General features: G+C 69.9%; 62 protein-coding genes, 1 tRNA gene and 1 pseudogene (1 of these 64 cut by a window edge). 20 read left to right on the top strand and 44 right to left on the bottom strand.

Going from position 1 to position 54,718, the window contains the following annotated elements; translation table 11 throughout:
• A protein-coding gene (locus ABZ815_RS46505; protein ID WP_357708265.1) for a TetR family transcriptional regulator crosses the window boundary here: on the bottom strand, positions 1-239 show its 5' end (the start). The gene continues 328 nt to the left of window position 1, outside the view; the window shows 239 of its 567 coding nt (coding positions 1-239); it begins with the start codon at positions 237-239; its stop codon lies beyond the left edge, outside the window.
• Between the two features lie 90 nt (positions 240-329).
• Between ABZ815_RS46505 and ABZ815_RS46500 the strand changes: the two genes are divergently transcribed.
• Entirely contained in the window at positions 330-728 is a 399-nt protein-coding gene (locus ABZ815_RS46500) for a nuclear transport factor 2 family protein (RefSeq protein WP_357708263.1), read from the top strand.
• Here the strand turns inward: ABZ815_RS46500 and ABZ815_RS46495 are convergent.
• The 11 genes from ABZ815_RS46495 to ABZ815_RS46445 form a co-directional block, all read right to left on the bottom strand.
• Positions 718-882, bottom strand: coding sequence for a hypothetical protein (locus ABZ815_RS46495; RefSeq protein WP_357708262.1), 165 nt, complete (start codon positions 880-882; stop codon positions 718-720). The two genes, ABZ815_RS46500 and ABZ815_RS46495, sit on opposite strands and share 11 nt — an antisense overlap.
• Complete coding sequence (locus ABZ815_RS46490) at positions 852-1,325, bottom strand: hypothetical protein (RefSeq protein ID WP_357708260.1); 474 nt, start codon at positions 1,323-1,325, stop codon at positions 852-854. Before ABZ815_RS46490 ends, ABZ815_RS46495 begins: the two co-directional genes overlap by 31 nt.
• A gap of 52 nt (positions 1,326-1,377) precedes the next feature.
• Positions 1,378-1,821, bottom strand: a complete 444-nt coding sequence (locus ABZ815_RS46485) for a glycosyltransferase family 39 protein (RefSeq protein WP_357708259.1) — start codon at positions 1,819-1,821, stop codon at positions 1,378-1,380.
• A gap of 263 nt (positions 1,822-2,084) precedes the next feature.
• On the bottom strand, positions 2,085-2,477 hold the full coding sequence (gene rplL / locus ABZ815_RS46480; protein WP_357708258.1) for a 50S ribosomal protein L7/L12: 393 nt from the start codon (positions 2,475-2,477) through the stop codon (positions 2,085-2,087).
• Positions 2,478-2,549: 72 nt separating this feature from the next.
• The gene (gene rplJ, locus ABZ815_RS46475; RefSeq protein ID WP_357708257.1) at positions 2,550-3,077 is read right to left on the bottom strand and encodes a 50S ribosomal protein L10; all 528 of its coding nucleotides are present in this window, start codon (positions 3,075-3,077) and stop codon (positions 2,550-2,552) included.
• 239 nt (positions 3,078-3,316) lie between these two features.
• Positions 3,317-4,144, bottom strand: a complete 828-nt coding sequence (locus ABZ815_RS46470; RefSeq protein WP_357708256.1) for an LppX_LprAFG lipoprotein — start codon at positions 4,142-4,144, stop codon at positions 3,317-3,319.
• A gap of 231 nt (positions 4,145-4,375) precedes the next feature.
• Entirely contained in the window at positions 4,376-5,095 is a 720-nt protein-coding gene (gene rplA, locus ABZ815_RS46465; protein ID WP_352325431.1) for a 50S ribosomal protein L1, read from the bottom strand.
• A gap of 60 nt (positions 5,096-5,155) precedes the next feature.
• On the bottom strand, positions 5,156-5,587 hold the full coding sequence (gene rplK / locus ABZ815_RS46460) for a 50S ribosomal protein L11 (protein WP_357708255.1): 432 nt from the start codon (positions 5,585-5,587) through the stop codon (positions 5,156-5,158).
• 117 nt (positions 5,588-5,704) lie between these two features.
• Positions 5,705-6,502, bottom strand: coding sequence for a transcription termination/antitermination protein NusG (nusG, locus tag ABZ815_RS46455; protein WP_357708254.1), 798 nt, complete (start codon positions 6,500-6,502; stop codon positions 5,705-5,707).
• A gap of 75 nt (positions 6,503-6,577) precedes the next feature.
• Complete coding sequence (gene secE, locus ABZ815_RS46450; protein WP_125642950.1) at positions 6,578-6,823, bottom strand: preprotein translocase subunit SecE; 246 nt, start codon at positions 6,821-6,823, stop codon at positions 6,578-6,580.
• Between the two features lie 75 nt (positions 6,824-6,898).
• Positions 6,899-6,971: transfer RNA gene (locus tag ABZ815_RS46445), tRNA-Trp, on the bottom strand.
• Positions 6,972-7,129: 158 nt separating this feature from the next.
• Between ABZ815_RS46445 and ABZ815_RS46440 the strand changes: the two genes are divergently transcribed.
• Positions 7,130-8,338, top strand: coding sequence for a pyridoxal phosphate-dependent aminotransferase (locus ABZ815_RS46440; RefSeq protein ID WP_357708252.1), 1,209 nt, complete (start codon positions 7,130-7,132; stop codon positions 8,336-8,338).
• Positions 8,339-8,426: 88 nt separating this feature from the next.
• On the opposite strand, the gene ABZ815_RS46435 is transcribed toward ABZ815_RS46440, so the two are convergent.
• Positions 8,427-8,951: a hypothetical protein gene (locus ABZ815_RS46435; protein ID WP_357708250.1), complete on the bottom strand. Its 525-nt coding sequence runs from the start codon at positions 8,949-8,951 to the stop codon at positions 8,427-8,429.
• Positions 8,952-8,992: 41 nt separating this feature from the next.
• Entirely contained in the window at positions 8,993-9,580 is a 588-nt protein-coding gene (locus ABZ815_RS46430) for a hypothetical protein (RefSeq protein WP_357708248.1), read from the bottom strand.
• A 139-nt stretch (positions 9,581-9,719) separates the two neighbouring features.
• On the opposite strand from ABZ815_RS46430, the gene ABZ815_RS46425 reads away from it, so the two are divergent.
• Positions 9,720-10,742, top strand: coding sequence for an adenosine deaminase (locus ABZ815_RS46425; RefSeq protein ID WP_357708247.1), 1,023 nt, complete (start codon positions 9,720-9,722; stop codon positions 10,740-10,742).
• On the opposite strand, the gene ABZ815_RS46420 is transcribed toward ABZ815_RS46425, so the two are convergent.
• On the bottom strand, positions 10,731-11,513 hold the full coding sequence (locus ABZ815_RS46420) for a hypothetical protein (RefSeq protein ID WP_357708246.1): 783 nt from the start codon (positions 11,511-11,513) through the stop codon (positions 10,731-10,733). The genes ABZ815_RS46425 and ABZ815_RS46420 overlap by 12 nt on opposite strands.
• On the bottom strand, positions 11,500-12,039 hold the full coding sequence (locus ABZ815_RS46415; protein WP_357708245.1) for an RNA polymerase sigma factor: 540 nt from the start codon (positions 12,037-12,039) through the stop codon (positions 11,500-11,502). Before ABZ815_RS46415 ends, ABZ815_RS46420 begins: the two co-directional genes overlap by 14 nt.
• Positions 12,040-12,155: 116 nt before the next feature.
• Between ABZ815_RS46415 and ABZ815_RS46410 the strand changes: the two genes are divergently transcribed.
• Positions 12,156-12,893, top strand: a complete 738-nt coding sequence (locus tag ABZ815_RS46410) for a methyltransferase domain-containing protein (protein WP_357708244.1) — start codon at positions 12,156-12,158, stop codon at positions 12,891-12,893.
• Between the two features lie 70 nt (positions 12,894-12,963).
• On the opposite strand, the gene ABZ815_RS46405 is transcribed toward ABZ815_RS46410, so the two are convergent.
• From ABZ815_RS46405 to ABZ815_RS46385, 5 genes are all read right to left on the bottom strand, one after another.
• Positions 12,964-13,848, bottom strand: a complete 885-nt coding sequence (locus ABZ815_RS46405; protein WP_357708277.1) for a carbohydrate ABC transporter permease — start codon at positions 13,846-13,848, stop codon at positions 12,964-12,966.
• Positions 13,848-14,732, bottom strand: coding sequence for a sugar ABC transporter permease (locus tag ABZ815_RS46400; RefSeq protein WP_357708243.1), 885 nt, complete (start codon positions 14,730-14,732; stop codon positions 13,848-13,850). Before ABZ815_RS46400 ends, ABZ815_RS46405 begins: the two co-directional genes overlap by 1 nt.
• 73 nt (positions 14,733-14,805) lie before the next feature.
• Positions 14,806-16,074, bottom strand: coding sequence for an extracellular solute-binding protein (locus ABZ815_RS46395; RefSeq protein WP_357708241.1), 1,269 nt, complete (start codon positions 16,072-16,074; stop codon positions 14,806-14,808).
• A gap of 208 nt (positions 16,075-16,282) precedes the next feature.
• Positions 16,283-18,154 (bottom strand): acyl-CoA dehydrogenase family protein, encoded by a 1,872-nt coding sequence (locus ABZ815_RS46390; RefSeq protein ID WP_357708239.1) that lies wholly within the window; start codon positions 18,152-18,154, stop codon positions 16,283-16,285.
• Entirely contained in the window at positions 18,147-19,394 is a 1,248-nt protein-coding gene (locus tag ABZ815_RS46385) for an amino acid permease (protein WP_357708237.1), read from the bottom strand. Before ABZ815_RS46385 ends, ABZ815_RS46390 begins: the two co-directional genes overlap by 8 nt.
• Before the next feature lie 80 nt (positions 19,395-19,474).
• Between ABZ815_RS46385 and ABZ815_RS46380 the strand changes: the two are divergent.
• The 4 genes and pseudogenes from ABZ815_RS46380 to ABZ815_RS46365 all read left to right on the top strand — a co-directional run bounded on the left by ABZ815_RS46380 (position 19,475) and on the right by ABZ815_RS46365 (position 22,336).
• Positions 19,475-19,805, top strand: a pseudogene (locus tag ABZ815_RS46380) (Lrp/AsnC family transcriptional regulator).
• Between the two features lie 70 nt (positions 19,806-19,875).
• Entirely contained in the window at positions 19,876-21,297 is a 1,422-nt protein-coding gene (locus ABZ815_RS46375; RefSeq protein ID WP_357708236.1) for a serine hydrolase domain-containing protein, read from the top strand.
• Between the two features lie 20 nt (positions 21,298-21,317).
• Positions 21,318-21,749 carry a hypothetical protein gene (locus ABZ815_RS46370; protein WP_357708234.1) on the top strand — a complete coding sequence of 144 codons (432 nt, stop codon included), beginning with the start codon at positions 21,318-21,320 and terminating at the stop codon, positions 21,747-21,749.
• Positions 21,746-22,336, top strand: a complete 591-nt coding sequence (locus tag ABZ815_RS46365; RefSeq protein ID WP_357708233.1) for a TetR/AcrR family transcriptional regulator C-terminal domain-containing protein — start codon at positions 21,746-21,748, stop codon at positions 22,334-22,336. Before ABZ815_RS46370 ends, ABZ815_RS46365 begins: the two co-directional genes overlap by 4 nt.
• A 370-nt stretch (positions 22,337-22,706) precedes the next feature.
• Here ABZ815_RS46365 and ABZ815_RS46360 read toward each other — a convergent pair whose 3' ends face one another.
• From ABZ815_RS46360 to ABZ815_RS46335, 6 genes are all read right to left on the bottom strand, one after another.
• Complete coding sequence (locus ABZ815_RS46360) at positions 22,707-23,852, bottom strand: acetyl-CoA C-acetyltransferase (protein WP_357708232.1); 1,146 nt, start codon at positions 23,850-23,852, stop codon at positions 22,707-22,709.
• A 72-nt stretch (positions 23,853-23,924) separates the two neighbouring features.
• The gene (locus ABZ815_RS46355) at positions 23,925-24,575 is read right to left on the bottom strand and encodes a hypothetical protein (protein ID WP_357708231.1); all 651 of its coding nucleotides are present in this window, start codon (positions 24,573-24,575) and stop codon (positions 23,925-23,927) included.
• 24 nt (positions 24,576-24,599) lie between these two features.
• Complete coding sequence (locus ABZ815_RS46350; protein ID WP_357708230.1) at positions 24,600-25,274, bottom strand: class F sortase; 675 nt, start codon at positions 25,272-25,274, stop codon at positions 24,600-24,602.
• Between the two features lie 71 nt (positions 25,275-25,345).
• A complete protein-coding gene (locus ABZ815_RS46345) occupies positions 25,346-26,644 on the bottom strand; it encodes a hypothetical protein (RefSeq protein ID WP_357708229.1) in 1,299 nt (432 codons plus the stop codon).
• A 133-nt stretch (positions 26,645-26,777) separates the two neighbouring features.
• Positions 26,778-27,557: a class F sortase gene (locus ABZ815_RS46340; RefSeq protein ID WP_357708228.1), complete on the bottom strand. Its 780-nt coding sequence runs from the start codon at positions 27,555-27,557 to the stop codon at positions 26,778-26,780.
• On the bottom strand, positions 27,557-28,978 hold the full coding sequence (locus ABZ815_RS46335; RefSeq protein ID WP_357708227.1) for a hypothetical protein: 1,422 nt from the start codon (positions 28,976-28,978) through the stop codon (positions 27,557-27,559). Before ABZ815_RS46335 ends, ABZ815_RS46340 begins: the two co-directional genes overlap by 1 nt.
• 199 nt (positions 28,979-29,177) lie before the next feature.
• Here ABZ815_RS46335 and ABZ815_RS46330 point away from each other — a divergent pair, with 199 nt between their 5' ends.
• Positions 29,178-30,323, top strand: a complete 1,146-nt coding sequence (locus ABZ815_RS46330; protein WP_357708226.1) for an acyl-CoA dehydrogenase family protein — start codon at positions 29,178-29,180, stop codon at positions 30,321-30,323.
• Between the two features lie 43 nt (positions 30,324-30,366).
• Positions 30,367-30,528, top strand: coding sequence for a hypothetical protein (locus ABZ815_RS46325; protein WP_357708225.1), 162 nt, complete (start codon positions 30,367-30,369; stop codon positions 30,526-30,528).
• A gap of 13 nt (positions 30,529-30,541) precedes the next feature.
• On the opposite strand, the gene ABZ815_RS46320 is transcribed toward ABZ815_RS46325, so the two are convergent.
• The gene (locus ABZ815_RS46320) at positions 30,542-30,970 is read right to left on the bottom strand and encodes a MarR family winged helix-turn-helix transcriptional regulator (RefSeq protein ID WP_357708224.1); all 429 of its coding nucleotides are present in this window, start codon (positions 30,968-30,970) and stop codon (positions 30,542-30,544) included.
• Between the two features lie 20 nt (positions 30,971-30,990).
• Between ABZ815_RS46320 and ABZ815_RS46315 the strand changes: the two genes are divergently transcribed.
• Complete coding sequence (locus tag ABZ815_RS46315; protein WP_357708222.1) at positions 30,991-31,353, top strand: MarR family transcriptional regulator; 363 nt, start codon at positions 30,991-30,993, stop codon at positions 31,351-31,353.
• Here the strand turns inward: ABZ815_RS46315 and ABZ815_RS46310 are convergent.
• The 3 genes from ABZ815_RS46310 to ABZ815_RS46300 form a co-directional block, all read right to left on the bottom strand.
• Positions 31,350-32,153, bottom strand: coding sequence for an alpha/beta fold hydrolase (locus tag ABZ815_RS46310; protein WP_357708221.1), 804 nt, complete (start codon positions 32,151-32,153; stop codon positions 31,350-31,352). The two genes, ABZ815_RS46315 and ABZ815_RS46310, sit on opposite strands and share 4 nt — an antisense overlap.
• Positions 32,150-34,372, bottom strand: a complete 2,223-nt coding sequence (locus tag ABZ815_RS46305) for a SpoIIE family protein phosphatase (protein ID WP_357708220.1) — start codon at positions 34,370-34,372, stop codon at positions 32,150-32,152. The genes ABZ815_RS46310 and ABZ815_RS46305 overlap by 4 nt, the downstream gene beginning before the upstream one ends.
• 123 nt (positions 34,373-34,495) lie before the next feature.
• The gene (locus ABZ815_RS46300; RefSeq protein WP_357708219.1) at positions 34,496-35,200 is read right to left on the bottom strand and encodes a metal-dependent transcriptional regulator; all 705 of its coding nucleotides are present in this window, start codon (positions 35,198-35,200) and stop codon (positions 34,496-34,498) included.
• A 102-nt stretch (positions 35,201-35,302) separates the two neighbouring features.
• Here ABZ815_RS46300 and ABZ815_RS46295 point away from each other — a divergent pair, with 102 nt between their 5' ends.
• A complete protein-coding gene (locus ABZ815_RS46295; RefSeq protein ID WP_357708217.1) occupies positions 35,303-35,926 on the top strand; it encodes a UdgX family uracil-DNA binding protein in 624 nt (207 codons plus the stop codon).
• Here ABZ815_RS46295 and ABZ815_RS46290 read toward each other — a convergent pair.
• Positions 35,872-37,158: an MFS transporter gene (locus ABZ815_RS46290; protein ID WP_357708215.1), complete on the bottom strand. Its 1,287-nt coding sequence runs from the start codon at positions 37,156-37,158 to the stop codon at positions 35,872-35,874. The genes ABZ815_RS46295 and ABZ815_RS46290 overlap by 55 nt on opposite strands.
• A 10-nt stretch (positions 37,159-37,168) precedes the next feature.
• Positions 37,169-37,846 (bottom strand): pyridoxamine 5'-phosphate oxidase, encoded by a 678-nt coding sequence (pdxH, locus tag ABZ815_RS46285; RefSeq protein WP_357708213.1) that lies wholly within the window; start codon positions 37,844-37,846, stop codon positions 37,169-37,171.
• A 153-nt stretch (positions 37,847-37,999) separates the two neighbouring features.
• On the opposite strand from pdxH, the gene ABZ815_RS46280 reads away from it, so the two are divergent.
• Together ABZ815_RS46280 and serC are read left to right on the top strand one after the other, a co-directional pair.
• Entirely contained in the window at positions 38,000-39,106 is a 1,107-nt protein-coding gene (locus tag ABZ815_RS46280) for a citrate synthase 2 (protein WP_357708212.1), read from the top strand.
• Positions 39,107-39,217: 111 nt separating this feature from the next.
• The gene (serC, locus tag ABZ815_RS46275) at positions 39,218-40,327 is read left to right on the top strand and encodes a phosphoserine transaminase (protein ID WP_357708210.1); all 1,110 of its coding nucleotides are present in this window, start codon (positions 39,218-39,220) and stop codon (positions 40,325-40,327) included.
• Here serC and ABZ815_RS46270 read toward each other — a convergent pair.
• Positions 40,324-40,695, bottom strand: coding sequence for a BlaI/MecI/CopY family transcriptional regulator (locus ABZ815_RS46270; RefSeq protein WP_357708209.1), 372 nt, complete (start codon positions 40,693-40,695; stop codon positions 40,324-40,326). The genes serC and ABZ815_RS46270 overlap by 4 nt on opposite strands.
• A 37-nt stretch (positions 40,696-40,732) precedes the next feature.
• Between ABZ815_RS46270 and ABZ815_RS46265 the strand changes: the two genes are divergently transcribed.
• Positions 40,733-41,311, top strand: coding sequence for a TIGR00645 family protein (locus ABZ815_RS46265; RefSeq protein WP_357708207.1), 579 nt, complete (start codon positions 40,733-40,735; stop codon positions 41,309-41,311).
• A gap of 3 nt (positions 41,312-41,314) precedes the next feature.
• Here the strand turns inward: ABZ815_RS46265 and ABZ815_RS46260 are convergent, their stop codons facing one another.
• The 8 genes from ABZ815_RS46260 to ABZ815_RS46225 all read right to left on the bottom strand — a co-directional run bounded on the left by ABZ815_RS46260 (position 41,315) and on the right by ABZ815_RS46225 (position 48,591).
• Entirely contained in the window at positions 41,315-41,935 is a 621-nt protein-coding gene (locus ABZ815_RS46260; RefSeq protein WP_357708205.1) for a rhomboid family intramembrane serine protease, read from the bottom strand.
• A 114-nt stretch (positions 41,936-42,049) separates the two neighbouring features.
• A complete protein-coding gene (locus tag ABZ815_RS46255; RefSeq protein ID WP_357708204.1) occupies positions 42,050-42,814 on the bottom strand; it encodes a crotonase/enoyl-CoA hydratase family protein in 765 nt (254 codons plus the stop codon).
• Between the two features lie 6 nt (positions 42,815-42,820).
• A complete protein-coding gene (locus tag ABZ815_RS46250) occupies positions 42,821-43,594 on the bottom strand; it encodes an SDR family NAD(P)-dependent oxidoreductase (RefSeq protein ID WP_357708202.1) in 774 nt (257 codons plus the stop codon).
• A gap of 48 nt (positions 43,595-43,642) precedes the next feature.
• Positions 43,643-43,981, bottom strand: coding sequence for an STAS domain-containing protein (locus ABZ815_RS46245; protein WP_357708201.1), 339 nt, complete (start codon positions 43,979-43,981; stop codon positions 43,643-43,645).
• A 161-nt stretch (positions 43,982-44,142) separates the two neighbouring features.
• Positions 44,143-44,880: an ATP-binding cassette domain-containing protein gene (locus tag ABZ815_RS46240; RefSeq protein ID WP_357708200.1), complete on the bottom strand. Its 738-nt coding sequence runs from the start codon at positions 44,878-44,880 to the stop codon at positions 44,143-44,145.
• Positions 44,874-45,629, bottom strand: a complete 756-nt coding sequence (gene cbiQ, locus ABZ815_RS46235) for a cobalt ECF transporter T component CbiQ (RefSeq protein WP_357708199.1) — start codon at positions 45,627-45,629, stop codon at positions 44,874-44,876. Before cbiQ ends, ABZ815_RS46240 begins: the two co-directional genes overlap by 7 nt.
• 23 nt (positions 45,630-45,652) lie before the next feature.
• Positions 45,653-46,660, bottom strand: a complete 1,008-nt coding sequence (locus ABZ815_RS46230) for an energy-coupling factor ABC transporter permease (protein WP_357708198.1) — start codon at positions 46,658-46,660, stop codon at positions 45,653-45,655.
• Positions 46,661-46,734: 74 nt separating this feature from the next.
• Positions 46,735-48,591 (bottom strand): glycosyltransferase family 2 protein, encoded by a 1,857-nt coding sequence (locus tag ABZ815_RS46225; protein ID WP_357708197.1) that lies wholly within the window; start codon positions 48,589-48,591, stop codon positions 46,735-46,737.
• Positions 48,592-48,883: 292 nt separating this feature from the next.
• Here ABZ815_RS46225 and ABZ815_RS46220 point away from each other — a divergent pair, with 292 nt between their 5' ends.
• Positions 48,884-49,255 (top strand): hypothetical protein, encoded by a 372-nt coding sequence (locus ABZ815_RS46220; protein ID WP_357708196.1) that lies wholly within the window; start codon positions 48,884-48,886, stop codon positions 49,253-49,255.
• A gap of 313 nt (positions 49,256-49,568) precedes the next feature.
• Positions 49,569-50,510, top strand: a complete 942-nt coding sequence (locus ABZ815_RS46215; RefSeq protein WP_357708195.1) for a D-2-hydroxyacid dehydrogenase family protein — start codon at positions 49,569-49,571, stop codon at positions 50,508-50,510.
• A gap of 27 nt (positions 50,511-50,537) precedes the next feature.
• Here the strand turns inward: ABZ815_RS46215 and ABZ815_RS46210 are convergent, their stop codons facing one another.
• A complete protein-coding gene (locus tag ABZ815_RS46210) occupies positions 50,538-51,107 on the bottom strand; it encodes a CGNR zinc finger domain-containing protein (RefSeq protein WP_357708193.1) in 570 nt (189 codons plus the stop codon).
• A gap of 72 nt (positions 51,108-51,179) precedes the next feature.
• Here ABZ815_RS46210 and ABZ815_RS46205 point away from each other — a divergent pair, with 72 nt between their 5' ends.
• The gene (locus ABZ815_RS46205; protein ID WP_357708192.1) at positions 51,180-51,929 is read left to right on the top strand and encodes a class I SAM-dependent methyltransferase; all 750 of its coding nucleotides are present in this window, start codon (positions 51,180-51,182) and stop codon (positions 51,927-51,929) included.
• Between the two features lie 54 nt (positions 51,930-51,983).
• Positions 51,984-52,754, top strand: coding sequence for an arylamine N-acetyltransferase (locus ABZ815_RS46200; protein ID WP_357708190.1), 771 nt, complete (start codon positions 51,984-51,986; stop codon positions 52,752-52,754).
• A gap of 154 nt (positions 52,755-52,908) precedes the next feature.
• Here ABZ815_RS46200 and ABZ815_RS46195 read toward each other — a convergent pair whose 3' ends face one another.
• A complete protein-coding gene (locus ABZ815_RS46195; RefSeq protein WP_357708189.1) occupies positions 52,909-53,673 on the bottom strand; it encodes a hypothetical protein in 765 nt (254 codons plus the stop codon).
• Positions 53,674-53,806: 133 nt separating this feature from the next.
• Here ABZ815_RS46195 and ABZ815_RS46190 point away from each other — a divergent pair, with 133 nt between their 5' ends.
• Positions 53,807-54,511: a class I SAM-dependent methyltransferase gene (locus ABZ815_RS46190; RefSeq protein WP_357708188.1), complete on the top strand. Its 705-nt coding sequence runs from the start codon at positions 53,807-53,809 to the stop codon at positions 54,509-54,511.
• The last annotated feature ends 207 nt before the right edge of the window (positions 54,512-54,718 follow it).

The following is a 54,718-nucleotide window of genomic DNA, read 5'->3' as shown; positions in this document are numbered from 1 at the left end:
TCGTCGGGGCCGGGGACGGCGCCCGGGTCGGGGGTCGCGCGCACGGCGGCCCGGAAAAGCTCCTGCTTGTTGCCGAAGTACTGCATGACCAGGGCGGGGTCGACCTCGGCGGCCTTCGCGACCGCCCTGATGGTGGCGCGCTCGTAGCCGACTTCCGCGAACAGGGCCCTGGCCGCGTCGAGGATCCTTCCCTCGGTCCGGCGCCGCCGTTCGGCGCGGGGCAGCACTCGCTCGCTCACGGTCCGACTCTACCCGTGTTGACCGTTGCTCCACTTTCGCTCTACGCTCGTTGAGTCAACGACCGTTGAGCGAGATGCGAGGTTGTGAACATGACCGTCGAGGAGATCGTCGTCGCCTTCCACGGCGCGATGCTGCACAAGTCGGCCGACGAGCTGGCCGACCTGTACGCGGAGGACGGGCTGCACGAGTTCCCGTTCGGCGGATTGCCGCCGTACGAGGGGCGGGAGGCGGTGCGCGCGGGGTACCGGGCGGCCTGGGGCGTCTCCCCCGCCGTGCCGCAGGAGGTGGAGCGGGTCGCGTTGCACCGTACGGACGATCCCGAGGTCGTCGTCGTCGAGCAGAACGCGCACGTCAAGGTGGGCGACCGGCCGATCACCGTCCCCGGCCTGCTGATGTTGCGGATCAGGGACGGCAGGATCGTCCACTGCAAGGACTTCATGGACGCCGGCGCCATCGCCAAGGTCCGGGAGGCGGCGCTCAGCTCGTGAGGTCGAAGACGGTGACGCCGCCGACCGTCGTGGCGGTGAAGGCGTCCCGTACCCAGGCGGCGATCCGGGCCGCCTCGTCGCTGCCGCCGGATCCGGCGCCGCCGAAGCCGCCCATCCCGGTGCCTATGGAGTAGTGGACGCGCTTCTGGGCCACGTACTGCTTGAACCGGGCCAGTGTGGGGCGGGGTCGGTGTCGTTGAAGCCGCCCACGGCCATGACGGGCAGGCCGGTGGCGAGCTGGTAGGCGGCGGCGTTGTTCGAACCGACGGTCGCCGCGGTCCACGTGCAGCCGTCCTGGCGGAGCAGAGCGGTCAGCTCGGCCGGTGGCGTGCCCGCGTCGAGCAGGCCCCCGGCCCCGCCGCGTCCGCCCGGCGGCCGGCCGCCGTCCTGTCCGCCCCACGGGGCCCGACCGTCCTGCCCGTCCCGCCGAAGGCCCCCGGGGGCGCCGGTCTGCGCGGACGCGCCGCCCGGCCCTCTTGGGCCGCCGCCCGGCGGGCGGCCGAAGCCGACGGCGGTGGCGGGCCCCGCCGTCGGGATCGCGCTGGTGTGGGGGTCGCGGCGGTGTCCAGCGCGTACGCCTCCGGTCCCGCCAGGCACGCCGCCACGGCGACCAGCCCCACCAGGGCCCGGGCCCGGCGCGCGAACAACATCACCAGCGCCGCCCCCAGCCCTGCGACCGCCACGGCCAGCCCCAGCCACACGTTCCACCCCTCCGTACGCGCCACCGCGTCGAACCGCGCTCCCGGGCCCGCGTCACGCAGTACCCGGCGACGGTCAGCGACAACACCAGCAGGGCGTCGGGGTTGTTGAACCGGAACATCAGCACGGCCACGGGTGTCACCGCCATCGCCGTCCCGGCCAGCAGCGCCGCCCAGGCGGGGAACGACCGGCGCACGGTCGCGTACACCACGGCCACCGCGCCGACGCCCATGAGCGCCTGAGGCACGAGGACGGCCCAGGAGTTCAGGCCGAAGATCCGTACGCTGAGCGCCATCGGCCAGAGGGAGGCGGGGGTCTTGTCGACGGTGATCGCGTTCGCGGCGTCGGACGCCCCGAAGAAGAACGCCTTCCAGCTCTGGCTCCCGGCCTGCACGGCCGCCGAATAGAAGGAGTTGGCCCACCCCGACGCCCCGAGCCCCCCACACGTAGAGGACTCCGGCGCCGAGGAGCAGCACGGCCAACGCCACGCGGGATCTCGCTTCGCTCAGCACACCTGCACGCTAGGCAGGCCCGTTGGCCGGGCGATGAGACGCGGATGAGAGTCTCCCGAGGCGTCCCCGTACATGCGAAAAGAGGCGGTCACACCCGGCACCAGGGTGTGTCCGCCTCTTCCGAAGAGCTGTGTGAAGTGGGAAGTTACTTCACGGTCACGGTGGCGCCGGCGCCCTCGAGGGCAGCCTTGGCCTTCTCCGCCTGCTCCTTGTTGACCTTGCCGTCGAAGACCGGCTTGGGAGCGCCGTCCACCAGGTCCTTGGCCTCCTTGAGGCCCAGGGACGTGAGGGCGCGGATCTCCTTGATGACCTGGATCTTCTTGTCGCCGGCGGCCTCGAGGATGACGTCGAACTCGTCCTGCTCCTCAACGGCGGCGGCCTCGCCACCGCCACCGGCGGCGGGGGCGGCGGCGACCGCGACGGGGGCGGCGGCCTTGACGTCGAAGACCTCTTCGAACTGCTTCACGAACCCGGACAGCTCGAGGAGGGTCATCTCCTTGAACGCGTCGAGCAGCTCGTCGGTGCTGAGCTTCGCCATGATGCTTTTCCTTACGTTTAGGACTTGCAGAAAACTAGGAACGGGACCGCGGAAGTTGCGGCAACCCCCGTGTTACTCGCCCGCTTCTTCGTCGCGCTTGGCACGAAGGGCGTCGGCCAGCTGAGCCATCTGCGTGGGCAGCGCGGCGAAGACCGCGGCCGCAGCGCTCTGCTTGGCCTTGAGAGCACCGGCGAGCTTAGCGAGAAGGACCTCGCGGGGCTCGAGGTCGGCGAGCTTGGTGATCTCGGTGGCGTCGAGGGTCTTGCCCTCCAGCACGCCGCCCTTGATCACCAGAAGGGGATTGGCCTTGGCGAAGTCACGCAGACCCTTGGCCGCCTCGACAACGTCGCCGTTGACGAAGGCGATCGCGGTCGGGCCCGTGAGCAGGTCGTCGGGGAACGACAGACCGGCTTCGTTGGCCGCGATCTTGGTCAGGGTGTTCTTCGCCACGGCGAACTTCGCATTCTCACCAAGAGCAACGCGCAGCTGCTTGAGCTGGGCGACGGTGAGACCGCGGTACTCGGTCAGAACGGCGGCGCTGCTGCCTTCGAACTCGCTCTTGAGCTCGGCAACGGCTGTCGCCTTATCCGCCCTCGCCATGGGCCTCCTTCCAGGTGTGCCGCCGGCGAAGGCCCCTGGAAATGAGAACAGCCCCGGGCGCAGGGGCGCACGGGGCTCACATATGGAACTACACCATATGGGAAACTCGCATCACACCTGCGCGGGCCGTCCACAGAACGTGGATCCTTCGGTCGCCAGGACTGATGCACCTGACGACGACCGGCGGTCTTCGGCAACGACCAGAGTACGTGCTGGTCGCCGAGTTTCCAAATCGATTCTCAGTTGACGGTCGTCTTCGGCAGCTCCCCGACCTGGTCTGCGGCCGGGGCCTCGACCTTCACCGGCTCGTTGAAGCCCTTGAAGAGCAGCGTGGCGTCCAGCGTCGCGCCCTCCTTGGAGCCGTTCAGGGCGAGCTTGCGGGGCAGGCCGTCGCCGGCCACCCAGATGTCGAACTTGACGTCCTTGAGCTCGGCGAGGTTCGTACGGGCCTGCTGCTGCTTGTCGGCGGGCAGCTGGCCGACGGCCGCGTCCACGGGGAAGGTGCCGCTGTAGTGGGTGGCGTCCTCGCCGTTGACGCTCTCGGTGCCGACCTGCTGCACGTCCTTGGACGCGGTGACCAGCTTGGTCACGTTGGCCAGGTCGAACTGCTGGATCTGGCTGAGGTACTGGTTGACCTGGTTCTGGTCGCCCACGTCGGCGAGCGAGACCTTGATCCACGGCTTGGTCGCGCCGACGAGTTGCTTGAGCGCCTCGACCTTCACATAGACGGTGTCACCCTGGAGGATGGCGCGTACGCCGCCCGGCAGGTTCCGTCCGCCCATGTCGACGGTGTCGAGGGTCAGGTCGACGGCGAGCTGGGGCTTGCTCTGGTAGAGCATGCGTCCCTGCACCTTGCCGTTGCCTTCTTGGGGGTGCGTCACGTTCGCGACGGCGTCCACCGTGTAGCTGGTGACCTCCGCGGTCTTCTGCGCGGCCTGCGCGAGCACCTCCGAGGCGGCCAGGTTGATCTGGACGGGCTGCACGTTCGTACCGCACCCGGCGACCGTGGCCGCGATGAGGGCAGCTCCGGCCGCGGCGGTGGCGAGACTTATCCTGCGCTTCAGCATGTTTTGACCCTACGGTTGAGTTGTCCCGTCGTGGCGACTTCCCCGCATAATTCGGGGAAAACCCAGGGTTCTCCCCCACAGACTGTGCACGATTCCTCCACAACCCCGCCCACCTGGCGAGATCATCCGGAACAGAAACGTCGCGCCTCGCGGGCACCTCCTCGCACGACGTGCGGAAAACCAAAAGGTCCCCGCCTGAGACAGGCGGAGACCTTCGGAAGAACGAAGCCGTTACGCGTCGAGCTCGGCGGTCAGGCCACGGGTGAGGTTGGGGTCGACGGGGACGCCGGGGCCCATGGTGGTGGAGAAGGTGACCTTCTTCAGGTAACGCCCCTTGGCCGCGGACGGCTTGAGACGCAGCACCTCGTCAAGGGCGGCGGCGTAGTTCTCGATGAGCTGACGCTCGGGGAACGACGTCTTGCCGATGATGAAGTGCAGGTTCGCCTGCCGGTCGGTGCGGAACTCGATCTTGCCGCCCTTGATCTCCGTCACGGCCTTGGCGACGTCGGGCGTCACGGTGCCGGTCTTGGGGTTGGGCATGAGACCACGCGGGCCGAGCACGCGGCCCAGACGGCCGACCTTGCCCATGAGGTCAGGGGTGGCCACCACGGCGTCGAACTCGTTGAGCCGGTTGCCCTTGGCGATCTCGTCGATCAGCTCGTCGGCGCCGACGATGTCGGCGCCCGCCTCGCGGGCTGCCTCGGCACGGTCACCGGTCGCGAAGACCAGGACCCGGGCGGTCTTACCGGTGCCGTGCGGGAGGTTGACCGTGCCGCGCACGATCTGGTCGGCCTTGCGAGGGTCGACACCCAGCCGCAGCGCCACTTCCACGGTGGCGTCGAACTTGGTGGTCGACGTCTCCTTGGCCAGCTTGGCGGCGTCGGCGGGCGTGTAGAGCTTGTCGCGGTCGACCTTGGCGGCCGCGTCCTTGTGCGCCTTGCTGCGCTTCATGTCTGTCTCCTTGTGGTTCGCGGGCCGGGACCCGGCCCTCCCACGGATCTGGGAAAAGTCTTAGTCGGCGATCGTGATGCCCATCGACCGGGCGGTGCCGGCGATGATCTTCTCAGCAGCCTCGACGTCGTTGGCGTTGAGGTCGGGCATCTTGGTCTCGGCGATGCTGCGCAGCTGCTCGCGCGTCAGACGGCCGACCTTGTCCTTGTGGGGGACGGCGCTGCCCTTGTCGAGACCCAGGGCCTTCTTGATCAGCTCGGGCGCCGGGGGCGTCTTCGTGATGAAGGTGAAGCTGCGGTCTTCGAAAATGGTGATCTCAACGGGGATGATGTTGCCCCGCTGGGCCTCCGTCGCAGCGTTGTACTGCTTGACGAAGTCCATGATGTTGACGCCGTGGGGACCGAGGGCGGTACCGACCGGCGGAGCGGGCGTGGCCTGGCCAGCGGGGAGCTGGACCTTGACGAGCGCCGCGATCTTCTTCTTCGGAGGCATGAGTCCTTCTCCGGGTCCTGATCGTGATGCCGTCCGGACGCGGATGCGCCCGGACATGTCGGAAGGCCACCTTTCGCGAAAGGCGGCCGACCGAACGTCTAAGTGTAGGTGATCGTCCTAGATCTTCGAGACCTGGTTGAACGAGAGCTCGACCGGGGTCTCACGACCGAAGATCGAGACGAGCACCTTGAGCTTCTGCGACTCGGGGCTGATCTCGCTGACCGAGGCGGGAAGGGTGGCGAACGGGCCGTCCATGACCGTGACGGACTCGCCGATCTCGAACTCGACCGTGGGGCCGCTGGCCGCCTTGGCGGTGGCCTTCTTGCTCTCCTCGGTCGGCTCGGGCGCCAGCAGCTTGGCGACCTCGTCGAGGCTGAGCGGGCTCGGCTTGTTGGACAGGCCGACGAAACCGGTCACGCCGGGCGTGTTGCGCACGGCGGCCCAGGACTCGTCGGTCAGCTCCATGCGCACCAGGACGTAGCCGGGCAGCACGCGCTCCTTGACCGGGACCTTCTTGCCGCTCTTGAACTCCTGGACGGTGTGCGTGGGCACCTCGACCTGGTAGATGTAGTCCTCCATGTTGAGCGACACGTTGCGGCTCTCGATGTTGGACTTCACGCGGTTCTCGTAGCCGGCGTAGGAGTGGATCACGTACCACTCGCCGGGGAGCCCGCGCAGCGAGCTCTTGAACTCCTCGACCGGGTCGACTTCAGGCAGGGGCTCGGCCTCCGCGTCAGCGGGGGCCTCCTCCGACTCTTCGACCTCGTCGGTCTCGTCGGCCTCCTGGAGAGCCGCCTCGACGCCTTCGTCGCGAGCCTCACCCAGCTCGTCGCCCCATACGTCGGTGGTCTCTCCCAGCTCGTCGTCGCCTCGCTCGTCGCGTGGCTCCTCGGCCGGAACAGAAGACTCGGACACGTGACCTTTCCTCATTTCCTCGAATCGAATGGTGTCGCCATCAGCCGACACCACACGGCGTCGAGCTAGGCGGGCTCACTCCCCGCCGAAGACGCGGAGGACGGCCCAGCCGAGAGCGGCGTCAAGCCCATAGACGATCGCCACCATGATCAGAACGAATACCAGAACGACCGTGGTGTAGGTGATGAGATCCTTGCGTGTCGGCCAGATGACCTTGCGAAGCTCGTTGACGACCTGCCGATAAAAAAGGGCAGGTGAAGTGCGCGTCTTCTTCTCGCCACTGGGCTTGCCTGCGGTCTCGCCGCGCGTGTCGATCGCCACAGTCCTCACCTGAATCTGTCGTATCCAACGCAGTTCTGCGGCGCGCTTACACGCCATTTGCGCGGACCGCACTCGCAGGGCACGAGGGACTCGAACCCCCAACCGCCGGTTTTGGAGACCGGTGCGCTACCAATTGCGCCAGTGCCCTATGTCGTCAACCACACTACCCTGATCGACTCACTGCCTGGACCGAACCGCTCGCCGACATGCGGCGGAAGGACCAGGCGAAAGCATACGGGGGATTGCCCGGTACGTCGAACCCAAACCTGATCGCCCAGGTCACGCCCGCGTGGGAGCATGGTGAGCATGTCCACGCGACCCCGTATCTCCGCAAGAATCTCCGCGATTTCCGAGTCCGCCACGCTCGCGGTGGACGCCAAGGCCAAGGCGATGAAGGCGGCCGGCCGCCCCGTCATCGGCTTCGGCGCGGGCGAGCCCGACTTCCCGACGCCCGGCTACATCGTCGAGGCCGCGGTCGAGGCGGCCCGCGACCCGCGCAACCACAAGTACACGCCGGCGGGCGGCCTTCCCGAGCTGAAGAAGGCCATCGCCGACAAGACGCGGCGCGACTCCGGCTACTCCGTCGAGCCGTCCCAGGTGCTGGTCACCAACGGCGGCAAGCAGGCCGTCTACGAGGCGTTCGCCACGCTGCTCGACCCGGGTGACGAGGTCATCGTCGTCGCCCCCTACTGGACGACCTACCCCGAGGCGATCAAGCTCGCCGGGGGCGTCCAGGTCGACGTGGTGACCGACGAGTCCACGGGCTACCTGGCGAGCGTCGAGCAGCTTGAGGCGGCCCGCACCGAGCGCACGAAGGTCCTGCTGTTCGTCTCGCCGTCCAACCCGACGGGCGCGGTCTACTCGCGCGAGGACACCGTGGCGATCGGCCGGTGGGCGGCCGAGCACGGGCTGTGGGTGGTCACCGACGAGATCTACGAGCACCTGGTCTACGGCGGCACCGAGTTCACCAGCATCGCCACGGCCGTTCCCGAACTGGGCGACCGGGTCGTGATCCTCAACGGCGTGGCCAAGACGTACGCGATGACCGGCTGGCGGGTGGGCTGGCTGATCGGGCCGTCCGACGTGGTCAAGGCGGCGACCAACCTGCAGTCGCACGCCACCTCGAACGTGGCCAACGTGTCGCAGATCGCCGCGCTCGCCGCGGTGTCCGGCGACCTGTCGGCCGTGGCCGAGATGCGTACGGCCTTCGACCGGCGGCGCCAGACCATGGTGCGGATGCTCAACGAGATCCCGGGCGTGTTCTGCCCGGAACCCAAGGGGGCGTTCTACGCATACCCGTCGGTCAAGGAGCTGCTGGGCAAGGAACTGCGCGGCCGGCGGCCCGGGTCGTCGGCGGAGCTGGCCGAGCTGATCCTGGAGGAGGCAGAGGTGGCGGTCGTGCCGGGCGAGGCGTTCGGCACGCCGGGCTACTTCCGGCTGTCCTACGCCCTCGGTGACGACGATCTGGTCGAGGGCGTCAGCCGCATGGCCAAGCTGCTGTCCGAGGCTCACTGAGCGACGTGGAAGGCGCCCTGCCCGGCCTTCGCGGGCCCGGCCGGGCGCCTCGGCGGTTCCACAAGGTCGTAGAAGACGCCTTCGCGGTTCAGGAGGCGCCTTCTCTGATGGCGGCGGCGGTCTGGCGGAGCTGGGCGGTCATGCCGGGCGTGGCGGCGAGGTAGACGGCCGTACCGGGGCTCTCCAGCCACATGAAGTTGCGCAGGCCGCCGCGGGTCGTCCAGCGCAGCGCCGGCTTGCCGCGGTAGGCGGTCAGGGTCGAGCGGGCCACCAGCGTGGCGAACTGCTCGGCCGTCCGCACGCCGCACACCACGCCCACCCGCAGCAGCTCGCCCTCGTCGTCGCGCCAGGTCACGCCTCTGACCTTGAGGCGCCTGGCGAGCGCGTCCAGACGGCCGAAGCTGCCCGAGCGGGCCAGCGGCGGCGGCGCGCCGGGGACCTTCAGCCTGGTCGATCCGCAGGCCAGCGTGACGGGTTTCCCGGCCACCGGGTCGCTCGCCTGCTCGCTGGCCGGCGGCGGGGTGGCGCTGGGCGGCCGCGGCGTGTCGCCGCCGCACCCTGCCGTGCCGGCGGCCAGCGCGAACGTGATGAACACCGCTGCCGGACGCCGCATCGTCCCCCCATGACTCGTGGGATCAACCAGGGAAAAGGCTCCTAGTCTCCTACAGGACCACGGGCCGAGGCGGCAATAGGCAGCAGTTCGCCGGCGAGGGAGTCGCTCACCCGGATCCAGGCGCCCGTCCCGGGGCGCTCCAGCCAGGCGATCATCCTGCCGCCGCGCGGGTGCGGGCCGACGATCGCGGGCCGGCCGCGGACCGTGGTCTCGCGGGCGTCCGGCACGTCGAGGTGCGCGCGGTAGGTGTCCCAGTCCGCGGCCGCCGTACCGTGCTCGACCTGGGCCTCCACGTAACGGTCCGCGGTGCCGTACCTGGCCCGGACGCCGTCGGGGGCGACCGCTCCCCCGCCGCTGCGGCGCAGGCCGCGCGGCAGGTAGGTGAGCCAGAGGTCGTCGGAGACGACCGCGAACAGGGGCTCGGGCGGGGCCGCCGCCGCGGCGCCGGGGCGGGGCGCCACCTTCAGGGGCGGCGCCGGCACGTACGACGAACCCGCCGAAGGCGGATGCGAACGGCCGAAACCCGACTGGAACAGGGCGTAGATGACGAGAGCCGTCATCGCGAACGCCAGTCCGGCGAGCAGCGCGCGCCGGCCCTGCCCGGCGACACCGCCTCCCTCAGGGATCATGGACGGTTGATCCCCCGATCCGGGCGACCTCTACCGTGCCGATCCCGTGCCGATCCCGTGCCGATCCCGTGCCGATGCCGGACCCGTCGCCTTCCGCGACACGCGAATCCGCACCTGGGGCCAGTGGCAAAATATGGAAATGCACCGGCCCCTGCACACGCTGCCCAAAGCCCATCTCCACCTGCACTTCACCGGCTCCATGCGACACTCGACGCTGATCGAGCTGGCCAGGGAGCAGGGGCTGCACCTGCCCGACGCGCTGGAGCAGGACTGGCCGCCGCGGCTGCGGGCCACCGACGAGCGCGGCTGGTTCAGGTTCCAGCGGCTGTACGACATCGCCAGGTCGGTGCTCAGCCGTCCCGAGCACGTCTACCGGCTGCTGCGCGAGACCGCGGAGGACGAGGCGGCGGCCGGTTCCCGGTGGCTGGAGATCCAGGTGGACCCGTCCGGGTTCGCGGCGCGGTTCGGCGGGCTCACGGCGACGCTGGAGCTGATGCTCGACGCGGCGCGGCAGGCCGCCGAGCACGCCGGGGTCCACATGCCGGTGGTCGTGGCGGCCAACCGGACCAGGCATCCGCTCGACGCGAACACCCTGGCCAGGCTCGCCACCCAATACGCCGACAAGGGCGTGGTGGGCTTCGGCCTGTCCAACGACGAGCGACGCGGCGAGGCGCGCGAGTTCGAGCGGGCCTTCCGCATCGCCAAGCGCGGCGGGCTGCTGGCCGTGCCGCACGGCGGCGAGCTGCTCGGGCCGCGCAGCGTGGCCCAGTGCATCGACGACCTGGGCGCCGACCGGGTCGGGCACGGTGTCCGGGCGGCCGAGGACCCGTGGCTGATGCAGCGGCTGGCCGACCGGCAGATCTGCTGCGAGGTGTGCCCGACGTCCAACGTGGGGCTGGGCGTGGCCGAGCGGGCGGCCGACGTGCCGCTGCGGCGGCTGTTCGACGCCGGGGTGCCGATCGCGCTGGGCGCCGACGACCCGCTGCTGTTCGGCACGCGGCTGCTGCGGCAGTACGAGCTGGCCAGGGAGGTCTACGAGTTCTCCGACGCCGAGGTCGCCGAGCTGGCGCGGCAGTCGATCCGGTCCTCGACCGCCCCGGAGACCGTGCGCAAGGAGCTGCTCAAGGGCGTGGACGACTGGCTGACCGGCTCACCGGAGTGACTCGGCGATGTTCACCGCCCTCTCCTTGGTCCCGGCGCCCTCCAGGCGATAGGTGAGCGTGTCGCGCTGCCAGACGAGGGTGGGGGCGGCCTGGCGCAGGGGGACCTCGGTGCCGTCCTGGCGGCGGATGTAGCCGAGCGGGTGCTCGCCGGGGATCCACCAGGCCGAGGTGCCGGCCACCTGGACGTAGTCGGGCCAGGGCGGGCCGAGCTGCTTGAAGAAGAACGGGTCCACGCCGCCCTGGAACTGGTCGAGCCGGACGCCGTCCGGCCAGAACATCGACACGACGCGGCCCTGGTCGGCGATGGTGGCGTGGTCGGGGGCGCCGAGCTCTGACGGGGTTCTGATCGGGAACTTCACCAGGGCGGGCAGGTCGTCGGGGGCGACCGGGCGCTCGCCGGGGAGGTTCGCGGTGGTCCGTACCGGTGTGGGGGGTGTGTCGGCCAGTTGCAGTTCGATGCCGGCGAAGCGGAGGACCCGGGCCACGGCGGCGCGGCCCTGGGGGGTGGCGGCCGTGACGGCGATGACGGCCAGTACGACGGCCGCCACGACCTTCCACCTGGCCCGCCGCACACGCCGCGCGCGGTCCTGGGGCTGGGTCTCCAGGCGGGCACGGACGGCGGCGGCGTCGGGCGGAGGCGGCGACGGGGTCTCCAGCCGGGCGCGGACCGCGGCGGCGACGTCGGGCGGGGGCGGGGACGGGGTGTCGAGGAGGTCGCCGAGGGCGGTCAGTTCGGCTTCCAGGTCGTCGAAGGGGTCATGCGAGCTCACCGCCCACCTCCTCCCTCAGCCGGGCCAGCCCCCGATGGGTGCTGGACTTGACGGTACCGACCGGCCAGCCGAGCACCTGGGCCGTCTCCGCCTCCGACAGTTGCAGGAAGTACCGGCACACGACCGCCTGGCGTTCCCGTTCGGGCAGGCCGCGTACGGCCTCCAGCAGCCGGGCCCGCCGGTCGGTGGCGACGGCCGCGCCCGCCGGGTCGTCGGGGGCCGCGGGATCGGCGGCGGCGGTGAGCCGTACGGCCAGGTCGGAGCGGCGCCCGCGGGCCCGGGTCAGGTTGTGCGTCTCGTTGGCCACGATCCGCAGCAACCAGGGACGGAAGGGCGCGTCCCTCCGGAACCCGGACAGATGACGGAAAGCCTTGACGAACGCCTCCTGCACGACGTCCTCGGCCTCGTCGCCCGCGCCGAGCATGGCGGCGGTGCGATGGGCGAGCGCGCTGTACCTGGCGACCAGGGCCTCGTAGGCCCCCAGGTCACCGTCGAGGGAGCGGGCGATCGCCTCGTCGTCGTCCATGGCGTGTCGCATTCCATCGCATCCGGCCGGGCGCGGGGAAGGGCGTTTCACGCATCAGGTCATCCTCGGGGGCATTAGACTCGTGCAATCCGTCTGCCCCTTAAAGGAACGGGACTATGTCTTCTGGGTATGACCGTGTAGTGCAACCGGCGGCCGGTGACGAGGCCCTGGAGAACCACCTGGGTGGGGACGAGGCCAAGAACTATCGGCAGTACGAGTTCGACATGGTCGCCCCGCACGTCGGCCGCTCGATGCTGGAGATCGGCTCCGGGCTGGGCCACTTCGCCGAGCAGTTCCTGCCGCGGCTCGACCGCCTGGTCGTCAGCGACTTCGACCCCTACTGCGTCGAGCAGCTCGGCAAGCGCTTCGAGGGCCGCGACGACATCGACGTCCTGCAGTTCGGCCTGCCGACCGACATCCCGCTGAAGGACAAGGTCGACACCGTCGTCATGATGAACGTGCTGGAGCACATCGAGGACGACGCCGAGGCGCTGCGCTCGCTGGCCCGCGTCACGCTGCCCGGCGGCCGGATCATCATCTGGGTGCCCGGCTACATGCAGCTTTATGGAGACTTCGACCGCAAGGTCGGTCACGTCCAGCGCTACACGCCCAAGACCCTGCGCGCGACGGTCTCCAAGGCGGGGCTCGACATCGACGTGCTCAAGCCGATCAACTTCCTGGGCGGCATCGCCTGGTGGGCGGCGGTCCGGCGGGGCGGCGTCGGCTACCCCGACCCGCGCCTGGTCAAGATCTACGACCGCACCGTGGTCCCGGCCACGCGGCTGATCGAGCGGTTCATCCGTCCGCCGTTCGGCCAGACGGTGTTCTGCGTGGCCCGCGTCCCGCAGAAGTAAGCCCGCAGAAACAGGCCCGCGGAAGTGAGCCCGGCCGCCACCCGGTGGGTTGGTGGCGGCCGGACGTTTTCTACTTGATCGAGCCGGCGGTCAGTCCGCCGACGACCTTCCGCTCGATCAGCGCGAACAGGATGATCACCGGGATGGTGGCGATCACCGAGCCCGCGAAGAGGTTCTGCCAGTCCACCTGGTACTGGCCGATGAACGAGTTCAGCGCGACCGTGAGCGGCTGGTTCGCCGGGGTCGTGGTCAGGGTCAGGGCGACCACGAACTCGTTCCACGCCGCGATGAACGTGAAGATCAGTGCGGTGATCACGCCCGGCATGGCCAGCGGCAGCGTGATCCGGAACAGCGCGCCGAAGCGGCCGTTGCCGTCGATGAAGGCGGCCTCCTCCAGCTCACGCGGGATCGAGGCGAAGTAGGCGTTCAGGATCCACACCGCGAACGCCAGGTTGAACCCGCCGTTGACCAGGATCAGCGACCAGATCGAGTCCACCAGGCCGAACTGGTAGAACTCGCGGTAGATGCCGACGAGCATGGCCGTGGGCTGGAACATCTGGGTGATCAGCACCAGGATCAGGAACGCCGTGCGCCCCCGGAACTTGTGCCGGGCCGAGTAGTACGCGGCCGGCAACGCCACGAGCAGCACCAGGATCGTCGAGCCGCCGGCGACCTTGAGCGTCACCCACAGGTTCCCGGCCAGGCCGCTGGTCCAGAAGTTGGCGAGGTTCGACCACACCCACTCGTCGGGCCAGAACGTCACCTCGCGCAGCGACTCCTGCGACCGCAGCGAGGTCAGCAGCATGACGAGGTACGGGAACAGGAAGACGAACGCGACGATGTACGCCGCGGCCGCCACGATGACGGTCTTGACCCTGGGCAGGCGGCGCTGCGCCCGCCCGCGGTGACCGGACTGGTGGCGCGGACCGGCCTTGGACATGGTCTGCACGGCCATCACGCCACCTCCTTGTTCCAGCGCGACACCTTCAGGAAGATCGCGGTCAGCACGATGACCATGCCGAAGTTCACGACGGACATCGCGGCCGACTCACCGATGTTCGAGTTCTTGAGGATGAACATGAGGATGGTCGAGGTGGCCGTCGAGTAGCCCGGCTGGCCGTGGGTCATCGCCCAGATGATCGGGAAGCTGTTGAAGACGTTCATGACGTTGATCAGCGCGGCCACGGTGAGCGCGGGGCGCAGCAGCGGCAGCGTGATCGACCAGTACGTCCGGAGTTTGGTGGCGCCGTCCATCTTGGCTGCCTCGTAGACGTCGGCGGGGATGGTCGCCAGCCCGGCCAGCAGCGCGTACGTCGTGAACGGCACGGAGACGAAGACCGCCACGAACACCAGCCACGGCATCGCGCTGGAGGCGTCGCCGAGCTGGTCGGCGGAGGCGCCGCCCATCGCGTCGATGAGCCCCAGCTTCACCCTGATCTGGTTGATCACCCCGACCTCGGGGTCGAGCATCCACTTGAAGATGATCGCCGTCATCAGCACCGAGGCCGCCCAGGGCGCGATGAGCGCCCAGCGAGCGATCTTGCGGCCGGGGAAGCGCTGGTTGAACAGCTGGGCGAGGGCGAGCGAGATCAGCACGGTGAGCGCGACGACCGCGACCACCCAGACCACGCTGCGGATCATGATGTCGGCGAAGTCCTTCTCGCCGAACAGCTTCGTGTAGTTGTCCGGGAAATTGTCTCCCTGGACCACTCCGAACCGGCTGATCTTGAGGAACGACGACCGGATCATCTCGATCACGGGCCAGAGCACGACCAGCGCGATCAGCACCACGGCCGGCCCGATCCAGGCCAGGGGTTCGAGGGCGCGCAACCTTCTCATGAGGAACCTTCCATGACGGTGGAGCCGGCGCGGGGACGCGACCCGCGCGCCGGCTCCACAGACCCCCGCTGGATCAGCTGGCTTCGGCGGTCTTCTGCAGCTCGCCGAGGACCTTGGCCGGGTCGTCCTTGACGGCGCCGCCGATGGTCTGCTTGATCGCCGGGTTCACCTCGGCCCACTTCGGGTCCTGGAACGGGTAGAAGCTGGCGTTGGGCAGCGCGTCGAGGAACGGCTTGAGCTTCTCGTCGCCGGACAGCTTCTGGATGCCGCCGTTGGTGACGGGCAGCAGCTTGTAGGTGTCGGAGATCTTCTGGGCGGCGTTGCCGGTGTAGAAGAAGTCGAAGAACTTCTTGATCTCGGCGGCGTGGCCGTTCTTGTTGAACGCCATGATCCAGTCCATGACGCCGAGGGTGGTGTCGAGCGGGCCGGACTTGCCGGGGATGGCCGCGACGCCGTAGTTCTTCAGGCCGGCCGCGTCGAAGATCGGGATCGACATGGGTCCGCCGTTGACCATGCCGACCTTGCCCGCGCCGAAGTCCTCCCAGACCGTCTTGCGGTCCTTGGTGCCCGGGTTCGGGGTGGTGAGGCCGGCGTCGACCAGGCCCTTCATGTAGGTGAAGGTCTCGACGTTCTGCGGGGAGTTGATGGCCCACTTGCCGGAGGCGTCCTTGTAGCCGCCGCCGTTGCCCAGCATCCACAGGAACGACTCGCCCTGGGCCTCCTCCTGGCCCAGCGGGAGGCCGAACGGCTGGCTCACGCCGGCCTTCTTCAGCTTCTCGGCGTCGGCCTTGAGCTCGTCCCAGGTCTTGGGCGGCTCGGCGATGCCGGCCTTGGTGAACAGGTCCTTGTTGTAGAACAGCGCGCGGGCGGAGGAGACGAACGGGAGGCCGTACGCGGCGCCGTCCACCTTGCCGAAGTCGGCGAACTTCTGCAGCAGGTCGCCGGACACGGCCGGGGACACGACCTCGTCGACCTTGTAGAGCAGGCCGTCCTTGACGAAGCCGGAGTAGTCGCCGGTCTGCAGGATGTCGGGCACCTGGCCGTTCTGGACCATGGTGGCGACCTGCTTGTCGATGTCGTTCCAGTTGATGACCTGGACGTCGACCTTGATGTTCGGGTTGGCGGCCTGGAACTCGTCCACGACGCCCTTCCAGAACGTCTCGCCCGAGTTCGGCTTGCCGGGGCCGTCGCCGTAGTCGGCGGCGACCATCTTGAGGGTGACCTGGCCGCCGCCCGAGGCCTGGGTGTTGTTCCCGCCGCCACCCGAACCGCCGTCGGAGCCGCAGCTGGACAGGACCAGCATCGTGGCAAGGCCGAGAGCGGCGCCGCCCACAAGCTTCATGTTCACTGGTGATACCGCCTTCTCGTCGGACGGGTGGCTGGTCCGTACCAGCTACCTGACCCCGTCCAAAGGGATGAGGGGTGCGAGAGCCACAGCTCAACGCGTTTGCGCCAGAGTAAGCCTGTGTTCAGCAGCCGGTCTATACCGGCTGGTATCGGTTTGAAAACACTCAGGGCAGAAAAAGCTCACAACCGGTCTAGACCACGCGTCACAGGATCTTTCTCCGCACGTTCTCCCCGCCGTCCGGCGTCCCGATCCACGGCCCCTCGATGGACGGGTCGAGGATGCCCTCCTCCAGGAACTCGTAACGGCCGTCGAGCACGTAACCGGCCAGGCGGACGTCCTGTTCGTCGCTGTTGTCCCAGAGCTCGTCGAAGAGCGTGCGGACGCGGCGGCGGGCCTGCCTGCAGAAGGTGTCGGCCAGCTCGTACGGCCTGCGCCCGAGGTCGTCGGCGTCCTCCTCGGCCTTCAGGCAGACGGCCGTCATGGCGTACAGCTCGGCCCCGATGTCGACGATCCGGCCGAGGAAGGACTGCTTGTGCTCCAGCCTGCCCTGCCAGCGCGACATGCCGTAGAAGGTGGACCGGGCCAGTTTCCTGCTGGTCCGCTCCACGAACCGCAGATGCTGGGCCAGCGGGCCGAAGGCGGTGTAGGCCGTGGGCAGGTTGCCCGAGCCGGCCATGAGGGTCGGAAGCCAGCCGGCGTAGAAGCGGCTCGCCCGGCCGAGCGCCTGGGCGCGTTCCTGGCGGGACGCCTCGGGGTTGATCAGCTCACCGGCCGCGGTCAGGTGGGCGTCCACGGCCTCGCGGGTGATCATCAGGTGCATGATCTCGGAGGAGCCCTCGAAGATGCGGTTGATGCGGGAGTCGCGCAGCATCTGCTCGGCGGGCACGCCGCGCTCGCCGCGGGCGGCCAGCGACTCGGCGGTCTCGTAGCCGCGTCCGCCTCTGACCTGGACCAGTTCGTCCAGCGACCGGTAGGACATCTCGGTGGCGTACAGCTTGGCGAGGGCGGCCTCGATCCTGATGTCGTTGCGCCGGTCGTCGGCCAGGCGGGCGGTGAGCTCGCTGACGGCGTCCAGGGCGTACGCGGTGGCCGCGATGAAGGCGATCTTGGTCGCCACGGCCTCGTGCCGGCCCACCTTGCGCCCCCACTGCTCGCGGGCGTTCCCCCACTCACGGGCGATCTTCAGGGCCCACTTGGCGCTGCCCGCGCAGGTCGCCGGAAGGGACAGGCGGCCGGTGTTGAGCGTGGTGAGCGCGATCCGCAGCCCTTGGCCCTCCTGCCCGATCAGGTTCCTTGCCGGAACTCTGACCTGGGAGAACTCGGTGACGCCGTTCTCGATGCCGCGCAGGCCCATGAAGCTGTTGCGCCGCCTGACCGTGATGCCCGGACTGTCCCCCTCGACCACGAAGGCGCTGATCTTCTTGCCGGTCCTGGCCATGACCACGAGCAGGTCGGCGACGACGCCGTTCGTCGTCCAGAGCTTGACGCCGTTCAGCACGTAGTCGTCGCCGTCGCGCACGGCGGTCGTGGACAGCCGCGCGGGGTCCGAGCCCACGTCGGGCTCGGTGAGCAGGAAGGCCGAGATCTCGCCGGCCGCGCAGCGGGGCAGGAACTCCCGCTTCTGCTCCTCGGTGCCGAACTGCTTGAGCGGCTGCGGCACGCCGATCGACTGGTGCGCCGACAGCAGCGTGGCCAGCGCGGGGCAGTAGGAGCCGACCAGCGTGAGGGTGCGGCAGTAGTACAGGTAGGGCAGGCCGAGGCCGCCGTACTCCTCGCCGATCGTGATGCCGAACGCCCCGAGGGCGGCCAGGCCCTTGACCACCTCGTCGGGCACCTGCGCGGTGCGCTCGATGAGGGCGGGGTCGACGTGGTCCTCCAGGTAGCGCCGTACCGCCCGGACGAACTCCTCGCCCCGCCTGGCGGCCTCGTCCGGCAGCCTGGGCGCCGGATGCACCAGGTCCAGCCGGAGATCGCCGAGGAACAGCTGCTTGGCGAAGCTGGGCCGCGTCCATTCGCGCTCCCTGGCCTGCTCGCCGACCTGCCTGCTCTCCGCGTACTTGGTCTGCTCACTCATGGCACCCTCCCGACGGTGCGCCGTCATGTGCTGGGAGTACTGCCCGCCTGACGGCTTTAAGCACGCCCAGCGCGACGGCGGCCAGCACGGCCGGCACCACCAGGAAGGCCCCGCAGCACGCCAGCGCGACCGCCGACATCCCGGTCGCCACGACGGCGGTGACCCGCAACCGCCCGGCGGGCAGCACCCGGACCGCCGCCGCCACGCCCGCCGCCGTGACGGCCGCCAGGCACGCCGAGGTGGCCCGCATCAGCAGGTCCAGATCCACCGCCCACACCACGACGGGCACCGTCAGCACGGCCAGCGCCCCCAGGCTCCGGTACGGCCCCCGTCCCCCGGCCAGCCAGGCGGGCATGGCCCCGTCCCTGGCCAGCGCCACCCCCAGCCGCGCCGCCCCCGCCAGGTACGTGTTGACCGCCCCGAACGTCAGCAGCACCGCCAGCACCCCGGTCACCGGCCGCGCCACTCCCCCGAGGCCGGCCTCCAGAAGCGCGCTCAGCGGCACGCCCGGCATGTCCGCGCCGAGCACGCCGACCGAGGTGATGCTGATGCCCAGGTACAACCCGCCGACCACGACGAGGGTGACCACGGTGGCCCTGGTCAGCCCGCGCCTCCCGGCGGCGAACTCGGCCGACAGGTGGCTGGCCGCCTCCCAGCTCACGAAGGCGAACATGAGCACCCCGGCCGCGCCGGCCACCCCGGCGAGCCCGTGCGGGGCGAAGGGGGTGAAGCGGTCGAGGTCGGCCCGCGGGGCGGCGGTGACCACGGCGACGGCCAGCAGGGCGACGAGCAGCGCGACGGAGGCGAGCTGCAACCGCCCCGAGGTACGCAGCCCGGCCGCGTTGGCGGCGAACGCCGCGGCCAGGATCAGCACGCCGGCCAGGGTGCCGTCCACGCCCAGGCACGCCTCGACGTACCGGCCGCCCACGAGCGCGCCCGCCACGGTCCCGACCGGCACGGCCCCGTAGAACCACCAGCCGACCACGGCGGCGGCCCGCGGCCCGAAGGCCAGCCCCGCGAAGCTCGCCACCCCGCCCCCGTCGGGATACCGGACGCCGAGCGCCGCGAACGTCAGCGCCACCGGCACGCTCAGCGCGAGCAGCCCCGCCCAGGCCAGCACGGAGGCCGGCCCCGCCGCCGTGGCGGCGAGCTGCGGCAGCACCAGCATCCCCGGCCCCAGCACCGCGCCCACCAGCAACGCCACGCCCTGCCCCGCACCCATCCGGCCCTGTTCAGTCATGCACGTGAAAGTAGCCCGATCGTTCGGCCCCACCCCCGCTCCACCGAACGTTCGATCGGAGAAGGGTGCAGAATCGCGTCATGGACGAACTTGATTCGGCGATCATCCGCCTGCTCCAAACGGATGCGCGGCAGTCCAACCGGGAACTGGCCCGCCGGCTCGGCATCGCCCCCTCGACCTGCCTGGAACGGGTGAGGGCGCTCACCCGGCGCGGCGTGATCCGCGGCTACCATGGCCGGCGGCGACGACTTCCTGCTGCACGTCGCGGTCCAGGACCTCGACCACCTCCACGCCTTCCTGCTCGACCGGCTCAGCAAGCGCAAGGAGATCGTCGGCTTCCGCACCTCGGTGATCTTCCAGCAGGTGCACGACGCGGTGCCGGAGCGGCTGCCGTCCCCCACGGAGACCTGACTTTCGTCGGGGGTACCACTAGACCGTCGGCAGATTCGGAGGTGGGGGCGTTCTCCGTACGTTTGCCTGCATGAGCTTGAAGATCGCCCTCGCCGGGCTGGCCGCGGCCCTGACCCTCACCCCCGCTTCCGCCCCGGCCTTTGCCTCGGCCCCCGTCGAGCCGACCCCCGCCGCCGTGGACTCCTACCTGCGCGAGGCGCTGGAGGCCACCGGCGTGCCCGGCCTGTCCGTCGTGGTGACCCACGGCGACAAGGTCGTGCACGCCGCCGGGTACGGCAAGGACTCCGAAGGGCGTGCGATCACCGCGGCCACGCCGATGCGGGTGGCCTCGGTGAGCAAGTCGTTCACCGCGCTGGCCGTGATGACCCTGGTGGAGCAGGGGAAGATCGCGCTGGATGAGCCGGTGGCCGGGCAGCTTCCCGGTTTCCGGATGGCCGACCCGCGCCATGCCAAGATCACCGTGCGCCAGTTGCTGAACCAGACCTCCGGGCTGTCCGACAGCTCGCTGGACATCGGCGACCTGGAGTCCGCAAGCTCGCTGGCCGACTACACCGCCCGCCTGGCCGAGGGCCGCCTGGCCGCCGACCCGGGCAGCCGGTACGCGTACTGCAACGTCAACTACGACCTGGCCGCCCGGCTGGTCGAGACCGCGAGCGGCCGGCCCTTCGACGCCTTCATGAAGGACCGCGTCTTCGGCCCGCTCGGCATGACCGGCAGCGCCGTGAGCGCCCAGGCCGTCCGGCCGGCGGACGGTTTCGTCTCGGTCTACGGCATGTGGCTGCCCCGGCCGGAGGCGTCCGGGTTCCTGGACGGCAGCGGGTCGGGCGCGGTCATCACCACTGCCGCGGACATGGGCAAGTGGCTGATCGCCCAGAACGGCGCCGGCCGCCCGCTGGTCAAGAAGCAGAGCCTGGAGACCATGCACAAGCCCGGCCTGCAGGGCTACGGCATGGGCTGGGGCCTGGAGGAGGAGTCCGGACTGCTCGTGCACTCCGGCAACCTGTTCACCTACAACGCCGTCGAGGCCGTCTCGCCGAAGACCGGCTACGGCTTCGCCGTCATGACCAACGGCGCCTCGCTCCACGACCCCACCTACGACATCATGCGGGGCCTGGCCGCGATGAGCGAGGGCCGCGCGCCGGCCGCCCTGGGCGGCGACCGGCAGCTCTACGACCTGGTGCTGGGCCTGCTCGCCGTCGTGGCGGCCGGCCTCGGGGTCATGGGCGTGCTGCGGGCGCGGCGGTGGGCGTCCCGGCGGTCGGGGAAGCCGTGGTGGCGGATCGCCCTGCGGCTGGTGCCGGTGCTGCTGCCGGTCCTGGTGTTCGCGTTCTACCCGAACTGGGTCTCCGTGCTGCTCAACGGCCGGTACGTGACCTGGGAGCAGCTCACCTACTTCCCGGCGTCGTTGTCGATCACCCTGCTCGCCGCGGCCCTCGCAGGGCTCGTGACCGCCGTCGTCCGGATTTGTGTACTGTGTAAGCTTACCAAGTAAGCAAATTCGAGGAGATCCCGATGACCGCGGTCGCCGTCGCCGTCCCGCTCGTATGGCTCGCCTGGCTCGTCCTCATCGACTGGGTGCCCATGTTCCCGCTCAACGACCTCAGCGGGGCGAACGTCAAGGGCCGGGCCCTGGCCGCCGTGATCAACTACCCGTTCCCGCTGCTCATCGCGGCCGGCGTCGCGCTGCACCGGACGTGGTCGCTCGCCGCCGCGACGGTTCTGTGCCTCCTGGTCATGACCGGTCACGTACGGAGCTGGTGGCTGCCCTACTTCGGCACGGCCACGGACGAGCAGCGCGAGCTCTACCGGCGCGAGTACAGCCGCACCTGGAAGGTCCTGCCGACCGCGGGCCGTGCCGTGGTCATCGACGTCCAGCACATGGTGATGGGCGTGCTGTCCCTGCTCATGCTGGCGACCACGATCGTCGTTACGCTGACCGCATGACTCAGGCACCCAGGCGGGCGGGGCGACCGGCCGTGCTCAGCGTCGAGCGCATCGTGGCCGCCGCCGTCGGCATCCTCGACGCCGAGGGCCCCGACGCGCTGACCATGCGCCGCCTGGGCGCCGACCTCGGGGTGGCTGCCATGTCGCTCTACCGCCACGTGCCCAACCGGGACGCGCTCGTGGCCCTGGTCGTCGACCGGCTGTTCGCCGAGGCCATGGCCGGTTACACGCCGGTCTCCGACTGGCCGCGGGCGCTGGCCGGGTTCGCCGTGGCCTACCGCCGCTTCCTGCTCGCCCACCCGCGCGCCGTCCCGCTGCTGGCCACCCACCCCGTGGACGTACGGCTCGCCACCGAGCTGATCTCCGGCCTCCTGGCCCGCTTCGAGGCGGCGGGCGTGCCCACCGCCGACACCGTCAACGCGGTGCAGTCGGTGGGCGTCTACGTGCTCGGCCACGCCCTGGCCCAGGTCGGCTCGACCGCCGAGACCCACGACGCGGACGCCCTGCGCTTCTACGACCAGTGGTTCGACGCGGGCCTGCGGGCCATGGTGACGGGCTTCGAACAGCAGCTCGCGGCGACCGGTTAATTCAGTTGCCCGGCGTCACGGACACGCCGTAGCTTGTCGGTCATGCGCCTTTACCTGTGACAGCAGCCACCTCAGTCCATCGTCCGACAGACGCGGCCACGCTGTGCTCGCCGACGCCCGGCCCTTTCCGGAGCCGCGTCCTGAGTTCGCGTAAAGGAGCTTCGCATGCGAGTTCGCTCAGCCAAGAAGAAGACCGCCACGCCCGTGCCGCCCCGGCAACTGCCCAAGATGCCGCAGCGACCGGTCGTGCCGCCCCGGCGGATCATCCCGCCCAAGGGCCGCTAGACAACTACCGGGATGGTAGTTAGCGAGCGCCGCCTCCCCTCTTACGCCCGGGAGGCGGCGCTCACCCTTTCCTGGACCGGTTCTCCTAGAGCCGCTCGATGATGGTGACGTTGGCCTGGCCGCCGCCCTCGCACATCGTCTGCAGGCCGTAGCGGCCACCCGTGCGCTCCAGCTCGTGCAGGAGCTTGGTCATCAGGATCGCTCCCGTGCCGCCCAGCGGGTGGCCGAGCGCGATGGCGCCGCCGTTGGGGTTGACCTTGGCCGGGTCGGCGTCCAGCTCCTTGATCCAGGCCAGCGGCACCGGGGCGAACGCCTCGTTGATCTCCACGACGTCGATCTCGTCGATCGACATGCCCGCCTTCTCCAGGGCCCGCCGGGTGGCCGGGATCGGCGCGGTCAGCATGTACACCGGGTCGTCGCCCATGAGCGCGAGCTGGTGGATGCGGGCGCGCGGGGTCAGGTTGTGCTCGCGTACGGCCTGCTCGGAGGCGATCAGCACGGCTCCGGAGCCGTCGGAGATCTGCGAGGAGGTGGCCGCGGTGATCTGGCCGCCCTCCTTCAGGGTCTTGAGCCCGGCCATCTTCTCCAGCGTGGTGTCGGGCCGGGGGCCCTCATCGTCCTCGACGCCGTTGATCGGGGCGATCTGGTCCTTGAAGTAGCCGTTCGCGACGGCCTTGGCGGCGCGCTGGTGGGACTCGTAGGCGAACTGCTCCAGCACGTCACGCTGGAGCCCCCACTTCTCGCACATCAGCTCGGCGCCGCGGAACTGGGAGATCTCCTGCTTGCCGTAGCGCTCGACCCACTTGTCGCCGAACGGGAACGGCATGCCCTTCTCCAGCGCGGCGGTGATCGACGCGCCCATCGGGACGATGCTCATCGACTCCACGCCCGCGGCCACCACCAGGTCCTGGGTGCCCGACAGGACGCCCTGGGCGGCGAAGTGGATGGACTGCTGGGACGAGCCGCACTGCCGGTCGATCGTGACGCCGGCCGTCGTCTCGGGCAGCCCCGCCGACAACCAGGCATTTCGCGCGATGTCCATGCTCTGGGGGCCGAACTGCATGACGCACCCCATGATGACGTCCTCGACCGCCGCCGGATCGACGCCGGTGCGGTCGATGAGCGCCTTCAGCGTGTGGGCGGCCAGGTCGGTGGGATGGACGGTGGACAGACCGCCCTTCTTCTTGCCGACCGGGGTACGGACCGCTCCGACGATGTACGCCTCTGCCACAGTGCCTCCTGGAAACCGAGCATTATTCGGTTATTAGGGAGAGACTACAACAGAACGACGTTCTGTGGCTCGTCACTCCGGGGGCAGAAGGTCCTCCGCGGCGTCGACCCTGAACCGCCACCGGTCCACGACCAGCCCGTTCAGCGATTCTGCCAGCTCCAGGGCCAGACCTCCGAGCTTGACGGGCTCGTCGCCGCGCAGCTCGATCGCGGTCAGCTCGGTGGCGAACGGCAGCAGCTCCCCCACCGCCGGCGGCTGCCCCTTCTGCGGGACCAGCGCTGCCCGGATGTCGCCCGACGTGTACGTGAACTCGTCCTCCCCCTGCTCAAGCAGGGGCGCCAGGTCCTCGGCGGACGGGCGTACCGGCAGGATGACGGCGGGACCGCCCCCCTCACCGTCAGCCGGATCGCTCACCTCGCCCCGGCACACCGCGAGCCCCTTGAGCCGGAAGGCCAGCCCCTCGGCCAGGTAGCGGTCGAAGAAGTCGAACGGCAGCGGCCCCTCGGCGGTGACCCGGCAGGCCCACACCTTCTCCAGCACCCCGCCGGTCAGCTCGCTGTCGGCCTCGACCGGCGCGCACACCCGCACGTCGGCCGCCACGATGTCGTCGCCGTCGGGTCGTGCGTCCGGATCGGCCAGCCGGACGATCCGCAGCAGCTCGGCGGCGTCCGGTTTGACGGGCAGTGCCGCCGTCGGGCCAGTACGCAGTCTCCGCTTCGCCATCCAGCCCATGCCCGCCTCCGCGAATCAGCTTCGATAGGAGCTCGTCATCGTCGCGTAGACGATGATGTTGTCGTTGTAGTGCCCGATGGTGCGATCGTAGGTCCCACCACAGGTGATGAGGTGGAGCTGGGCGTTCTCCCTGCCCCCGTAGACGCGCTCGGTCGGGAACGTCTTCTTGCTCGCCTGCTCCACGCCGCCGACCGTGAACACGGCGGTCGTCTTGTCCTGGCGTCTGACCTCGATGGTGTCGCCGTTCTTCAGCTCGCCGAGGCGGCTGAACACGGCGCTGCGCGTCCGGGTGTCCTTGTGCCCGAGCAGCACCGCCGGGCCCGCCTCGCCGGGCGTGGACATGTTCCGGTACCAGCCGGCCAGGTTGGGATTGTCGGACGGCGGCACCTCGATCGCCCCGTCCTTGGCCAGCCCCACGGACTTGATCGGCGCGTTGATCCCGAGCCGCTTGATCACGATCCGGACCGGTGTCGAGGGCAGCATCGGCGGCGCCGGCACGATCTGCGGCAGCGGCGGCGGCTGGTCCGGCGGCGCCTGGAACAACGCCTGCTGCGGCTGCCCCGACGCCTGCGTCTGCACCGCCACGGGCAGGGCGTCCCTGTCCATGCCGTACTCCTCGGGCGACTGCAGCACGATCAGCATGCCCGCCACGACCGTGACGACCCCGGCGATGGCCGCGCCGATCAGCACGGTCCTGAGCGCGGCACTCCCCCTGTCCCGCGGCGGCGGGCCACCGTAGGGATACTGCCCGGCCACGCCGCTCAGCCCCTGCCCGCGGTACGCCGGCGCAGCACCAGCCCACCGGCCGCCGCGGCCGCGATCAGGACGGTACCGGTGAGGACGAACAGCCGCCCGTCAGGCCCCGCCATACCCCCGGCCCCGGTGTCGGCCCCGGCCTTGGGGGTCTTCGACTTGTCGGGCGGAGTGACGGTCACGGTCGCGGTGCTGGTCTTGGTGGGCTTGGGGGTGGGCGTCGGCGTGGGACTGGGGGTCGGCGTGGGCGTCGGCGTCGGCGTCGGGCTCGTTCCCGAGCCCGCGGCCACCTGGAAGGTGTAGCTCTTGAGCGCCGCCTCGTTCTGGACGGTGCATTCGATCGCCGGCTGCGTGCCCGCCGAGGTGTTGGACCCGAAGTTGACCTTGCCGGGCTTCACCGTGACCGTACCCGCAGTGCTGGCTGTGGCCTTGACGTCGAAAGCAAGGGTTGGAAGAGGGATGGTCTGTCCGGCGGTGATCGTGCCGGTGGTGCCTTCTCCGGTGGCGGAGGTCAAATTGGTGATACCGGTCAAGACGGCATAGGCGAAGATCTTCGCACTGATCGTCTCGCCCGTGGTCGGAGCCTTCAGCTCCTTACCCGCGGTGTAGGTTCCCTTCCACTTGATGGCGAAGGGGTCATTCACCTTGGCAGCGGTCGGCATCGTCATCTCGACCTTGATCTGGACGTCCTGGTAGTCTGCGGCGCCAGGACCGACGCACTCGTAGTCGACGAGGTCGCTGGTCCCCGTGCCGCCACCACCGGTCCCGATGGGGACTTCCAGGCTCTCGGTGCTGGTTGTCGTGCATGTGGCCGACGTGTTCACACTTGAGGCCAGGTGCAACAACAACTGTCCCGGCTTCACCGAGACCTTGCCTGTGGTGCCTGCCGGCACCGAGACCTTGTAGGTGACCTCCTTGGCCGGCACCGACGTGCTGGTGGTGACGGCGGCCCCCGTCTTCGCTCCCGGATCCTGAACCGTACCCACCGACGGCGTCAGCGCCGCGTTGGCCTGTAGAGTCGTTGCTGCGGTCGGAGCAGTGGCGAGCGTCAACGCGGGGATGTTCACCGTCACGTCGAAGGTCTGACCTGCCGCCGCCGAGTCAGGGCCGGTCAGATTCACGCTGATCGACTGGCTGGCAGCCGCCAGGAGAGTTCCCTGACAGGTGTAACTGAACACCTTCGGGGCCGCCGCTTCGGCGGGGAAGGACAGGCCGACCACCGAGCCGACGGAGACGGCGAGTGTGCCCATCAATCCCAAGGCGGAGGTCTTGTGGGCGAGGCGGCGCCACGCCTGGGACGTAAGCACGGGTCCATCTCCGTTTCAGCGCAGTGTCAACAGTCGTGCCAGAATTCCAGCCGATGGTCACGGTTCGGTTGAGATCCTACGAACTGTCCCTGTCAACTTCCCGTAAAACGCAAAATTCGCCCCAAAAACCCCATCAGCCCTTCGTCTTCGACAGGGTCGCGTACACCACGATGTTGTCGGTGTAGCTGTGCGCCTCCTTGTTGAAGACGCCGCCACACGTGATCAGCCTCAGCTGCGAGTCCTTGGTGTTCCCGTACACCCGGGACGTCGGGAAGGACGACTTGCTGACCTGCTCGATCCCGCTCACCGTGAACCGGGTGACCTTCCCGTCCGACCGGTACACGTAGATCTGGTCGCCCTTGGCCAGCTCGCGGAGGCGGTCGAAGACGGCGGGGCCCCTACGGGTGCTCACGTGGCCGTTGATGACCGCGGGCCCGAGCTCGCCCGGAACCGGCGAGAAGCGGTACCAGCCGGTCTGGTTCGGCCTGGTCAGCGGCGGGGTGCCCAGGTTGCCCTTGATGTCCACGGTGACGCCGCCGACGGGGGCGTTCACCTTGATCTTGGGAATCTTGATCCGGCTGGGCCGGGCCTTGGCCTTGGCGGCCTTGGTCTTCGCCTTGGGGATCGGCGGCACGGTCGGCGCGGCGGCCAGCGGCGGCGGCGCCTCCGGCCGGGCCGGGGTCAGCGTCGCGCCCTTGCCGCCCGGACCCACGGTCGCGGGCAGCACGAACGCGCCGGCGTTCTCGATCTGCACGGTGGTCGGCCGGTCGGCGGCGGCCAGCGTGCCGGAGCCGTCGTCCACCTTGGGCGCCACGGAGAGCAGGCCCACCATGATCGCGCCGACGCCGGCCAGCGAACCGGCGATCAGCAGTCCGGGCATCGCCCGCTGCATCGGAGTCTTCTGCTCGGCCATCACTTCGTTCCTCCCGCGTGCGCGGCCCTGCGCCGGCGCAGAGCGAGCCCGCCGCCCGCGCTGCCCATGAGCAACATCGCCCCACTGGCCATCAGCCCGTACGGCCGGTCCGGCTCGTCGGGCGCCTCACCGGTGTCCACCCCACCCTTGGGGATCTTGGCCACCTGCGCCCTGACGTACGTGGTCGCCGTCGGGCCGGTCGCGGTGGGCGTGCTCGTGCTGGTACTCGTCCCGGTCGCCGCCGGCACCACGATCACGTGCCCGAGCCCGCTGCTCGGGGTGGGCCGGGAGTGGTTCCGCGTGGGGGTGCTGGTCGCGGTGGACGTGCCGGTGTTGGTGGGGGTGGTCGTCGGGGTGGTGGTCGTGGTGGGGGTCTGCGACGGGTCGGGGGTCTGGCTGTTGGTCGGTCCCGTCTTGTCCCGTACGGTCACCGTCACCGAGACCGGCCCGCCGACCAGCTTGCACTTCGCGCCGTGGTAGCCCGTCGGGATCTTGGCGGTGTTGGTGGACACCTTGAACGCGTCGAGCCAGGCAGGCTTGCTGGAAGCGTTCTCGATCTTGATGGTGTGCTTGCCGTACTTCAGCTCCGGCGACTTCCAGAGCGTGAAGCCACCGTCGAGGTCGTCGTTGACGGGCAGGTTGTCGTCGGAGCGCGAGGGGTCCACTCTGGCCACCTTGCTGCCGTCGATGTAGACGTCCACCGGGCCGGCGTCCTTGTCGTGCGGCCCGATGTACTCCACGCCCGTACCCGTGAAGCTCAGCTCGGCCCAGGCGCCGAGGTCGTTGGTCTCGTGCAGGTCGTTGTGCACATGGTTCTCGGAGCCCGGACGGTCGTCGAGCGAGGTCCAGCCGGGTCCGTAAGTGACCTTCATGTCGGTCGGGTTGTCGGTCTCGTTGCCGTCGTTGGCGATGACGGTGCCGTCCGGCGGGGTGAAGTCGAGGTCGATGTCCTTCGGCGTGACCTTGATGGTCCCGACCTTGTCGATCAGGCCGGGGTCGTTCAGCGACTCGGGCAGCGACAGTTCGTAGTCGGGGCGCAGCTTGCTTTTCTGCTCGACCGAGCCCTTCGGCTGCAGGATGCCCTGCCAGCTGCTGGCCAACTCGACGTTACCGGTGGCATGCACGTTGGCGCCCGGAGCGAAGTAGCCGGGCGACTGGAGCCGTCCGTGGTCGGCGTAGTCCAGCTTCCACGTGAAGTTGAGCGGGTCGCCGACCACCAGGTCGGTGGCGAAGGTGAGATGGGTGTTCAGGCGTACCGGCCCGTGCCTGACGATGCTGTCGGTCCCGGAGGGAACACATTCGTACTGCACGTCCAGGTCGGCCGGTGCGGCCAAGGCCGGGACGCCGGGCAATGCAACCACCCCGATGGCCGCCACCGATGCGATCGACGCGGCGAGCAACGACTTGCGCCACCGACTCACGGGACACTCCGATCATCACAAATAGACCGAGGGTAGATCTTAGAGTCGAAAACACCCCCAACGCAGGCCGATTCCCTCAAGTTCCAGCACTTGTGATGAAGCCGTGTCCCCCGCTGTCCTCCTCGCCCGAAAAGCGGGTATACCTCCGGGTAACAGAATCGTATTCTGTCGTGCACGACACCTGCTTGGAGGCGAACCGATGCAGCGAGACCTCTTCGACGAGGAGCACCTGCTCTTCCGGGAAACCGTGCGCGAGTTCATGGCCCGCGAGGTCGTGCCGCACCACGGCCAGTGGGAGAAGGACGGCATCGTGCCCCGCGAGGTCTGGAAGAAGGCCGGCGAGCTCGGCATGTTCGGCTTCGGCGTCCCGGAGGAGTACGGCGGATCCGGCATCACCGACTTCCGCTACAACGCGGTGATCGTCGAGGAGATCATCGGGAACGGCGCCTCCGGCCTGGGCTTCTCCCTGCACAACGACGTCATGGCCCCGTACGTCGTCGAACTCACCGACGACGGGCAGAAGCAGCGCTGGCTGCCCGGCTTCGCCTCCGGCGAGCTCATCACCGCCATAGCGATGACCGAGCCGGGCGCCGGCAGCGACCTCCAGGGCATCAGGACCACCGCCGTCCGCGAGGGCGACCACTACGTGGTCAACGGCCAGAAGACGTTCATCACGAACGGCGTCAACGCCGACCTCGTGGTCGTGGTCGCCAAGACCGACCCGGACGCGGGCGCCAGAGGCACGACGCTGATCGTGGTCGAACGCGGCATGGACGGCTTCAACCGCGGCCGGAACCTGGACAAGGTCGGCATGAAGGCCCAGGACACCGCCGAGCTGTTCTTCGAGAACGTCCGGGTGCCGGTGGCCAACCGTCTGGGCCCGAACGAGGGCGAGGGCTTCTTCCACCTGATGAACAACCTGCCCCAGGAACGCCTGTCGATCGCCGTGGCGGCCGTGGCCGCGGCGGAGGCGGTGCTGGAGCAGACGATCGAGTACTGCAAGACCCGCCAGGCGTTCGGCCGCAACATCGGTTCGTTCCAGAACACCCGCTTCGTCCTGGCCGAGCTGGCCACCGAGACGGAGATCGCCCGCCACTACGTGGACAAGTGCATCCTGGCGCTCAACGCCAAGCAGCTCACCGTCGTGGACGCGGCCAAGGCCAAATGGTGGACCACCGAGCTGCAGAACAAGGTCATCGACCGTTGCCTCCAGCTCCACGGCGGCTACGGCTACATGATGGAGTACCCGGTCGCCAAGGCGTGGCTGGACAGCCGCGTCCAGACGATCTACGGCGGCACCACCGAGATCATGAAGGAGATCATCGGCCGGTCCTTCGGATTCTGACGGCAGCCGCGCGCCGGGCCGGGCCGCGCCGCATACTGTCAGCATGGACGGCGGCCTGATCCTCCTCGTTTTCCTGGCGTTACTGTTCGCCTGGGGGCTCAACCGCGTGCGCAGGGCGTTCCGGTTCGGCCCCGTCGGCTACGTGGGCGTGATGATCGTGTTCATCATCGCCATGCTGCTCGTCTGGGGCCAGACGATGCGCTGACGCCGGGAGCGCCTCAGCCCGGCATCCCCTCCACGAACCGGGTCAGCAGCCGGGCGAACTCGGCCCGCTCGGCCGCCGACCAGTCTGCCGTGGCCGAGGCGAAGGCCGCCTGCCTGGCCTGCCGGGCCTGTCCGAGCGCCGCGACGCCCGCCTCCGTCAGCACCAGCCACGCCCGCCGCCCGTCGGCCTGATCGGCCTCCCGTCGCACCAGCCCCGCCGTCACGGCCGCCGTCACGAGCCGGCTCGCCCGCGGCTGGTCGACGTTCAGCGCCTCCGCGACCATCGACACGGTGACCTGCCCGCCGGCGCCCTCGACCACGTCGAGCACCTCGTACTCGGGCCCCGTCGCGCCCTGTCGCCGGGCCAGCGCCCGCCTGCTCTGCCTGCGCCTGATCGCGACCATCGCGCGTTCGATCGCGACGATTTCTTTGTCTTCATACATATAGTTGTTATTGTACATGCATGGACAAACCTATCGGATACTGGGTGAAGCACCTCGACAACCTGCTGGAGGACGCGATGGGCCAGACCCTGTCCGCGTACGGCGCCTCGCGCAGGGAGTGGCAGCTTCTCCACGCAACCGCCCACGATCAGAACGCCGCCGCGCTGGCGCCGTTCGAGGGCGTGGAAGAGGCCGTACAGAGTCTGACGTCGAGGGGATGGCTCGCGGACGGAGAGCTGACCGCCGAGGGAAGGGCCACGCACGCCGCGGTCTCCGAGCACATCACCCGATTCAGGCGGCGCATCACCGAGGGCGTGAGCCCGCAGGAGTACCTGACCGCCGTTGACGTGCTGCGCCGCATGGCGGCCAACGCCGAACGTTAGCCGGCCGCCCGGTCGGCCTCCAGCACGACCCGGGCGACCAGCCCGGGATCGTCGCTCATCGGCACGTGCCCGCAGCCCTTGAGCAGCCTGACCCGCTGCCCCGACCACCGCGCCGCGCGGACGGCCTGGCGGCGCGGCAGCAGCCGGTCACGCTCGCCCCACGCGATCGTGACCGGGCACTTGGGCGGAGCCGGCGGCATCAGCCCGCCGAACGACTCCAGCGTCTCGTCGAACCCGGCCGCTCCGGCCAGCGCCTGCGTGGCCGCGACGAGCCCGGCGGGGTCGAGCCGGCCCGGCCGGGCGACCAGGATGCCGCTGGACAGGGCGCGCGTGAACGGGCTGCCGGCCGCCATGGCCGCCTGCTCCGGCGACATCGCGCGGGCCGAGCCCCGCAGGGCCTTCAGCATCGACTGGCAGTAGAGCAGCTCGGACCGCGACCAGAACCCGGCCGGCGACAACGCGGTCGCCGTGCGCACGACGCCGCGCGAGGCGAGTTCGAGCGCGATGTAGCCGCCGAGCGAGTTGCCCACCACGTGCGGCTCCCGGATGCCGAGCAGCGCGCAGAACGACTCGACCGCGTCCGCCAGCGACTCCGCGGTGTACGGGATGCCCGCCGGCAACCGCGGCGACACCCCGAAACCGGGCAGGTCGATCGCGATCACCGTGTGGTCGGCGGCCAGCCGGTCCATCACGGGCAACCACGCCTGCCAGTGGTGTCCGATGCCGTGGACGAGGATCAGCGGCTCGCCGGTGCCCCGGCGCTCGAAGGCCAGCTCCATGCGGCCCAGTGAACCACTCACCTGCGCCGGGTGGGAATCTCGAACCAGACCGCTTTGCCTTCCCTGGTGGGACGGGATCCCCAGCGCTTGGCGAGCTGGTCGACCAGGTAGAGACCGCGGCCGCCCTCGTCGTTCTCACCGGCGCTGCGGATGCGCGGCAGGCGCAGGTCCTGGTCGAACACCTCGACCCAGACCGACTCCTCGCCCCTGCGCAGCCTCAGCGTGAACTCCTTGTCGCCGACCGGCTCCTCCTCGAAGCCCGGCATGTCCCAGGAGTCCTCGAACGGCAGCGGCGGCCCCTCGACGACCAGCTCCCGGCGCGGGGAGTTGGCGGTGGAGGCGTGCAGCACCACGTTGGTGACGACCTCGGAGACGAGCAGGCAGGCCAGCTCGGCCCGTTCTTCGGGCACGTTCCAGCCGGAGAAGGCCTCGGAGGCCATGCGGCGCGCCTCGCCGACCATGATCGGCTGGGCCGGGAAGGTGCGCTCCTCGACGTCGAGGTCGACGTCGCTGGAGCGGACGACGAGGATCGCCATGTCGTCGTCGATCTCGCCGGGCACCGCGACCGTGGCGGCGTCGGCGATGCGCTCGACGTCGGCGTCGGCCATCTTGGCGAGCTTCTCGCACAGCACGCCGAGCGTCTCCTCCTCGCTCGGCATCCGCCCGTCGCGGCCCGGACGCCGGTCGACCAGGCCGTCGGTGTAGAGCAGCAACGCCGCGCCCGGCGGGAGGGTGCGGGTCTCCTCCTTGTAGACCAGGTCGGCGTGCAGGCCCTTGGCCCGGACGCCCAGCGGCTGGCCGACCTCCTCGATGTCCATCTCCAGGCACTGGCCGTCGACCACCAGCAGCGGCGGTGCGTGCCCGGCGTTGGCGAAGGACAGCTGGCGCGACCAGGCGTCGTAGACCAGGTACTGGCAGGTGACGATGGGCGGGATGCTGACGTCGGCGCCGTTGTCGTCCTGCTCGGGGGTGGCGATGATGCGGGTCCACTCGTCGAGCCTGGCCAGGATGTCGGCGGGCGACTTGTCGTCCTGGGCGAAGGCCCGCAGCGCCGCCCTGAGCTGGCCCATGATGGCCGCGGCCTTGGCGCCCCTGCCCTCGACGTCGCCGATCACGATGCCGACCCGGCCGGCCGAGAGCGGGATCACGTCGTACCAGTCGCCGCCGACCTGGGTCTGGATGCCCTGGCCGTGGGAGGCGAGCGGGGCCGCCGGGTAGTAGCGCACCGCGATGTCGAGGCCGTCGAGCTGGGGCAGCGCCCGCGGCAGCAGGTGCTTCTGGAACGACTCGGCCGTGTGACGCTCCTCCTCGAACAGCAGCGCGTTGTCGATCGCGAGGGCCACGCGGGTGGCGATGGCGCCCACGAAGTCGCGGTCGAAGGCGTCGTAGTGGGGGCTGCGCCGGTCGGTCAGGTTGGACAGGCCGAGGTACATCAGGCCCAGCGTCTCGCCGCGCACCAGCAGGGGGGCGACGATGGCCGAGGTCATGCCGATCTCGCCGGCCAGCCGCGCGCTGCCCTCGTGGGGCATCGGGTAGCTGGTGGTGGAGAAGTCCTCCACCAGGATGGTCTCCTGGCGGCGCAGCGCGGTGTCGGCGTAGTGGCCGGAGGGGTAGCGGATCTCCGCGCCCACCGGCTTCCACGTGCCCGCGGGCGGGGTCCAGCCCTGGACGTGCTCCGAGACCCGGCGGACGAGCCGGTCGCCCTCCATGAGCTCGATGAAGCAGTGGTCGGCGAACTGCGGGACGAGCATCTCGGCGACGCGCTTGAGCGTCTCCTCGACGTAGAGCGAGCCGGCCAGGCGTTCGCCGATGCGCTCAAGGAGCCCGAAACGGTCTTTCTCGCGTTCGTTGCTGCGCAGGGCCTCGCGGGCCAGGATGACGATGCCGGTGACCGAGCCGGACGGGTGACGCAGCGGCACGGCCTGGGCGCGGACGTAGACGATCGTGCCGTCGCCGCGCCTGACGTCGAACGTGCCCTCCCACACGCCACCCTTGAGCACGTGCTTGGCCAGCTCGATCGCCTGCGGGTGGTCCTTGTCCATGATCCCGAGGGACAGGACGGACGCGTCACGTGCCGGCGCCTTGCCGGGACGGCCGAACAGCTGCTCGGCGAAGGGATTCCAGTAGAGGAGATTGCTGAAGCGGTCTGTCACGACCACTGCCATTTCGGCATGGTCCAGAACGGACCCGGCACCAAGGTGATCAGCCGTTTCTTGTGACAGATCCCCCCATCGCTTCATCCGGAGACCACTCCTTGGGGTGGCTTGTGCGCACAGCGGACCACGGGCGCTCCTGCAACTGTCTTGGCCAGGGGAGAGTGGAGGGCCTCCCGAGAGGGATTCAACCAAGTGGCTGCGCGCGCGTCAGCGCTTGGAGACAAAAACGTGCGCGGCAACGTCACGCGGAAGCTCCGCGGGAGTGTCGTTCGCGTCACCGTCACCTGTCACCCGCACACCGTCGTCGCTCGCCGCGAGCGTCACCTCGCGTCCGGGTTGTATCCCAACTTGCTTGAGTTTAAGCATCACAGCAGGATCGCTTTGCACTTGTTCGCTGATCCGGCGCACCACGACCGGAATGTCCCTCGGCCCGGCGGCCTCGGACATCGAGGTCAGGACGTTGGCCGCACCCTCGGCGGCCTCCGGCGCCCCCAGCTCGGCCAGCCCCGGGATGGGGTTGCCGTGCGGGCAGACCGTGGGGTTGTCGAGCAGCGTCACCAGCCGCGCCTCGACCGACTCGGACATGACGTGCTCCCACCGGCACGCCTCGATGTGCACCTCTTCCCAGGGAAGGCCGATGACCTGGGTGAGCAGGCATTCGGCCAGACGGTGCTTGCGCATCACGCGCGTGGCCAGCGTGCGGCCCAGGTCGGTCATCGACAGATGCCGGTCGCCCTCGACGCGGACGAGGCCGTCGCGCTCCATGCGGGCGACGGTCTGGCTCACGGTGGGGCCGCTCTGCTGGAGGCGCTCCGCGATGCGGGCGCGAAGGGGGACGATGCCCTCCTCTTCGAGCTCGTAAATCGTGCGGAGATACATCTCCGTCGTGTCGATCAGGCCGTGTGCGGTCAAGGCTCCTCCCAACTGAAATGCTACGCCGGTCGTGGCGGGGACTGAGCCCGTCCGCTACGGGCACAGAAGTCTTCAGGAACCCTATTGGGAGAACGACCGACGATGGTTAAGGACGGCAACAACGGGGCGGCCGAGTTCGTTCCCGACCGGCGTGATCTCGGCTCCCTGCGGACCGCGGCGGCCCGCTGCGAGGGCTGCGACCTGTACGCCGCCGCCACCCAGACGGTGTTCGGCGAGGGCCCCGAGCAGGCCCGCTTCATGCTGGTCGGCGAGCAGCCCGGCGATCGCGAGGACCTGGAAGGGCATCCTTTCGTGGGGCCTTCGGGACGCGTGCTGGACCGCGGGCTGGAGGAGGCGGGAATCGAACGGGACGCGGTCTATTTGACAAACGCCGTCAAACATTTCTCCTTCACTCCGCGGGGGAAGAGAAGGATCCACCAGAAGCCGACGGTGGCCGAGATCGAGGCCTGCCGGCCGTGGCTCAGCGCGGAGCTGGCGCTGGTGCGGCCCGAGGTCGTCGTGGTGCTCGGCGCGACGGCGGCCAGGTCGCTGCTGGGCAGGGCGTTCCGGCTGACGGAGCACAGAGGCGAGCCGGTGCCGCTCGGCGACGCGCTCGCGGTGGCCACGATCCACCCCTCGGCGGTGCTGCGCGCGCCCGACAGGGACGCGGCCTACGCGGGCTTCGTCTCCGACCTCAGGGCCGCGGCGCGGGTGTCGGAGCGGTAGTCGCGGAACGCGGCCACCGACAGGCCGACGACGAGCACGGTGACCGCGCACGCCAGTCCCCCGCCCACCCAGGCGCCGGTGAGCCCGAAGGCGGTCGCGGTCGCCCCGGCGCGCAGGTCGCCCAGGCGCGGGCCGCCCGCCACCACCACCATGAACGCTCCCTGCATGCGCCCGCGCATCTCGTCGGGGGCGTAGAGCTGCAGGATCGACTGCCGCCACACCGACGAGATCACGTCGGCCACGCCGCCGACCGCCATGAACGCCACGACCAGCCACAGCTCGCCCACCAGCCCCGCGGCCGCCACGGCGAGCCCCCACATGGCGATCGCCAGCACCAGCGCGAGGCCCTGCCGGGAGACGCGGCCCACCCAGCCGGAGAACAGCGCGCCGGCGACCGAGCCGATGGCCATGGCCGAGGTCGCCCAGCCGAGCGCGGTCATCGAGCCGCCGAAACGTTCGGCGGCCAGTTCGGGGTAGAGGGCGCGCGGCATGGCGAAGACCATCGCGATGATGTCCACGACGAACGACATCAGCAGCACCGGGCTCCTGGCGATGAAGCTGAGGCCCTCCCAGACCGCCCGGGCTCCCGGACGTCCCACCTCGGTCAGCGGGGGCAGGGCGGGCAGCCTGAGGGCCGCGTAGAGGCCGGCGCTGAACAGCAGGGCGTCCACCGCGTAGGCGGCGGCGTAGTTGGGGTGGTCGCCGCCGGTGGCCAGCAGCACGCCGCCGAGCATCGGGCCGACGACCGCGCCGAGGCTGTAGACCAGCGAGTTGAGCGCGTTGGCGGCCGGCACCAGCTCAGGGTCGAGGATGCGCGGGATCACCGAGCCCCTGGTCGGGCCGGTGATCGCGAACCCGGTGGCGTTGACCGCCGTCGCCGCGAAGATCAGATAGACGTTGCCCAGCCCGAGCAGGGCCTGCGCCAGGATGACCAGGGTGGCCGCCCAGGTGATGAGCGAGCCGATGACGAGCAGCCTGCGCCGGTCGAAGGCGTCGGCGACGGCCCCGCCCCACAGCCCGAAGACCAGCAGCGGGATCAGGTTGGCCATGCCGAGTAGGCCCACCCAGAGCGAGGAGTGGGTCAGGTCGTAGACCTGCTGGCCGACCGCCACGACGGTGACGGCGACGCCCACGTTCGAGACCGCCTGACCGGACCAGATCCGGCGGTAAGCGGGCACGGCCAGCGGCCTGGTGTCCACAAAATGACGTTTGACCAGTTCCCCGAATGCCACCTAAGGCAATTTAAGGGGCAAGTCTTTCCAAGGCCCACCCGGGTCGGGTACGCCGGTACCGCAGCCTGTCGTGCATCCGGTCCAGCTGTCCCTGCCAGAACTCCACCTCGATCGGGGTGACCCGGAAGCCGCCCCAGAAGTCGGGCACCGGCGGATCCTCCGGCCAGCGGGCGGCCAGCTCCTCGTAGCGCTCGTCCAGCTCCTCACGCGAGCGGACGACCGCCGACTGGCGCGAGGCCCAGGCCCCGATGCGCGAGCCGTACGGGCGGGAGTTGTAGTAGTCGGCCGACTCCTGGTGGGAGATGCGGGCGACCGTGCCCTCGATGCGGATCTGGCGGCGGATGGCGTGCCAGGGGAACAGCAGCGAGGCTCGCCCGTTCTCGGCCAGGTCGCGGCCTTTGCGGGACTCGTAGTTGGTGTAGAAGATGAAGCCCTGTTCGTCGTAGCCCTTGAGCAGGACGGTCCTGGCGCTCGGCCGGCCGCCCGCGGAGGCGGTGGCGAGGACCATGGCGTTGGGTTCGGGCAGGCCGGATTCGAGCGCCTCCTGGAACCAGACGGTGAACTGCGCGATGGGGTCGGACGCGAGGTCGGTTTCGAGCAACGGCTCGCCCTCGTACGTTCGGCGTAGCCCCGCCAGCAGGGGCGGGCGCGGGGTGGCATCCACGAGAAGGTATTCTTGCGCGCTCATGTGGCAGATCCCACAGAAGGCTCCCTACCAGCGGGTTTGGCGTTTCGGCGGGTCCCGAGACCGACCATGAGCTGGGAGGGGGTTAAATTGACCCGCCGGTATCTCGACATCAAGGCATTGCCGTTACATGGCAAGAAAGGGAGGCGGCCGAGCATGTCCGACTTCAAACCCGGCCTCGAAGGCGTCGTGGCTTTCGAGACCGAGATCGCGGAACCGGACAAAGAAGGGGGCGCCCTTCGATACCGGGGCGTCGACATCGAGGAGCTGGTCGGCCGTGTCCCGTTCGGGCACGTTTGGGGCCTGCTGGTCGACAACAAGTTCCAGCCGGGCCTGCCCCCGGCGGAGCCGTACCCCATCCCTGTCCACTCCGGTGACATCCGTGTAGACGTGCAGAGCGCGCTGGCCATGCTGGCTCCGGCCTATGGCTTCAAGCCCCTGCTCGACATCAGTGACGAGGAGGCCCGCGACCAGCTCGCGCGCGCCTCCGTGATGGCTCTCTCCTTCGTCGCGCAGTCCGCGCGCGGCCTCGGCCTGCCGATGGTGCCGGAGAGCCGGGTCGACGAGGCGAAGACCATCGTCGAGCGTTTCATGATCCGCTGGCGCGGTGAGCCTGATCCCAAGCACGTCAAGGCCATCGACGCTTACTGGACCTCGGCCGCCGAGCACGGCATGAACGCGTCCACGTTCACCGCCCGCGTCATCGCCTCCACCGGCGCGGACGTGGCGGCGGCGCTGTCCGGCGCCGTCGGCGCCATGTCGGGCCCGCTGCACGGCGGCGCCCCCGCCCGCGTGCTCCACATGATCGAAGGCGTGGAGCAGCTCGGCGACGCCAAGAAGTACGTCCAGGGCGAGCTCGACAAGGGCAACAGGCTCATGGGCTTCGGCCACCGCGTGTACCGCGCGGAGGACCCGCGCGCCCGCGTGCTGCGCCGTACCGCCAAGGAGCTCGACGCGCCCCGCTACGAGGTCGCGGCGGCGCTGGAGCAGGCCGCTCTGGAGGAGCTGCACGCCCGCAAGCCCGACCGGGTGCTCGCCACGAACGTCGAGTACTGGGCGGCCGTGGTGCTCGACTTCGCCGAGGTGCCCTCGCACATGTTCACCTCGATGTTCACCTGCGCCCGCACGGCCGGCTGGGCCGCGCACATCCTGGAGCAGAAGCGCACCGGAAGGCTGGTGCGGCCGAGCGCCAACTACATCGGCCCGGCGTCGCGCCCGCTCAGCGACGTCCCCGGCGCCTCCGAGGTTGCCGGCACGATCTGACACGATTTCGCCCGTGTCATGAACGGCCCGCCCGATCAAGGGCGGGCCGTTCCGCGTCTCATTCGGCGGACCCGCGCGACGTCACCCGGACGGCCTCAGTACGCTTGGCACGTGGCTGACATCGTGATTCCCGCTGACATCAAGCCCGCCGACGGCCGCTTCGGCTGCGGGCCCTCGAAGGTTCGCACCGAGCAACTGGCCGCGCTCGCCGCCTCCGGCGCGAGTCTCATGGGCACCTCCCACCGCCAGAAGCCGGTCAAGAACCTGGTCGGCCGCGTGCGCTCCGGGCTCGCCGACCTGTTCTCGCTGCCCGAGGGCTACCAGGTCGTGCTGGGCAACGGCGGCACCACCGCGTTCTGGGACATCGCGGCCTTCGGGCTGATCAGGGAGAAGTCCCAGCACCTGGCGTTCGGCGAGTTCTCCTCGAAGTTCGCCGCGGTCGCCAAGAAGGCGCCCTGGCTGGGCGACCCGAGCGTGATCAAGTCCGACGTCGGCACCTACCCCACCGCAGTGGCCGAGGACGGCGTCGACGTCTACGCGCTCACCCACAACGAGACCTCGACCGGCGTCGCCATGCCGATCTCCCGTGTGGGCGGCGACGACTCGCTGGTGCTGGTCGACGCCACCTCCGGCGCGGGCGGCCTGCCGGTCGACATCGCCGAGACCGACGTCTACTACTTCGCCCCGCAGAAGAGCTTCGCCTCCGACGGCGGCCTGTGGATCGCGATCATGTCGCCGCGCGCCCTGGCCAGGGTCGAGGAGATCGCCGCCTCCGGCCGGTACGTCCCCGAATTCTTCAGCCTGCCGATCGCAATCGACAACTCCGGCAAGGACCAGACGTACAACACGCCCGCCGTGGCCACGCTGTTCCTGCTGGCCGACCAGCTCGACTGGATGAACGGCAACGGCGGCCTGGCCTGGACCACCGCCCGCACGGCCGACTCCAGCCAGCGCCTGTACACCTGGGCCGAGAAGTCGTCCTACGCCACGCCGTTCGCCGCTCCGCAGTTCCGCTCGCAGGTGGTCGGCACGATCGACTTCAACGACGACGTCGACGCCGCAGAGGTGGCCAAGGTGCTGCGCGCCAACGGCATCGTCGACACCGAGCCCTACCGCAAGCTGGGCCGCAACCAGCTGCGCATCGCGATGTTCCCGGCCATCGAGCCGTCCGACGTCGAGGCGCTGACGGTCTGCGTCGACCACGTGGTCGAGCGGCTCTAGCCCGGCGCCCGCCGGCGCGTCCGGCGGGCCAGCTCGTCCAGGAGCGCCAGGGCGTCCGCCTCCTCGACGCTCTGCGCGAACCTCGTCAGCACCGGCAGCCTGTCGGTGCTGACGGCAAGCGCCTCCAGCATCAGGCGGCTGACGTGCTCGGCCCTTGAGCAGGCGGCCGCGTAGCGGAAGGCGTTGCGCGAGGGCGTGCGCACGAGCAGCCCCTTGCGCACCAGCCGCTCGGCCACGGTCTGCACGGTCGTGTACGCAAGGTCGCGTTCCTCGTTGAGCCTGTCGAGCAGCTCCCTGACGCGCATGGCCCGGCCGGCATCCCACAGCACGTTCATGATCGCGCGTTCCAGGGATCCCAGGTTCGCCAACTCACCAGTCCTCCGGCTCGATCAGTAGGAAACATTCTTGCCTGAAAAGCCCCCTATCGGCCAGGGGCGAGCGCTGCCCCGGAGCCTCGGCTACCTCATGTTCGCCAGCCGCTGGCTCCAGGTCCCGCTCTACCTGGGCCTCATCGTGGCCCAGGCGGTGTACGTCTGGCAGTTCATGACCGAGCTGTGGCACCTGCTGAGCAGCGTCTTCCTGCACCCGGCGACCGGCGACGGCACGTCGGCCGAGGTCGTCGTCATGCTCACGGTGCTGGCGCTGATCGACGTCGTGATGATCTCCAACCTGCTGATCATGGTGATCATCGGCGGCTACGAGACGTTCGTCTCGCGCATCAACCTCAACGACCATCCCGACGAGCCCGAATGGCTCTCCCACGTCAACGCCAACGTGCTGAAGGTCAAGCTGGCCACGGCCATCATCGGCATCTCGTCGGTGCACCTGCTGCAGACGTTCATCCGGGCGCGTGACGTGCCCAACGACAAGATCATGTGGCAGACGATCATCCATCTGGCGTTCGTGGCCTCGGCGATCGGCCTGGCGCTCATCGACCGCATGCTCTCCAGCTCGCCGGCCGAGCACACCAAGCCGCACCTGTAGGGCTCAGAGCGAGGCGGGCAGCTCTTTCCTGCGCCGCAGCACCCAGGCGGCCACCACGCCGCCCAGGAGCCCGAACAGGTGGCCCTGCCAGGAGATGCCCTGCTGGTTGGGCAGCAGGCCCCACAGGATCGAGTAGTAGGCCACGCCCACGCCGATGCCGATCAGGATGTCCACCAGGCGGCGGTCGAACAGCCCCCGGGCCAGCACGAAGCCGAAGTAGCCGAAGACCAGGCCGCTCGCGCCGATCGTGATCACGCCGGGGCTGGACACCCACGTGCCGACGCCGCCGATCACCACGATCAGCAGCGTGGCCCACAGGAACCTGCGGATGTCGCGCACCGCCGCCAGGAAGCCCAGCACCAGCAGCGGCAGCGAGTTGGCCATGAGATGGCCGAAGCCGCCGTGCAGGAACGGCGCGAAGAAGATGCCCAGCAGGCCGTCGGGGTCCCAGCCCGCGATGCCGTACGAGTCGAGCGCGCCGCCCATCACGTAGTCGACGCCTTCCAGCACCCACATCACGGCGAGCATGGACCCGAGGATGACGATCGCCTTGATCGCGCTCGACAGGAAGGTGCCGGCGCCGCGCTTGGCCGACTCGAACCTGGAACCGGACTGGTCGCTCATGCGCTCTCCTGGTGGTCGTCTCCTCTTTTTTTACCGTACGCAGGAAAGCTCACGCGCGCGCGTTGACGCCGCCCCTCCCGGACGTCCCGGAAGGGGCCGGCGTGCCGGCGAGGGTTACTCGCCCTTCCACTGGGGGGCGCGCTTCTCGGCGAAGGCCGCCGCGCCCTCCATCGCGTCCTTGGAGCCGAACACCGGGTTGATGATCGCGCCCTGCTTCTTGAACATCTCCTCCAGCGACCAGTCCTGGGACTCGATGATCACCTTCTTGGTCGCCGCGAGCGCCAGGGGCGCGTTGGCGGCGATCTTGCGGGCCAGCTCCAGCGCGCCCTCCAGGGCGGCCCCCGGCTCGGTGATCCGGTTGACCAGGCCCAGCTCGTACAGGCGGGAGGCCGGGTAGTGGTCGCCGGTCAGGGCGATCTCCATGGCCACGTGGTACGGGATGCGCCGCGGCAGCCGCATGATCCCGCCCGCGCCCGCCACCAGCCCGCGCTTCGGCTCGGGCAGCCCGAACGTGGACTCCGACGAGGCCACGATGACGTCGCAGGACAGGGCCAGCTCGAACCCGCCGGCCAGCGCGTACCCCTCGACCGCGGCCACCAGGGGCTTCTTGGGCGGCGCCTCGGCGATGCCGCCGAAGCCGCGGCCCTCGACCACCGGGAGGTCGCCGGTCAGGAACCCCTTGAGGTCCATGCCCGCGCAGAACGTACCGCCGGCGCCGGTCAGCACGTACGCCGAGATCTCGGCGCGGGCGTCGAAGGTGTCCAGCGCCTCGGCTATCCCCCGGGCCACCGCGCCGTTGATCGCGTTACGCGCCTTCGGCCGGTTGATGGTGATGATCGCGACGTTTCCGGACTGCTCGACGAGCACTTCGTCAGACACGAGACCTCACTTGGGCTGGAAGCGGATGCCGCCGTCGAAGCGCACGACCTCGGCGTTCATGTAGTCGTTCTGGATGAGCGAGTGGACCAGGTGGGCGAACTCGTCGGCGCGGCCCATGCGCTTGGGGAAGACGACCGGGGCCACGAGCTTGGCCTTGAACTCCTCGGCGTTGCCGGAGAAGCCGTAGATGGGGGTGTCGATGATGCCGGGGCAGATCGTGTTGACGCGTACGCCGATGGCCGCCAGGTCGCGCGCGGCGGGGACCGTCATGCCCACGATGCCGCCCTTGGAGGCGGAGTAGGCGAGCTGGCCCGTCTGGCCCTCCAGGGCGGCCACGGAGGCGGTGTTGATCACGACGCCGCGCTGGCCGTCGGCGTCGACCGGCTCGGTGGCGGCGATGGCGGCCGCCGCGACGCGCATCAGGTTGAACGTGCCGATCAGGTTGACCTCGATCACCTTGCGGTACGTGGCCGGGTTGTGCGGCTTGCCCTCGCGGTTGACCGTGCGCTCGGCCCAGCCGATGCCCGCGCTGTTGACCACGACGCGCAGCGGCTTGCCCGTGGCCACGGCCGCGTCGACGGCCGCCTGCACCTGATCGTCGTCCGACACGTCCGTCCTGACGAAGACGCCGCCGAGCTCGTCGGCGACGGCCTTGCCGCGCTCCTCGTTGAGGTCGGCGATGACCACGGTGGCGCCCGCCCGGGCGAGCTCACGGGCCGAGGCCTCGCCAAGGCCGCTGGCACCGCCGGAGATGATTGCTGCAGATCCGTTGACGTCCATATCCCGGACCCTAACGCGCCAACCGAATGAAGTTCTACTCGGGGCGGGTTAAATCTCCCCCACGGCGCTGTCGACGTCGGAGTACACCTTGATCCGCCGGTCGAGCCCCGTGGTCCGCAGGATGCGGGCCACGGGCGCCTGGGGCGCGGCCAGGCACACCCCGCCGCCTTCTCCGGTGGCCAGCCGCCAGGCCTCGATCAGCACCGAAAGACCGCTGGAGTCCATGAACGACAGCTGCTGCAGGTCGAGCACGAGCCTGGCGCTGTCCTGCTTGATGGCGTCGCGTACCTCGTCGCGGAGGAACGGTGCGGTGAACAGATCGAGCTCTCCCTCAACAGCCACCACCACGGCGTCACCCAGGGCGTGTCGCGCAAGCCGCAGCTTCATTTGGCCCCTCCTCGATGAGCCACTGTACTTCGACATCCCCGGATAGCGGGCATGCACAAACTACGAAGAGCCGGATGTGGAAGGACCGGGCCGGATCGATCGCGCGCCGGAGGTCGCGCCAAGGGTTCCCACCCGGCCCGCGACCTGGGCGCCAGGTCGCCTCACCCGGCCGGGACGGCGAAGCCGTAAGGGAGCTCCAGGCGGTGGTCGGCCAGCAGCCCGGGGTCGGCCAGCAGCTCGCGTGTCGGGCCGTCGGCGGCGATCACGCCTCCCGACAGGATCAGCGAGCGCTCGCACAACTCCAGCGCGTACGGCAGGTCGTGGGTGACCATGAGCACCGTCACGTCCAGCGACCGCAGGATCTCGGCCAGCTCCCTGCGCGCGGCCGGGTCGAGGTTGGAGGAGGGCTCGTCGAGCACCAGGATCTCCGGCCGCATCGCCAGCACCGTGGCCACCGCCACCCTGCGCCGCTGCCCGAACGACAGGTGGTGCGGCGGCCGGTCGACGGCCTCCAGCATGCCGACCCGGTCGAGCGCGTCGCGGACCACCCGGTCGAGCTCGGCGCCCTTGAGTCCGGCGTTGGCCGGGCCGAAGGCGACGTCGTCCTTGACCGTGGGCATGAAGAGCTGGTCGTCGGGGTCCTGGAAGACCAGGCCGACGCGCTGCCTGATCTCCTTGAGCGTGTCCTTGCGCACCGGGACGCCGCCCACGGCCACATTGCCGTGCCCGGCGGTGAGAATGCCGTTGAGATGCATGACGAGGGTCGTCTTGCCGGCGCCGTTGGGGCCGAGCAGCGCCACCCGCTCGCCGCGGCCGATCGCCAGGTTCACGCCGAACAGCGCCTGAGTGCCGTCGGGGTAGGCGTAGGCCAGGTCACTGACCTCCAGAGAGTTCACCATGAGAGCCCCAGAACCGCGAGTGCCGTGACGGGCAGGGCGAGCGCCGCCCCCCACTGCCCGATGGATGCCGAAATATCTTGAATTATCGGCATCCGTCCGGAGTAGCCGCGGCTCAGCATCGCCAGATGCACCCGCTCACCCCGCTCGTACGAACGGATGAACAGCGCCCCGGCCGAGCGCGCGATCACCGGGATCTGCCGGAAGTTGCGCGCCTCGAACCCGCGCGACTCCCGCGCCACCCGCATCCGCCGCATCTCCTCCACGATCACGTCCATGTACCTGAGCATGAACATGGCGATCTGCACCAGCAGGCTCGGCAGCCGCAGCCGCTGGGCCCCGACGAGGATGACCCGCGGCTCGGTGGTGGCCGCGAGCAGGATCGAGGCGATCACCCCGAGCGTGGCCTTGACCAGGATGTTCCAGGCCGCCCACAACCCCTGCACGCTCAGCGAGACCCCCAGCACCGTCGTGCGCTCCCCCATCCCGATCACCGGGATCAGGAACGCGAACAGCACGAAGGGCACCTCGATCACCATCCGCCGCAGCACGTGCCCGAACGGCACCCGCGCGGCCAGCGCGACGCCCCCGAGCAGCACCGCGTAGACCGCGAACGCCCAGAAGCGCTCCCGCGGCGTGGCCACCACGACGACGGCGAAGGCGAAGACGGCGAGCAGCTTGCACTGCGGCGGCAACCGGTGGACCGGTGAGTCACCCGGCAGATAGAGATCGTGCCGATGCCCCGCGCCCACCGTCACTCACCGTCTCTCACAGATCAGACCCCCACGTTCGTACGGCTCCGCGCGGCGAACGCCACGCCACCGGCGATGAGCAGCACGAGCCCGACGCCGACGATCCCGGCCACGCCGACCGGGATGCCGCCCACCTCACCGTAGTCGGCCAGCGCCCACGACCCGAACGCGTGGTCGACCGCCTGGCCGCTGAAGCCCTTGTTCTCGGCCACGGCCTCCAGCCCGTCGGGGTCGGAGGCGGCGAAGAAGGAGACCACGCCGGCCAGCACCAGGGTCAGCCCGATCCCGCCCAGCAGGAACGGCCTGAGCGCGCCCGGCCGGGCCGCCGGCGCCTCCTCGCCCACGGTCGTGGTCGTGCCCTCGGCGCCCTTGAGCACCAGCGGCTTGGCCAGCCCGCGGGCGCCGTAGACCAGGTCGGGCCGGACGGCCAGCACGGCGGCGACGGTGGTGGCGGTGATCAGGGCCTCGCCGATGCCGATCAGCACGTGCACGCCGCCCATGGCCGCGGCCACGGCCGACACCTCGATGGGCGCGGTCCCGCCGATCCAGAACAGCAGCGAGAACACCAGCGCCGAGGCCGGCACCGAGATCAGCGCACCGAGGAACGCCCCGAGCGTCACCCCGCCCCTGCCCCTGGACAACCCGGTGACCAGCCGGAACACGCCCCAGCCGACCAGCACGGTGACGATGCCCATGATCGTGATGTTGACGCCCAGCGCGGTCAGCCCGCCGTCGGCGAAGAACACGGCCTGCACCAGGAGCACCACGGCCATGCAGAGCACCCCTGTGTAGGGCCCCACGAGTATCGCCGCCAATGCGCCGCCCAGCAGGTGGCCGCTGGTGCCCGCCGCGACGGGGAAGTTCAGCATCTGGACCGCGAAGATGAACGCCGCCACGAGCCCCGCCATGGGCGCGGTCCGGTCGTCAAGTTCCCGGCGTGCGCCCCGCAGGCAGACCGCCACCCCGGCGGCCGCCACCGCTCCGGCGGAGACGGAAGTAGCTGCGTTGAAGAAGCCATCGGGTACGTGCACGGCAACGCCTCCAGAAGGACGAACAAATCCTTCTCACTTTAGAGCATCGCCTTGCACCTGCACATAGGTGGCAATTACTGAAGGATCCTCCTGAGGATCGTTCGCGGCGTCAGCCGGTGCACGACCGTGCTCAGCCGCCCCTTCCCCGAGGTCGCGTACGGCCGCACGCTGCGCAGCAACGCCGCGCCCCACCACCTGCGCGGACCGGCGACCGTCTCGGCGTCGGTCTCGACCCTGAACCGCGCGGGCGGCCCGCCCAGGTCGAGCTCCAGGTAGGCGTCCCAGGTTCCGGGCGGGAGCCGGCCCACCGCCGGCCTGGCCGCGAACCCGCCCCCGGGCAGCGCCGTCACGCGCTCGGCGCGCTCGCGGCCGGTACGCCGCTCCCGCCAGACGATCTGCCTGACCGCCGTGCACTCGGGGACCGTCCCGGCCACGCTGACCTCGCCGTGCACGACGAGCCGGTGGCCCAGCGCCCACCGCGTCCTGTGCAGCCGGACCGTGCCGGGCACGGCGACGACGTGCCCGCCGACGTCGATGCTCAGGTTGCCGTTGTCCCGGGTGAAGTACGGCAAGGTCACCACCCCGCCGATCAGGTGGGCCGGCGGCCGGGTGACGCCGTTGTCGCGGTCGGCGCCCAGCCTGCCGTGGCGCACCACCCCCTCCAGCTCGACCGCCACCCGCAGGTCCCAGACGCCGGAGGAGAGCGCGGCGACGTCCACCCGGGCGGTGAACTCGGCGCCCCGCCGCTCGGCCGGGACGACGAGCTCGCCGTGCGGGTCGTTGCGGGCGCGCAGCACCAGGGCCACGCCGTCGTCCTGGCTGATGCCGTCCAGGCCGGCCGTGCCGGTGACCACCAGGTGGTCGCCCTCCCAGCGCAGCCCGGTCAGCCGCCGCCGCACGGTGGCGCTCTCGATGCGGGCCAGCCGCACCAGGCGGTCGACGTCGCCGAGCGCTGCCACGCGCTGCTTGTCGATGCTGTTGAGCCGGGCGTGCACGCCGGGGGTGAACCACTCGTCGCACAGCGCCGCGACCTCCTGCGCGATCTCCTTGCGGCGTACGTCGTCGCTCTCCAGGAACACCGTGCCGAGCTGGGCGAAGGCATCGAGCCTGAAGTGCCGGCGCAGCAGGTGGTCGCGCAGCGGGCCGGGCTCGACGTGCCGGGCCATGAGCCGGATGGGCCGCCGGATCATGGACAGCCAGGCGACCGGGTCCCTGCTGCCCGCCCGCTGCATGATGCTGGTGCCGTCGGATCTGGAGACCAGGTGGTAGCAGTCGTAGTCGGCGACCACCGAGATCACGCCGGCGTGGCAGTAGGCGTGCACGGTGAACATGATGTCCTCGCCGACCAGCATGTCCTCGGCGAAGCGGATGCCGTGCCGCTCGACCATCTCCCGCCTGAACAGCTTGAAGCAGCTCAGGCTGTTGTAGACGTTGCTGTCGGCGAGGGTCAGGCGCTCGGCGTTCTGCTGGAACATCGAGGCGGGGGCCCGCCTGCCGTGGCCCACGATCTTGCCGAGCACGATGTCGGAGCCGTTCCTGTCGGCCATGGCGACCATGCGTTCGAGCGCCTCGGGGCCGAGGTGGTCGTCGGCGTCGCAGAAGAAGACGTACCGGCCGGTGGCGTGGCTGAGGCCGACGTTGCGCGGCCGGCCCGCGCCGCCCGAGCCCTCGATGTGCACGACCTTCACGCTGGTCTGGTGGTAGGTCGCGTAGAGGTCGAGGAGCTCGGCGCCGCCGTCGGTGGAGCCGTCGTCGACGACGATGATCTCCTTCTTCACCCGCTGCACGAGCGCCGAGGTGAGACACCTGTCCAGATAGGGACGGCAGTTGTGCACCGGGATGACGACGCTGACGTCGACCGTCTCGTCGTTGTTCCCCGCCGCCGACATCGCCACCACTACCGCCACCTCAGAGTCACGTTGCGCTGCCATGTCGTTTCAGTATGTGACGAACGCCCGTCGCCGCGGGGGCCGATCGACCGTCTTCGAGCCACCTAATTTGCCCAGCACGGCGATTCGTTGCATTCCTCGGAAAAGACCCCAGACACGGCTCTAATCAGCACATTCAGCGGTGACCGAATGAGTTTCAGGGGAAAATCTTCGACCTGTGAGAGGAAGAAACTCTCCGCCGGGAGCATGGACCTACTCCTCGGGCTCGCGCGTCATCCTCCGGCGGGGTACAGACGTCTACAGTTAGGCAACCTTGACCGGGAAGGTGGCGGGAATGGCATCGAATCTTCGCTGGCATCGGGCGGGCGGCATGACGATGAGCAAGTCCGACTTCGCTCGTTCCTCAGCGCGTCTGACCGAGCTCTTCCAGTGCTCGGCGATGCTGCGACGTACGCGGATGCGGGCCGAGGAGATCGTCGACGAGGCCCGCGCGCTGCTGGCCGAGGCGGAGGCCGAGGAGCTCGCCGACCCCGACCGCATCGAACGGCTGCGCACCCAACTGGAGCAGGCACGAGCCTCCTACTCCAAGGTTCTCACCGCATATGTGACGCTCTGCCGCAGGATCAACGAGGAGCGGCAGGAGATTCTGGCGATGCAGATGGAGATGGAGTTGAACCGCGATTCCGGCCTGCCAGGAGTGGCCTGATGATTTGCCCTGGACAATTGCCGCAAACCGCGCGGGAATGACCCCACCGGCTCCCGGTCCGCGCCTCCCCTGAGAACGTCTCAGATAGATGTGAACCTATGTGACACCTGAGACGTCATTTGTGCAGGGAGGCCCACCATGCGCGTCCTTGACGGTCTGGCGACGCCGGACCTGGAGGAGCTCAACCTGGAGCTGATCCTGGTCGCGGCGCTGCACGAAGAGGCGGAAAGGCTGGCCGCCGACTGAACGGGCTCCAGCTCCCCGGCCCCGCCGGGGAGCTGGAGCAGGGGGCCGCGGCGTAGGATCACAGGTCATGCTGCGCTGCGCCGTCCTCGACGACTACCAGGGCGTGGCCCTTGGCCTGGCCGACTGGTCGCGGGTCCGGGCCACGAGCTTCCGGGCCCACTTCACCAGCCACGACGAGCTGGTCGCGGCCCTCGCCGACGTCGAGATCGTGGTCATCATGCGGGAGCGCACGCCGTTCACAGCGGAGGTGTTCGAGCGGCTGCCCCGGCTGCGCCTGCTGATCACCACGGGCATGCGCAACGCCTCCGTCGACCTCGACGCCGCCCGCGCCCGCGGCGTCACGGTGTGCGGCACGGGCGGCGCCTCCACCCCGCCGGCCGAGCTGACCTGGGCGCTGATCCTCGGCCTGGCCCGGCACCTGGTGCCCGAGGCCACGGCGATGCGCTCCGACGGCCCGTGGCAGAGCACCGTCGGCATGGATCTGCACGGCAGCACCCTCGGGCTGGTCGGCCTCGGCAAGATCGGGGCGCAGATGGCCCGGATCGGGCAGGCGTTCGGCATGGACGTCATCGCTTGGAGCCAGAACCTGACCGCGGCGCGCGCCGGCGAGCTGGGCGTGCGGGCGGTGACCAAGGAGGAGCTGTTCGCCGAGTCGGACGTCGTCTCCGTGCATCTCGTGCTGAGCGAGCGCACCCGCGGGCTGGTCGGCGAGCGCGAGCTGTCGTTGATGCGGCCCAGCGCCTACCTGGTCAACACCTCGCGGGCGGCCATCGTCGACCAGGCCGCCCTGGCGTCGGCGCTGCGCGAGGGGCTGATCGCGGGGGCCGGGCTGGACGTCTTCGAGACCGAGCCCCTGCCCGCCGGGCACGAGCTGCGCAGACTGCCCAACGTGCTGGCCACCCCGCATCTGGGATACGTCACCGGCGGCAACTACGAGACCTTCTTCCGCGACGCCGTGCAGGACATCGACGCGTTCCTGGACGGCACGCCGATCCGCGTCCTCAGCTGACCCGGCCCGGTTCACCTCCTGGCCGGTTCACTCGGTCCGTGTCCTGGCGCGGAAGGCCGCGGTCTTGACCCGGTTCTGGCAGGCGGTGGTGCAGAAGCGGCGGGTGCCGTTGCGGGAGACGTCCACGTAGACGCGGTCGCAGTGGGGGGCGGTGCAGACGCCGAGGCGGTCACTGAACTCGCTGCCGAGCACGATCGCGAGCCCGGTCGCGCAGCTCGCGGCCCAGTCGCCCGCCAGCGAGCCGCCGGGGCCGTGGAAGTGCAGGTGCCACGGCTCGCCGTCGTGGCGTTCGAGCATCGGCCTGGCCCTGCTCTCCTCCAGCAGCGCGTTGGTGGCCAGGGCGGCGGTGTCGGCGTCGCCGTCCGCCACCGCGCGGAACACCTCGCGCAACCGGGCCGCGACCTCGGCCAGCTCGGCGGCGTCGGCCGCGCCGAGCTCGCGGTGGCCGGGATAGACGCTGTCCAGCGCCTCGGAGGCCGCCGCGACGAGGTCGCCGGGGACGGGGAACTCACGCCCTCGCTGCTCGCCCGGGGTCAGCCCGTTGACCAGCGCCACCGCGACCCGGATGATCGTATCTGTGTGACTGTTGTAATCCACTTGACCAGTTACACCTTCGCGCTCTAGGTTGTGACTGCCCAAATCTTAGACGACGGTTACAGGGAGATTGTGATGCTCACCCACGAAGTCGCACTGCACTGGATCGAGCGTTGGGACCGCCAGCAGGAGGGCTACCTGCCCGACCGGGAGGCCCGCTTCACCGCGCTGATCGACGCGGTCGAGGCCCTGGGACGGCCCGATCCCGTGGTCATCGACCTGGGCTGCGGGCCGGGGTCGTTGTCCGCCCGGCTGCTCGAACGCCTTCCCCAAGCCACCGTGATCGCCGTCGACGCCGATCCGCTGCTCCTCGGTCTCGGCCGGGCCGCCTACCCGGGGCTTCGGTTCGTCTCCGCCGACCTGCGCACCGGTGGGTGGACCGCGGCGCTCGGCCTCGACCGTCCCGCCGACGCCGCCGTCAGCACCACCGCACTCCACTGGATCTCGCCGGAGGAGCTTCAGGAGACGTACGCCGAGCTGGCCGGCGTGCTGCGTCCCGGCGGGGTCCTGCTCAACGGCGACCACATGGACTCCTCCTCCCCCACCCTGGCCCGGCTGGAGCGCGCGGTGCACCAGCGCGAGACCGACCGGGTCTTCGGCGACCGCCTCCCCGAGGACTGGCGCTCCTGGTGGGACGCCATCTCCGCCGACCCCGCGTTCGCCGACCTCAACCAGGAGCGCAGCACGGCCGGCGCCTCCCACGACGGCTCCGAGTCCCACTTGGTCGAGCACCACGTCAACGCGCTGACCAAGGCCGGGTTCGGCGAGATCGGCACGTTGTGGCAGCGGGGTAACAACCGTCTGCTGTGCGCCGTACGGAGCTGAGCCCCGACGCCATCCGGCGGGCACGAGCAGGCGAGACATGGTTTCCTGTACGTCATGGACGAGTCGCAAGTCACCCGCTACTTGGACAGATTCGGAGCGTCCCGGCCGGTGCCCCCGGACGTCCACGGCCTGCGAGCCCTGCAGCTCGCGCACCTGAGGGCGGTGCCGTTCGAGAACCTGAGCATCCACCTCGGCGAACCCATCTCGCTCGCCACGGACGCCCTGTTCGACAAGCTGGTCACCCGCCGCCGCGGCGGATTCTGTTACGAGCAGAACGGCCTGTTCGCCGCGCTGCTCACCACACTCGGCTATCGGGTGACCATGCTCGCGGCGCGGGTGTTCGAGGGCGGCCGGCCCGGGCCGCTGTTCGACCACCTCGCGCTCCGCGTCGACCTCGACGAGTCGTGGCTGGTGGACGTCGGCTTCGGCGACTTCGCCGACGAGCCGCTGCGGCTGGACGAGCGCGGCGAGCAGAAGGACCCTGCCGGGACGTTCCGGATCGTCCCCGCTCCAGGGGAGCACGGCGATCTCGACGTGTCGCACAACGGTGAGCTCGCCTACCGGCTCACGGGGCGGGCGTACGAGCTGGCCGACTTCGTACCGACCTGCTGGTGGCAGGCGACCTCGCCGGACTCGCACTTCACCAGGTCGCCGGTCTGCTCGATCCGTACGGCGGAGGGGCGTACCACGGTCAGCGGGCGCAAGCTGATCGTCACCCGGCAGGGGGAACGGGCCGAACGCATCCTGAACGAGAACGAGCTGCTTCCGGCGTACCGCGAGCACTTCGGCGTGCTGCTGGACCGGGCACCGGCAGCCGGCGCCTGACTCCCCCTGCCCCTCTCCGGGCTCTTTCGGGCCCTTTGGGGATCTTCCTGGCTCTCCCGGGCCCTTGCGGCTCTTCCTGGCTCGCGGGCCCCCTTGGCTCTTCCTGGCTCTCGGGGCCTTTCGGCTCTTTCTGAGCGGCGGTGCCGAGGCGTCGTCAGCGCCTGATCGGCTCGCGCAACACCGGCAGCCCCGCCTGGGAGTCGAGCACGAGCCGGTTCCCCAGCGGCCGCGCGAGCGTGACGGTGGTCGTGGCCGTCTTCAGCATGGCCGGACACACCTGGACAACCCTGGCACTTCCCTCGTCCACATCGACCACCACCACCTGGTCCGTCTCGTAGACCCGAACCCCGTGCACGGTCTCGCAGGCGCCGTACCCGTACCGGAGCAGCAGCCCCTGCGACTCGCCCGCGACGAGGTCGTACGCCAGCACCTCCTCGACCTTCCCCGGCACCCGCTCGGGACGAGCGGTCACAGCCGACGGATCGACCGCCACATGCACCTTCTTCTGCTCGACCCCCTCAACGCTGAACACCCACGCGGGGACCCGGACCGTCCCCCGGCTGGTCTCCACCGGCACCCGGCCCAGCCGGACACCGACCACCCGAAGCGGACGGCAACCCTCGGCCGGGCACTCGTCCTCGATGAAGGGGGCCGGCCTGCCGAACTCCGCGTACGCCCTGGACGCCGACACGAGCGGCACACGCGAGACCTTCCCGTCCGGCCATCGCACGTCCGCGCTGGGCGGTGTGTCCGTGGGCAGCTCGACGTCCAGCCGCCACACACCGTTGTGCGCGCTCCTGTTCACCCAGGCCGGGATGTCGCCCACCCGTGCCCATCCCTGCGGATTCAACACCTCCAACGCCACGAACCCGTCGCGCCAGGCACGATCGTCCGCCGACCCCTGCCACCGCGCAGCCACCTCACGGGCCCGACCCTGGAACGTCCCCCGTCGTCCGGAATCATCCCCACCGCACACCAGCCCGATGAGCAGTGCCATGAAGAACCCCACGCCCACCCGCACTCGTGAACCACCTGAACTACGGTGACCGACCATGGCCGACTACATCTCCCCCGTCTTCTACGACTTGCTCGCAGTGAACAGCCACGTACCGGACGTCCGCAAGAAGTTGCCGCCCCTCCTGGCCGGAGTTCACCGCAGCATCCTGGAGATAGGCGCCGGAACCGGCCTGATCACCACATCCGTGGCCGAATGGACACCAGCCGAGATCTTCGCCCTGGAACCCTCGGCCGCGATGCGCGCTGTCCTACTGTCCCGCCTGGCCGAACGCCCGGACCTGCTCGAACGGATCACCGTACTCCCCCACGACGCCCTGAGCCTCGACCTCGACGACCCGCTCGAAGCCATGGTGATGATCAACGTGATGTACGCCCTGGAACCCGGCTACCGCAAGCGGCTCTGGCCCGTCCTGGCCGGCCAGTTGGAGCCCGGCGGTCTTCTGATCTTCACCTGGCGCGACGGCGGCCCGCCGAAACCCCGTCCCATGCGGCAACTCGACTCCCGCCAGGTGGGCCGCCACACGTACACGGTCTCGTCCGAGATCACAGAGTCGGACGACGAAGGCGCCACGTGCCGCTACCTCTACCGGATCACTCAGGGCGACAAACTGCTCAGCGAGGAAGAACTCGTCGGCCACGCCTACCGTCCTGCCTGGGAAACCCTCCGGGAAGAGCTCGCGAGCGCAGGCTTCGTCCAGGCCGACGCCCCCGACGGCCTCCTGGCCTGGCGACGCCCCTGAACCATCCTCGAACACCGGGCTGCCACACCGACCGCCATCGCCTCTCGACGTCCGGGCAAATCGATGGCTCCCTCAATGAGGCTTTTTCATCCCCCTGGCGGCAGGGCGCTGATCACAGCCTGATCGCGAGCTTGGCGATCGCCTGACGACGTAAGAAACCCCTGGTAGATGGATTGATCACCACAACCAGATCCGTCACAACCAGGG

Origin of the sequence: Nonomuraea sp. NPDC047529, from assembly GCF_040642995.1 — a bacterium.
Lineage (GTDB): Bacteria > Actinomycetota > Actinomycetes > Streptosporangiales > Streptosporangiaceae > Nonomuraea.
The sequence above is the reverse complement of the archived record's forward strand: the minus strand, read 5'-3'. Positions and strand labels throughout refer to the sequence as shown.

Coding starts and splice junctions, on each gene's coding strand:
- ABZ815_RS46500 (WP_357708263.1), top strand. CDS start 330: ATGACCGTCGAGGAGATCGTCGTCGCCTTCCACGGCGCGATGCTGCAC.
- rplL (WP_357708258.1), bottom strand. CDS start 2,477: ATGGCGAAGCTCAGCACCGACGAGCTGCTCGACGCGTTCAAGGAGATG.
- rplJ (WP_357708257.1), bottom strand. CDS start 3,077: ATGGCGAGGGCGGATAAGGCGACAGCCGTTGCCGAGCTCAAGAGCGAG.
- ABZ815_RS46470 (WP_357708256.1), bottom strand. CDS start 4,144: ATGCTGAAGCGCAGGATAAGTCTCGCCACCGCCGCGGCCGGAGCTGCC.
- rplA (WP_352325431.1), bottom strand. CDS start 5,095: ATGAAGCGCAGCAAGGCGCACAAGGACGCGGCCGCCAAGGTCGACCGC.
- rplK (WP_357708255.1), bottom strand. CDS start 5,587: ATGCCTCCGAAGAAGAAGATCGCGGCGCTCGTCAAGGTCCAGCTCCCC.
- ABZ815_RS46440 (WP_357708252.1), top strand. CDS start 7,130: ATGTCCACGCGACCCCGTATCTCCGCAAGAATCTCCGCGATTTCCGAG.
- ABZ815_RS46435 (WP_357708250.1), bottom strand. CDS start 8,951: ATGCGGCGTCCGGCAGCGGTGTTCATCACGTTCGCGCTGGCCGCCGGC.
- ABZ815_RS46430 (WP_357708248.1), bottom strand. CDS start 9,580: ATGATCCCTGAGGGAGGCGGTGTCGCCGGGCAGGGCCGGCGCGCGCTG.
- ABZ815_RS46425 (WP_357708247.1), top strand. CDS start 9,720: ATGCACCGGCCCCTGCACACGCTGCCCAAAGCCCATCTCCACCTGCAC.
- ABZ815_RS46415 (WP_357708245.1), bottom strand. CDS start 12,039: ATGGACGACGACGAGGCGATCGCCCGCTCCCTCGACGGTGACCTGGGG.
- ABZ815_RS46410 (WP_357708244.1), top strand. CDS start 12,156: ATGTCTTCTGGGTATGACCGTGTAGTGCAACCGGCGGCCGGTGACGAG.
- ABZ815_RS46405 (WP_357708277.1), bottom strand. CDS start 13,848: ATGGCCGTGCAGACCATGTCCAAGGCCGGTCCGCGCCACCAGTCCGGT.
- ABZ815_RS46400 (WP_357708243.1), bottom strand. CDS start 14,732: ATGAGAAGGTTGCGCGCCCTCGAACCCCTGGCCTGGATCGGGCCGGCC.
- ABZ815_RS46395 (WP_357708241.1), bottom strand. CDS start 16,074: ATGAAGCTTGTGGGCGGCGCCGCTCTCGGCCTTGCCACGATGCTGGTC.
- ABZ815_RS46390 (WP_357708239.1), bottom strand. CDS start 18,154: ATGAGTGAGCAGACCAAGTACGCGGAGAGCAGGCAGGTCGGCGAGCAG.
- ABZ815_RS46385 (WP_357708237.1), bottom strand. CDS start 19,394: ATGACTGAACAGGGCCGGATGGGTGCGGGGCAGGGCGTGGCGTTGCTG.
- ABZ815_RS46375 (WP_357708236.1), top strand. CDS start 19,876: ATGAGCTTGAAGATCGCCCTCGCCGGGCTGGCCGCGGCCCTGACCCTC.
- ABZ815_RS46370 (WP_357708234.1), top strand. CDS start 21,318: ATGACCGCGGTCGCCGTCGCCGTCCCGCTCGTATGGCTCGCCTGGCTC.
- ABZ815_RS46365 (WP_357708233.1), top strand. CDS start 21,746: ATGACTCAGGCACCCAGGCGGGCGGGGCGACCGGCCGTGCTCAGCGTC.
- ABZ815_RS46355 (WP_357708231.1), bottom strand. CDS start 24,575: ATGGCGAAGCGGAGACTGCGTACTGGCCCGACGGCGGCACTGCCCGTC.
- ABZ815_RS46340 (WP_357708228.1), bottom strand. CDS start 27,557: ATGGCCGAGCAGAAGACTCCGATGCAGCGGGCGATGCCCGGACTGCTG.
- ABZ815_RS46330 (WP_357708226.1), top strand. CDS start 29,178: ATGCAGCGAGACCTCTTCGACGAGGAGCACCTGCTCTTCCGGGAAACC.
- ABZ815_RS46325 (WP_357708225.1), top strand. CDS start 30,367: ATGGACGGCGGCCTGATCCTCCTCGTTTTCCTGGCGTTACTGTTCGCC.
- ABZ815_RS46320 (WP_357708224.1), bottom strand. CDS start 30,970: ATGTATGAAGACAAAGAAATCGTCGCGATCGAACGCGCGATGGTCGCG.
- ABZ815_RS46315 (WP_357708222.1), top strand. CDS start 30,991: ATGGACAAACCTATCGGATACTGGGTGAAGCACCTCGACAACCTGCTG.
- ABZ815_RS46305 (WP_357708220.1), bottom strand. CDS start 34,372: ATGAAGCGATGGGGGGATCTGTCACAAGAAACGGCTGATCACCTTGGT.
- ABZ815_RS46295 (WP_357708217.1), top strand. CDS start 35,303: ATGGTTAAGGACGGCAACAACGGGGCGGCCGAGTTCGTTCCCGACCGG.
- pdxH (WP_357708213.1), bottom strand. CDS start 37,846: ATGAGCGCGCAAGAATACCTTCTCGTGGATGCCACCCCGCGCCCGCCC.
- ABZ815_RS46280 (WP_357708212.1), top strand. CDS start 38,000: ATGTCCGACTTCAAACCCGGCCTCGAAGGCGTCGTGGCTTTCGAGACC.
- ABZ815_RS46260 (WP_357708205.1), bottom strand. CDS start 41,935: ATGAGCGACCAGTCCGGTTCCAGGTTCGAGTCGGCCAAGCGCGGCGCC.
- ABZ815_RS46250 (WP_357708202.1), bottom strand. CDS start 43,594: ATGGACGTCAACGGATCTGCAGCAATCATCTCCGGCGGTGCCAGCGGC.
- ABZ815_RS46245 (WP_357708201.1), bottom strand. CDS start 43,981: ATGAAGCTGCGGCTTGCGCGACACGCCCTGGGTGACGCCGTGGTGGTG.
- ABZ815_RS46240 (WP_357708200.1), bottom strand. CDS start 44,880: ATGGTGAACTCTCTGGAGGTCAGTGACCTGGCCTACGCCTACCCCGAC.
- ABZ815_RS46225 (WP_357708197.1), bottom strand. CDS start 48,591: ATGGCAGCGCAACGTGACTCTGAGGTGGCGGTAGTGGTGGCGATGTCG.
- ABZ815_RS46220 (WP_357708196.1), top strand. CDS start 48,884: ATGGCATCGAATCTTCGCTGGCATCGGGCGGGCGGCATGACGATGAGC.
- ABZ815_RS46215 (WP_357708195.1), top strand. CDS start 49,569: ATGCTGCGCTGCGCCGTCCTCGACGACTACCAGGGCGTGGCCCTTGGC.
- ABZ815_RS46205 (WP_357708192.1), top strand. CDS start 51,180: ATGCTCACCCACGAAGTCGCACTGCACTGGATCGAGCGTTGGGACCGC.
- ABZ815_RS46200 (WP_357708190.1), top strand. CDS start 51,984: ATGGACGAGTCGCAAGTCACCCGCTACTTGGACAGATTCGGAGCGTCC.
- ABZ815_RS46190 (WP_357708188.1), top strand. CDS start 53,807: ATGGCCGACTACATCTCCCCCGTCTTCTACGACTTGCTCGCAGTGAAC.